This window comes from Streptomyces sp. P9(2023), from assembly GCF_032436795.1.
Taxonomy (GTDB): Bacteria; Actinomycetota; Actinomycetes; order Streptomycetales; family Streptomycetaceae; genus Streptomyces.
The window spans coordinates 1-54,445 of the sequence record NZ_JAUPWM010000024.1; the positions used below are offsets into that span (position 1 = coordinate 1).

Sequence of the window (54,445 nt, forward strand, 5' to 3'; positions counted from 1 at the left end):
AAGATGGACGGGGTATCAACTAATCTGGCGTTGATTTTTGGCACGCTGTTGAGTTCTCAAGGAACGGACGCTTCCTTCGTACTCACCCTCTCGGGCTTTCCTCCGGGCTTTTCCCTTCGGTCTTTCGTGTTTCCAACCTTACCAGATCCTTTTCCGTTCCCCCCGCTTCTCGAAAGATGCAGTCGGTTCGGATTTTGTTTCTGGTGGCCTGTTGGCTGCCTTTGCCTTTCGGCGTGTTCACTACTTTAGCCGAATTCCCCGGCGACTCATAATCGAGCCATTCGGATCAGATTTCGGCATGCCGAAATCCGCACCCGTTGGGGTTCGTCGTAGGTAGTGGATGGCCGCTCCGAGGTGCTTGAACAAGCACTGCCCGTTTCAAGCGGCTCGCCTACGCTAGGCGTCCGCAGCACCCGAGTCAAGTCGAGTCAAGAGGGCCTTTTGCGTGGCGCGTGGGCTCGGTACGGGCTCACCGTCGGATCCTCGTCGATCCAGTAGCGCCAGGGATGTGGGGCGCCGTCTCCGCCCACTCCCGTGCGCGGGCCGTTGCGTACCTGGTCGGGCAGGGGTGGGGTGCCGGTGAGCAGGGAGAGCGGGGCGTCCGGGCCGGCGCAGGTGTCCGTGCCGTTCATAGAGAGGGAGACGTCGAGGGCCGTCGCCAGGCGGGCCGGGCCCATGGCCAGTTCCGTGTCGTATCGGGCCGAAAGTCGACGTTTGCGGGCCTGCTCGGCGCCGGTCAGGATGTGGCCCGCTCGGAGCAGCACTCCACTGGCGTGGCCCTCGGGGCCGCACACCAGGTTGAGGCAGTGCCACATGCCGTAGGTGAAGTAGACGTACGCGTGTCCGGGCGGGCCGAACATGACCGCGTTGCGGGCGGTGCGGCCGCGGAAGGCGTGCGAGCCCGGATCGATCGCGCCGGCGTACGCCTCGACCTCCGTGAGGCGGAGTTCGATGCGGCCCGTCTTCGACGTCCGTACGAGGGTGCGACCCAGGAGATCGGGGGCAACCTCCAGGACGGGGCGGTCGAAGAAGGCCCGCGGGAGCGGCGTACGGTCGGGGCTCTCGCTCATGGCGCCCGAGCGTACTGGGGAACCGGCTACGGTCGTCGCGCGTATGTAGAGGTCAAGGCAAGCAGGTCCAAGAGGGAGTGTTCATGGGATTCAAGAAGCTGCTCGCGAGCCTGGGCGCCGGCGGCGCGTCCGTGGAGACGGTGCTCACCGAGGCGAACGTCGTGCCCGGTGGTGTCGTCCAGGGTGAGGTGCGGATCCAGGGTGGTTCGGTCGACCAGCAGATCGAGGGGCTGTCCGTCGGTCTGCAGGCCCGGGTCGAGGTCGAGGGGAACGACCAGGAGACGAAGCAGGACATCGAGTTCGTGAAGGTGCGCCTCGGCGGTGCCTTCATGGTTCAGGCCGGTGCGGTGCACGTCGTGCCGTTCGGTCTGGAGATCCCCTGGGAGACGCCGGTCACGGCCATCGCGGGGCAGCAGCTGCGCGGGATGAACATCGGTGTGACCACCGAGCTGGAGATCGCCCGCGCGGTGGACTCCGGCGACCTGGACCCGATCAACGTGCACCCGCTGCCGGCACAGCAGGCGATCCTGGACGCCTTCATCCAGCTGGGCTTCCGCTTCAAGAACGCGGACATGGAGCGCGGGCACATCCGCGGGACGCGCCAGAAGCTGCCGTTCTACCAGGAGATCGAGTTCTTCCCGCCGCAGCAGTACCGCGGTCTCAACCAGGTCGAGATCAGCTTCGTCGCGGACGACCGCGAGATGGACGTCGTCCTGGAGATGGACAAGAAGCCCGGGCTTTTCAGCGAGGGCAGCGACTCCTTCCGTTCCTTCAAGGTCGGGCTGAACAGCTACCAGTCGACCGACTGGGCGGCATACCTCAACCAGTGGCTCGCAGACGTCGGTGGCAAGCGCAACTGGCTCTAGGCTCGCCCCCGTACAGCAGGTCAGCCGATACGGAGGTACAGACGTGGCCGAGGGGAAGAGGGCGCCGCTCCCTCACGACTTCCATCCGCCGGTGCCGGAGTTCACCGTGGTGAGCGACGACATCGTGCCGGGAGGTGTGCTGAAGGAAGCGCAGGTGTACGCGGAGGGCAACGCCTCGCCGCAGCTGCGCTGGGAGGGCTTCCCGGCGGAGACGAAGAGTTTCGCCGTCACCTGCTTCGATCCGGACGCGCCGACGGGCAGTGGCTTCTGGCACTGGGTCCTGTTCGACATCCCGGCCTCGGTCACCGAGCTGCCGGCGGGCGCGGGTTCGGGGTCGTTCAAGGGGCTGCCGGCCGGTGCCGTACACGTCCGTAACGACTACGGCTCCCGGGAGTTCGGCGGTGCCGCTCCCCCGGCGGGCGACGGTCCGCACCGCTATGTCTTCACCGTGTACGCGGTGGACGGGGAGAAGCTCGGTCCGGACGCCGACGCCTCGCCCGCGGCGGTCGGTTTCCACCTGCGGTTCCACGCGCTGGCGCGCGCCCAGCTGATCGGCGAGTACGAGAACCCCGCGTAGCTCAGCTGAGCGTTCGTTTGTTGTTTGCCCGCTTCTGGTCTTGGAGAGATCAGAAGCGGGCATCTTTCGTTGCGCGGATATTGCGTTGTCCAACCCGGCGCGCCCGGCCACAGTTGATCCAAGCCTGGAGCCCCGCAACGGGGCTGGGCCGGCACACGGGAGGTGGGCACAATGCGGGACACGCTGGTACTGAACGCGAGCTTCGAGCCGCTGTCGACGGTCACACTCAACCGTGCGGTGGTGCTTGTCCTCCAGGACAAGGCCGTCGTCGAGCAGGAGCACCCGGAGCTGCGCATGCGTGGTGCCGCCGTCGACATTCCCGTGCCCCGGGTGATCAGGCTCTGCCGCTATGTCCGGGTGCCGTTCCGAAGACACGCTCCGTGGTCGAGGCGGGGTGTGCTGATCCGGGACCAGCACCGGTGCGCGTACTGCGGGCGGCGGGCGACGACCGTGGACCACGTGGTGCCGCGGGCGCAGGGTGGTGGGGACAGCTGGCTGAACACGGTGGCGTCCTGCGCGGAGGACAACCACCGCAAGGCGGACCGGACGCCGGAGCAGGCGGGGATGCCGCTGCTGCACGAGCCGTTCGTGCCGACGCCGGCGGACGCGATGCTGCTGGCGATGCGGGCCGGTGAGCGGTCGGAGCTGCCGGGGTGGCTGTCCAGTTCGGCGGCCTGATCCCGTACGTCCGTATCGTCCGTACCGTCTGTGCGGGCCCGCTGCCCTGAGGGAGCGGGCCCGTTGTCGTCAGCGGAGGAGCAGTTGGACGATGGCGATCGTGCCGATGGCCACGATGACGCCGCGCAGGACCGGGGGTGGGAGGCGGCGGCCGACCTTGGCGCCGATCTGGCCGCCGATGGCCGAGCCGACGGCGATGAGCAGGACGGCGGTCCAGTCGAACTCGGCGACGAAGAGGAAGAAGAGCGCGGCGACGCTGTTGACGATCGCGGCGAGGACGTTCTTGACGGCGTTGAGGCGCTGGAGGGTGTCCGCGAGGAGCATGCCCATGAGGGCGAGGTAGATGATGCCCTGGGCGGCGGTGAAGTAGCCGCCGTAGACGCTGGCGAGGAGCAGTCCGGTCATCAGGAGCGGGCCGCCGTCGGGGTTGCCCTCCTTGCCGTCGCGTGCGCGGCGGGCCTGTACGGCCTTGGAGAGCCGGGGCTGGAAGATGACCAGGATCAGCGCGAGGGCGACGAGGACGGGGACGATGGTCTCGAACGCCCGGGCCGGGAGCATCAGCAGGAGTATGGCTCCGGCCAGCCCGCCGATCGCGGCGACGGCGCCGAGGCGCAGGATCCGGCCGCGCTGCCCCTTGAGCTCCTCCCGGTAGCCGATGGCTCCGCTGATGGAGCCGGGGATGAGGCCGAGGGCGTTGGAGACGGTGGCCGTGACCGGGGGGAGTCCGGTGAGGAGGAGGACCGGGAACGTGATGAGCGTTCCCGATCCGACGATGGTGTTGATGGTGCCGGCTCCGATGCCGGCCACGAAGACTGCCAGGGCTTCCCAGATGGACAACGCCATCTCCTTAACGGATCAGTGGCTCGCCTCCCCGCCCTGACGTCCGTCGGGGGTCGAGGGGCTCGCACCGATCATGCACGCCTGCATGTACGTGTCAGTCGACCGGGGGTTGTTCCCGGCGCTCCGTACCCGTGTTGAAGCCCGGCGTGCCGCCGCCGAGGTTGCCGAACGCTCCGGAGAGGCCCTTGAGCGCGTCGCCGATCTCGCTGGGCACGATCCAGAGCTTGTTGGCGTCGCCCTCGGCGATCTTCGGGAGCATCTGGAGGTACTGGTACGAGAGGAGCTTCTGGTCCGGGTCGCCGGCGTGGATGGCCTCGAAGACCGTACGGACGGCCTGGGCCTCGCCCTCGGCGCGCAGCGCGGCGGCCTTGGCCTCACCTTCGGCGCGCAGGATCGCGGACTGCTTCTCACCCTCGGCGGTGAGGATCGCGGACTGGCGGATGCCTTCGGCGGTGAGGATCGCGGCGCGCTTGTCGCGGTCGGCGCGCATCTGCTTCTCCATCGAGTCCTGGATGGAGGTCGGCGGCTCGATCGCCTTGAGCTCGACGCGGTTGACGCGGATGCCCCACTTGCCGGTGGCCTCGTCGAGGACTCCGCGCAGGGCGGCGTTGATCTCCTCGCGGGAGGTGAGAGTCCGCTCCAGGTCCATGCCGCCGATGATGTTGCGGAGGGTGGTGACGGTGAGCTGCTCGATGGCCTGGATGTAGCTGGCGACCTCGTAGGTCGCGGCCCGGGCGTCGGTCACCTGGTAGTAGATGACGGTGTCGATGTTGACCACCAGGTTGTCCTGGGTGATCACCGGCTGCGGCGGGAAGGGGACGACCTGCTCACGGAGGTCGATCCGGTTGCGGATCGAGTCGATGAACGGGACGACGATGTTCAGGCCGGCGTTGAGCGTGCGGGTGTAGCGGCCGAACCGCTCGACGATCGCCGCGCTCGCCTGCGGGATGACCTGGATCGTCTTGATCAGGGCGATGAAGACAAGCACCACCAGAATGATCAGGACGATGATGATTGCTGACATCGTGTTCCCTGTGCCCTTCGCTGCCGGTTCGCTGGCGGGTGTGCCGGATGTGCCGGGTTGATCTGATGATCGAGTTTCCCAGAACGCGGGCCGTCGTGGGGGGCGTTCGGCCAAGCGACGGTGGTCACATGACCACGGCGGTGGCCCCGTCGATCTCGACCACGTCGACCTGGTCGCCCGGTTCGAAGCTCTGTCCGGTGTCGAGCGCGCGGGCGGACCAGACCTCGCCGGCGAGCTTGATGCGACCGCCGGAGGCGTCGACCCGTTCCAGGACGGTGGCCTGACGGCCCTTCAGCGCGTCGATGCCGGTGGCGTGCCGGGGCGGTCCGTTGCGGTGCCGGGCCGCGATGGGGCGTACCACCGCGAGCAGCGCGACGGAGACGACCACGAAGACGACCACCTGCGCGACGATGCCGAAGCCGAGCGCCGCGGTCACGGCGCCGGCGATCGCGCCGACGGAGAACATGCCGAATTCGGGCATCGCGGTGAGAACGAGCGGAATGCCCAGCCCCACGGCGCCGATCAGCCACCAGACCCATGCGTCGATGTCCACATGGTCATGGTAGGGCGGCGGGGTGGAGTGGGACAGGGCGCGGTGCTGTGCGGGCGCGACGCCCCGGTTCCGATTCTCTTGTGTGCCTTGCTACTTCACGTGCGTGCCTTGCTACTTCACGTGTGTGCCTTGCTACTTCAGCGGGAGCCCGTGGGCGGTGTAGCGGTCGCCGTTGCGCTCGACGAGGAGCGGGAGGCCGAAGCAGAGGGAGAGGTTGCGGGAGGTGAGCTCGGTCTCCATCGGGCCCGCGGCGAGCACCTTGCCCTGACGGATCATCAGGACGTGGGTGAAGCCCGGGGCGATCTCCTCGACGTGGTGCGTGACCATGATCATGGAGGGGGCGTACGGGTCGCGGGCGAGCCGGCCGAGGCGGCGGACCAGGTCCTCGCGGCCGCCGAGGTCGAGGCCGGCGGCGGGCTCGTCGAGGAGGAGGAGCTCGGGGTCGGTCATCATCGCGCGGGCGATGAGGGTGCGCTTGCGCTCGCCCTCGGAGAGGGTGCCGAACCTGCGCTCCAGGTACTCGGTCATGCCGAGGCGGTCGAGGAAGGCGCGGGCGCGCTGCTCGTCGACGGCGTCGTAGTCCTCGTGCCAGGTGGCGGTCATGCCGTACGCGGCGGTGAGGACGGTCTGGAGGACGGTCTGCTTCTTGGGGAGCTTCTCCGCCATCGCGATGCCGGCCATGCCGATGCGCGGGCGGAGGTCGAAGACGTCGACCTTGCCGAGCTGCTCGTCGAGGATCTTGGCCGAGCCGGTGGTGGGGAAGAGGTAGCTGGAGGCGATGTTGAGGAGGGTGGTCTTGCCGGCGCCGTTGGGGCCGAGGATGACCCAACGCTCGCCCTCCTTGACCGACCAGGAGACATCGTCCACCAGAGCCCGTCCGTCGCGGACCACGGATACGTCCACCAGCTCCAGTACATCGCTCATGAGCGCGTTGTCTCCCCTTGCGGTCGAGTCGTTGTCGTCGCCTTGCGCCTGTGGGCGCGGCGTCCAGGGAAAACCTACGCCACTGCCGGAGCGGGCCGGTCCTTAGGTCCGGATACTTCCCTGTAACGGCGCGGGGAGCCCCTGGGGCGCCCCTACGCTGGGGGCATGCTTTCGGAACCACGCTCAGGACGGCTGGCCGCTTGGGGCAATGCCCTGTTGGCCGGATCGGTGTCGCCGGACGACGCGGCGCTGGCCATTGTCGGGGACGACGCGGTGCACCGTGTGGAGGGGCTGCCGGGCGAGGCGGGGCCGGTCGGTCTGACCCTGGCGCTCGGGCGGCTGCGGCGGCTCGGGGTGACCGGGTGGCGGGTGGCGCTGCCGGCGCCGGGGCATCCGCTGGGGCTGAGCGGGCCGCCGGACTTCAACGCGCGGGCGCTTGAGGCGGAGGAGGCGGTGGTCGGGTTCGGCGCGCCGTACGGCCTGGTGCCGGAGGTCTCCGAGGCGGGTCCCGTGGGTGACGTGCATGTGGAGGTGGTCTGGCGGTGCTTGACGGTACGGGAGGCTCCGCCCGCGGACGTGCCGTCGCTCGGTGAGGCGGAGCGGGAGCTGGCGGAGGCGCTGCGCGATGCGACCGCGGTGCTGACGAAGCTGGACGTGGCGGCGTCGGGCCCGATGGCGGACGCGGCCCGGGACGCGTACCGGGCCCGGGCGGAGGCGGGCCGCGAGGTCCTGGCCCCCGGCTATCCGGCGCGCGCGGTACGGGTGTTGGAGCTGGCCCAGCGGATCGGCCTGCTGATCGACCTGGCATACGACCACGGCCACGGCGGCGCCGTGAGCGCCTCGGAGATGGCGGCGCGGGGGGCCGCGTTGCGGCCGGTGGAGCGGGTGGCCCGGCGGGCCCAGGTGGCGGCGTACAACGCGTACGTGGAAGAGCTCGAACGGGAACGGTGAGCACAGGACCCCGCCACGGCACCCGGAGTCGACGGACGGAGTCCGGCGCAGCGGCCCCGAAGCCCGTGAGGCGCCCCGGCGCCGAACGGTGCGAGGGACGCGTCCAGAGCGAGGCCGGCGGCGCGGGGGGCCGCGCTGCGGCCGGTGGAGCGGGTGGCCCGGCGGGCCCAGGTAGCGGAGCGGGAGCGGTGAGCCTCGGCCCCGGGGGGTGGCCCGTTCCCGGGCGTGGAACAGCCCGGCCGCCGGGGGGATCTTCCGGGGCCGGGCTGGTCGGGGGGCGTCAGTGGTTGACGGAGCCGTTGGCGAAGGCCGGGTTGAGCAGGCCGATCACGTTGACCGTGTTGCCGGTGGCGTTCACGGGGACGTGGACCGGGGCCTGCACCAGGTTGCCGGACGCGACGCCCGGCGAACCGATGGCCTTGCCGTCCGCGTCCGCACCGTGGGCGGAGGCGACACCCGCACCGGCGGCGACGATGCCGCCCGCGACGAGGGTGAGGGCAGCGGCCTTCTTCAGGTTGTTCACTTCAGGTTCCTCCTGGTATTCGCTGCGGCCGGCCGCCGCAGCACGCCATGGAGAACGCCCCGGCCCCCGCCAGGTTGCGCCGAACGGGGGACATACACCCGACGGTATGAAGAAGGGAACGGAGGTGCCCCTTCCGTCACACCCGTCTCACCGCGTCAGCCCGTGCCGTACCGCCCAGAGCGCCGCCTGCGTACGGTCCGCGAGGTCCAGCTTCATCAGGATGTTCGAGACGTGCGTCTTGACCGTCTTCTCCGAGAGGACGAGCGCCCGGGCGATCTCCCGGTTCGACCGGCCGTCGGCGATCAGGCCGAGCACCTCCTGCTCCCGCTCGGTGAGCGTCGTCCCGCGCCCCGTCCCGCCGTGGCCCTCGTCCTGGGAGAGCAGCGCCGTCGCGACCTCCGGCTGGAGGAGCACATGGCCCGCGTGGACGGAGCGGATGGCGCCGGCCAGCGCCTCCGGGTCCACGTCCTTGTAGACGTAACCCGACGCGCCGGCGCGCAGCGCGGGAACCACCGTGCGCTGCTCGGTGAAGCTGGTGACGATCAGCACCTTCGCCGGGTTCGCCAGCTCGCGCAGCTTCCGCAGCGCCTCGATGCCGTCCATGCCCGGCATCTTGACGTCCATCAGGACCACGTCGGGCCGCAGCTCCTCCGCCCGGGCGACGCCCTCCGCGCCGTCGGAGGCCTCCCCCACGACCTCTATGTCGTCCTGGACCTCCAGAAAGGTCCGCAGGCCGCGCCGGACCACCTGATGGTCGTCCACCAGCAGAACGCGAATGACGGTGTCAGCCACCGGGAACCTCCATCTCGATCGTGGTGCCCCGGCCCGGCTCCGACGTCACGGTGAGGGAGCCGCCGACGCCGGACGCGCGGTCCCGCATGGAGACCAGGCCGAGGTGTCGGCCGGCCCGGCGGACCGTACGCGGGTCGAACCCCTGGCCGTCGTCGGTGACGGTGAGCAGCGCGCCCTGGCCGTGGCGGACCAGGGAGACGGCGACCTTCTCCGGCTCCGCGTGCCGCAGCGCGTTGTGCAGGGCCTCCTGGGCGACCCGGAGCATGGCCTCCTCCTGGGCGGCGGGCAGTGCGCGCACCCCGGAGCTGTCGAACGTGACCCTGGCCGTATGGGCCCGGTCCAGGACCTGGATCTGCGTACGGAGGGTGTGGACGAGCCCGTCCTCGTCCAGGGCGGCCGGGCGCAGCTCGACGACGGCGGCGCGCAGCTCGTCCGCGGCCTCGGCGGCGAGCGCGGCGACCTGCTGGAGCTCGCGCTTGGCGCGGACCGGATCGCGGTCGACGAGGGCGGTCGCCGCCTGGGCGGTGAGCCGGAGGGAGAAGAGCTTCTGGCTGACCGCGTCGTGCAGCTCGTGGGCGAGCCGCGAGCGCTCCTCGGCGATGGTGAGCTCGCGGCTGCGTTCGTAGAGCCGGGCGTTGGTCAGGGCGATGGCGGCGTGCTGGGCGAGGATCGTGAGCAGCTCCTCGTCCTCCTCGGTGAAGCCGCATCCGCCGGCCGGCCGGGGGCAGCGCTTGTTGGCGAGGAAGAGGGTGCCGATGGTCTCCTCGCCGTCCTGGATCGGCAGGCCGAGGAAGTCGGACATCTCCGGGTGGGCGTCCGGCCAGCCCTCGAAGCGTGGGTCCTCGCGCACGTCGGCGAGGCGCTCGGGCTCGGCCTTGTGGAGCATCGACGCGAGGATGCCGTGCTGGCGGGGCAGCGGGCCGATCGCCCGCCACTGCTCGTCACTGACCCCGTCGACGACGAACTGGGCGAAGCCGCCGTGGTCGTCCGGGACGCCCAGCGCCGCGTACTCCGCGTCGAGCAGCTCACGGGCCGAGGCCACGATCGTCTTGAGGACGTCGCGCACCTCCAGATGGCGGCTCATCGCCAGGAGCGCGGTGCTCACGGCGGCGAGGCCGGAGCTCGGTCGGTGACTCATGTGTTCACGGTACCGGTGGGCTGTGACAGTCCGTATCCGTCCGGGGACGGCTTTCGCCTAGGACCGCGGGACTAGGCCTAAGTGCCTTGTGCGGTCGGGGCCCGCGGACGAGGCGGCGGGCCCGTGGGCGGTCGGAGGCTGGAGCCATCCGAGCAAGGAGTAAGGGGATGGCTGTCATGGGTGTCGCGATCATCACCGGGGCGTCGAAGGGGCTGGGGCGGGCGCTGGCCGGGGCGCTGGCGGGGCGGGGCTGGGATCTGGTGCTCGACGCGCGGACGGCGGAGGCGCTCGCGGAGAGCGCGGAGTCGGCACGCGCGCGTGGAGCGCGGGTCGTGGCGCTGTCGGGAGATGTGACGGACGCGGCGCACCGCCGGGAGCTGGTGGCGGCCGCGCGGGGGCTCGGCGGGCTCGATCTGCTGGTGAGCAACGCGAGCGCGCTGGGTGCCGAGCCGCTGGTGCGCCTTGAGGAGCTGTCGGTGGACGGTCTGCGGGCGGCCCTGGAGACGAACGTGGTGGCCGCACTGGGTCTCGTACAGGAGGCGCTGCCGCTGCTGCGGGAGAGCGCGGAGGGGACGGTGATCGCGGTGAGCTCGGACGCGGCGGCTGAGGCGTACGAGACGTGGGGTGGCTACGGGGCGTCGAAGGCGGCGCTCGACCAGCTGGTGGCCGTGCTGGGCGTCGAGGAACCGGGGCTGCGGGTGTGGGCGGTGGATCCGGGGGACATGGCGACGGATCTGTACGCGGCGGCGGTCCCGGACGACCACGACGCGCGGCCGGCGCCGGAGTCGGTGGTGCCTGGGTTCCTCGCGCTGCTCGACCGCAGGCCGGCGAGCGGGCGGTATGCGGCGCCGGGCCTGGTGGAGCCGGATCTGGCGGGGTCGCTCGGGACGGAGGCGGGTCGGTGAACCTGCTGCAGGCCCTCCATGTGCCGCCGGAGCTGTCGGCGCGGGTACCGGTCGAGCAGCGCGGGCCGGGGCGGGGGCGGGACGGCGTACGGCTGATGGTGTCGCGGGGTACGGAGGTGTCGCACCACGCCTTCCGGGAGCTGCCCGGAGTCCTGCGGGCCGGGGACGTGCTCGTCGTGAACACGAGTCCGACGCTCCCGGCGGCGGTGACCGGGCGCCTCGGCGCGGACGGCGGCGGGGAGCCGGTCGTCGTGCACTTCTCGACGCGCGGGGACGACAACCGGTGGGCGGTGGAGCTGAGGGAGCCGGATCCGCGGGGCAGCACCCGGCCGCGGCCGGGCGGACCCGCGGGCGCGGTGGTCCGGCTGCCGGGAGGGGCCTCCCTGGTCCTGGCGGAGCCCCTCGTTCCGGGGTCGGCGCGGCTGTGGTGGGCGCGGGTGGCCACCCCCGTACCGGCTCTGCTGGCGCGGTACGGGCGGCCGATCCGGTACGGGTACACGGAGCGGGACCAGCCGCTCTCCACGTATCAGACGGTCTTCGCGCTCCCCTCCCCCGACGGCGCGGGGTCGGCGGAGATGCCGAGCGCCGGCCGGCCGTTCACGGCCCAGCTCGTGGCGGAGCTGGTGAGCCGGGGGATCCAGTTCGCTCCGCTCACCCTTCATACGGGGGTGGCGTCGGCGGAGGCGCACGAGCCGCCGTATCCGGAGCGGTACGAGGTGCCGGTGACGACGGCGCGGCTGGTGAACGCGGCGCGGGCGGGCGGCGGGCGGGCGATCGCCGTGGGGACGACGGCCGTCCGGGCGCTGGAGTCGGCGGCGGACGGCGCGGGCGTCGTGCGGCCCGCGGCGGGGTGGACGGACCTGGTGGTGACCCCGGCGCGCGGCGTGCGCGTGGTGGACGGGCTGCTGACGGGGCTGCACGAGCCCGAGGCCTCGCATCTGCTGATGCTGGAGGCGATCGCCGGACGGCCCGCTCTGCACCGGGCCTATACCGAGGCGGTACGGGAGCTCTACCTCTGGCACGAGTTCGGGGACGTCCATCTCGTCCTCCCGGCGGAGGCCCCTCACTGAGCGCATTGCGCGAGCAACCGCTGGTGAGTTCGTTACCTGGCCGATGTGAGCCCGCGCATAGGACGCAGGTCACTTACGAAGACCCCTAGTGGATCCGTTTAGGGCAGATCAGGACGTATGAGCGCGTCCTGGGTGGGTTTCTGTGGGCTGCGCACAGGCCCCTGATCCACTACCCGGGATCGTACGTCACACCTTTGCCACAGCTTTTTGCTGCCGCTAAGAATTGCAGCCGTCGCCGCCGAGCAGGCGCAGCGCCGCCCCGGCCTGAGCGACCCCCTGCGATTCGAAGAGGTAGTCCTCCATGTCGAACACTCCTGGCCACTATCGCCTGAAGAAGACGCACAAGGCTTCCCTTGCTGGTGTCGCCGCGCTTGGCGCCGTCGCCCTCGGCTTCACCCTGGTCCCCGGCAACGCCGCCGCGGAGACCGAGCCCCAGGCGCTCAACAACACCCAGCAGGTCGCTCTCGCCTACGACGCGAACAGCCCGCAGGCCAAGGCGCTGCACACCAGCCTCGCCGAGCAGCAGAACGCGATCGGCCTGAAGGCCGACGCCGAGGCGAAGGCCAAGGCCGCTGCCGCCGTCAAGGCGAAGGCGGACGCGAAGGCGAAGGCGGACGCGAAGGCCAAGGCCGACGCGAAGGCGCAGGCCGAGGCCAAGGCCAAGGCCGAGGCGAAGAAGCGTGCCGCGGAGAAGGCGGCCGCGAGCCGTGCCGCCGCCCGCAAGCCCGTCTACGCGAACAACCTCGACGGTTGGATCCGCGAGGCGCTGTCCATCATGGACAAGAAGAACATCCCGGGCACGTACAACGGCCTGCACAAGAACATCATGCGTGAGTCCAGCGGTAACCCGCGGGCCATCAACAACTGGGACATCAACGCCATCAACGGCGTCCCGTCGAAGGGCCTTCTGCAGGTCATCTACCCGACCTTCAAGGCCTACCACGTCCCGGGCACCAAGTTCGACCAGTACGACCCGGTCGCCAACATCGTCGCCGCCGCCAACTACGCGGCCGACCGTTACGGCTCGATCGACAACGTCAACAGCGCGTACTGAGTCACTCAGGACACATGCCGAAGGGCGGCACCCCGTGCGGGGTGCCGCCCTTCGGCGTGCGTACGGTCAAGCGGTCATCATGCGGTCACTTGCGCATGACCTCGGGCTCGTGGCGGCGCAGCAGACGCGCCACGACGAAGGCGCAGATGACGCCGATGAGCACCAGGACCGTGAGGTTGAAGCCCCACTGGCCGACCGTGCTGTCCCACAGCGGGTCCAGGTTGGTCGGGTCCTTGGGGTCCCACGGCGGCATCAGGTGGCCGAGGTCGAGCGTCGAACCCGCCGCGGCGATGGCCCAGCGCGAGGGCATGAGCCAGGCGAACTGCTCCAGGCCGGGCGATCCGTACACCTGGAAGAGGATGCCGGTGAAGACGACCTGGACGATCGCGAACATCACGAGCAGCGGCATGGTCTTCTCGGCGGTCTTCACCAGCGAGGAGATGACCAGGCCGAACATCATCGAGGTGAAGCCGAGCGCGATGATCGTGACGCACAGCTCGACGGCCGGCGGCATGACCAGGCCCTCTTCCGGCAGCTCGCGGGTGGCGAAGCCGATGCCGCAGATGATCACGCCCTGGAAGGCGGTGATCAGGCCGAGCACGATGACCTTGGACATCAGGTACGCCGAGCGGGACAGGCCGGTGGCCCGCTCCCGTTCGTAGATGACCCGTTCCTTGATCAGCTCTCGTACGGAGTTGGCGGCGCCGCTGAAGCACATGCCGACCGCGAGGATCAGCATGATCGTGCCCGCGTCGCCGTTGAAGCGGGAGGGCGGGGTGGGCTTGCCGAGGCCGAAGTCGGCGGGGATGACGACCGAGACCGCGCCGAGGACGGCCGGCAGGATCACCATCAGGCCCAGGAAGCCCTTGTCGGAGGCGATCACCGAGGAGTAGCGGCGGATCAGGGTCCACAGCTGGGAGCCCCAGCCCTGCGGCTTGGGCGGCCTGGTGATCGCCTGCTGCGGTACCTGGACGGGCTGCGCGGCGACGGCGTCGATGTCGGCGGCGTACATCTGGTAGTGCTGCGAGCCCTTCCAGCGGCCAGCCCAGTCGTAGTCGCGGTAGTTCTCGAAGGCGGAGAAGACATCGGCCCAGGTGCTGTAGCCGAAGAAGTTCAGCGCCTCCTCGGGCGGACCGAAGTACGCCACCGAGCCGCCGGGCGCCATCACGAGCAGCTTGTCGCAGAGGCCGAGCTCGGCGACCGAGTGCGTGACGACGAGGACCGTACGGCCGTCGTCGGCGAGGCCGCGGAGCAGCTGCATGACGTCGCGGTCCATGCCCGGGTCGAGGCCGGAGGTCGGCTCGTCCAGGAAGATCAGCGACGGCTTGGTGAGGAGCTCCAGGGCGACGGAGACGCGCTTGCGCTGGCCACCGGAGAGGGAGGTGACCTTCTTCTCCTTGTGGATGTCGAGCTTGAGCTCGCGCAGCACCTCGTCGATGCGGGCCTCGCGCTCGGCCTCGGCGGTGTCGCCGGGGAAGCGGAGCTTGGCGGCGTAGCGCAGCGCCTTCTGGACGGTCAGCTCCTTGTGCAGGATGTCGTCCTGCGGGACAAGACCGATGCGCTGGCGCAGCTCGGCGAACTGCTTGTAGAGGCTCCGGTTGTCGTAGAGGACGTCGCCCTCGTTGGCCGGGCGGTAGCCGGTGAGCGCCTTCAGCAGCGTCGACTTGCCGGAACCGGACGGGCCGATGACGCCGATCAGCGACTTCTCGGGGACGCCGAAGGTGACGTCCTTGAGGATCTGCTTGCCGCCGTCGACGGTGACGGTCAGGTGGCGGGCCGAGAAGGAGACCTCACCGGTGTCGACGAACTCCTCGAGCTGGCCGCCGACCATCCGGAAGGTCGAGTGACCGACACCGACGATGTCGTTGGGGCCGATGAGGACGGAGCCGCCCTTGGCGATCGGCTGACCGTTGACGTACGTGCCGTTGTGCGAGCCCAGGTCACGGATCTCGAAGCGGCCGTCGGGCGTCGCGTGGAACTCGGCGTGGTGGCGCGAGACCTGGAGGTCGGAGACGACCAGTTCGTTCTCGAGCGCACGGCCGATGCGCATGACGTGGCCGAGGGCCAGCTGGTGGAACGTGGTCGGGCTGCGGTCGCCGTAGACCGGTGGCGCCCCCGCGGCGCCGCCTCCTTGGGCGGGGACCTTCGGGGCCTGCGGCGCCGGTCCGTGCGGACCCTGGGCCTGCGGGGCCTGCTGCCAGCCTTGCTGCTGCGGCGGCTGGTGCTGCTGGTGCGGGGCCTGCTGCGGCGGTTGCTGGTGCTGCGGCGGGGCCTGGTGCGTGGCCCAGTCGGCCTGTACGGCGGCCTGCTGGGCGTTGGGCGCGGCGTGCGCCGGCTGCGCCGCAGGCTGCTGAGCCGGGGCCTGCTGCGGCGCGGCGGCGGCGGCGAGATTCAGCCGCGGTCCGTCGGTCGCGTTGCCCAGGTTCACCGCTGAGCCGGGGCCGATCTCCATCTGGTGGATCCGCTGCCCCTGGACGAAGGTGCCGTTGGTCGAGCCGTGGTCCTCGATGACCCAACTCCGGCCGCCCCAGCTGATGGTGGCGTGTCGCCACGAGACCCTGGCGTCGTCGATCACCAGGTCGCCCTGCGGGTCACGCCCCAGGGTGTACGACCTGGACGAATCGAGCGTCCAGGTCCTTCCGTTCAATTCCAGTACGAGTTCTGGCACTCCATGCCCCACTATTTGTCCCCCGATGTACCCCCGTCGACGGGGGTCTAGGGATGGCGAACATCGGGGGGAACTATTTCAGGCCGAGCCCGTACTCCGAAAGTCGGGCGGTGTGAAGACCCCGCACATGGGTAGCGCTGTCCCGTACTTCTGTCCGCTTCGCGGGACGGGGTGACCGGTGGCACGCGGTGCCCGATACGGTGGAAGCACCATGAGCGCATCGCAGACCTCAGACGTTCCCACCCTTCTCGTCAAGATCTTCGGGAAGGACCGTCCCGGGATCACCGCCGGGCTCTTCGACACCCTCGCCGCCTACTCCGTCGACGTCGTGGACATCGAGCAGGTCGTCTCCCGCGGCCGTCTCGTCCTGTGCGCGCTCGTCACCGAGCCGACCGTCGCCTCCCAGGGGGAGCTTCGGGCGACCGTCCACAGCTGGGCGGAGTCGCTGAAGCTCCAGGCCGAGATCATCTCCGGCACCGGTGACAACCGTCCGCGCGGCGTCGGCCGCTCGCACGTCACCGTGCTCGGGCACCCGCTGACCGCCGAGCAGACGGCCGCCATAACGGCCAGGATCGCCGAGAACGGTGGCAACATCGACCGTATCTTCCGGCTGGCGAAGTACCCCGTGACGGCCGTCGAGTTCGCCGTCTCGGGCTGCGAGACCGAGCCGCTGCGGACGGCGCTCGCCACCCAGGCGCACGACATCGGGGTGGACGTGGCCGTCGTCTCGGCCGGACTGCACCGCCGTGCGCAGCGGCTGGTCGTCATGGACGTCGACTCCACGCTGATCCAGGACGAGGTGATCGAGCTCTTCGCGGCGCACGCGGGCTGCGAGGACGAAGTCGCCGAGGTCACCGCGGCCGCGATGCGCGGCGAGCTGGACTTCGAGCAGTCGCTGCACGCGCGGGTGGCGCTGCTCGCCGGGCTCGACGCCTCGGTGGTGGACAAGGTCCGGGCCGAGGTGCGGATGACACCCGGTGCCCGCACCCTCATCCGTACGCTCAAGCGGCTCGGCTTCCAGGTCGGTGTGGTGTCGGGCGGCTTCACCCAGGTCACGGACGACCTCAAGGAGCGGCTTGGCCTCGACTTCGCCTCGGCCAACACGCTGGAGGTCGTGGACGGGAAGCTGACGGGCCGCGTCACGGGCGAGATCGTGGACCGGGCGGGCAAGGCGCGGCTGCTGCGCCGGTTCGCGGCGGAGGCGGGCGTGCCGCTCTCCCAGACCGTGGCGATCGGCGACGGCGCGAACGACCTGGACATGCTGAACACGGCCGGGCTCGGGGTTGCCTTCAACGCCAAGCCGGTGGTGCGGCAGGCCGCCCACACCGCGGTGAACGTCCCGTTCCTCGACACCGTCCTCTATCTGCTCGGGATCACCCGCGAGGAGGTCGAGGCGGCGGACGGCGACGAGGATCTGCTGCACTGACCGTCCTCGTGGAGACGGCGGAAGGCCCGGTCACCCCTCGGTGACCGGGCCTTCCGGCGTCCGCGTACGGCCCCGCGACGGATCAGTGCTCCGGGGCCCAGAAGTCGAGCAGGGCGCCCGCGCCGGGCTCCAGGGACTTCCAGGAGCCCTTGAAGCCGACGACGGCGAAGGCGGCGGTCGGAAAGCCGCGCCGGTTCATCCGGACTTGCGCGTCTCCCTCGGCCTCGCCCGTGAGGACGTCGGCGAGTCCGTGCATGCCGGGGTTGTGACCGATGACGAGGATGTCCTTCACATCGTCCGGGGCCTCGTTGAGCACGGCGATCAGCTCGCCGGGCGAGGCCTCGTACAGCCGGTCCTCGTACACGGTCCTGGGACGGTGCGGCAGCTCCTGCACGGCCAGCTTCCAGGTCTCGCGGGTCCTGACGGCGGTCGAGCAGAGGGCCAGATCGAAGGTGATCCCGGTGTCGGCGAGCTTGCGGCCGGCCACGGGCGCGTCCGCGCGGCCGCGCTCGGCGAGCGGCCGCTCGTGGTCGGACACCTCGGGCCAGTCGGCCTTGGCATGCCGGAGCAGCACAATCCTGCGGGGTTCGGGGGATCCGGGGGGTGTCCCCCCGGAAGTCGCTGCGACGCTCATGCGCTCCAGCCTCCCACGAAACGGGCGGCCGGGCGCAGGGTGTTGGGTCGGCTCAGCGCGGCAGCGACTGCTGGATCTGCTCCAGGAGACGGCCGACCGTGGGGTCGCCACCGGCGGCGGGGCCGCCGCCCGAGCCGGCTATGAGCAGGAAGAGAGCGACGAACGCGGCCACGGGCAGGGCGAGCGCCCACCAGGGCAGCCGGGTGTCGACGCCGCCGACGGACGGGGACGGGGTCCGGGTGTGCGTACGGGCCGACATGGCCGCCTCCATGGGTCGGGACGACGTCCGCAGCGGTGACTGCGGCGATGTCTCCAACGCTACGGAGCGGCAGCGATCCGTCCCATCCGGTGATCCACCCACTTCACCCTGACACTCACCCCCTAGGGGATGGAGGGGTTAACCCCACCGGCGGCGCCGGGTCAGGGGGAAGGGGTCGGGGTCAGGGTGAGGCGATCGTGGCGATGACGGCGATGACGACCGAGATTCCGAGCATCGCGCCGAGCACGAGCAGCAGCTTCTTCTGGCCGTTCTGGGGGTTCGGGTCGAGCACTGGCATGGAGACAGTCTCGCATCTCAGCATTCGTCCTCGACGGTCCGGTCCCGTCCGGCGAGGATCCCGATGATCATCTGCGGGATCATCAGCCCGGCCATCAGCGCGATGGGCAGGTCCCAGCCGCCGCTGTGCTGGTACAGGACGCCTACCAGGAGCGGGCCGGGGATGGAGATGAGGTAGCCGACGCTCTGCGCGAAGGCGGAGAGCCGGACGACGCCGGCGCCGGTGCGGGAGCGCAGCCCGATCATGGTGAGGGCGAGCGGGAAGGCGCAGTTGGAGACGCCGAGGAGCAGCGCCCAGACCCAGGCGCCGGCCGCGGGGGCGAGGTAGAGGCCGCTGTAGCCGACGAGGCCGCACAGGCCCAGGGCGATGACGATCGGGCCCTGGGTCTTGAGCCGGGTCGCGAGGCCGGGGATGACGAACGCGAGCGGGACGCCCATCACCATCGTGACCGCGAGCAGCACACCCGCCGTACCGGCGGGGACACCGGCGTCGCGGAAGATCTGCGGCATCCAGCCCATGGTGATGTACGCGCCGGTGGCCTGGAGGCCGAAGAAGGCGCCGAGCGCCCATGCGGTACGGCTGCGGGTGATCCGGAGCGGGGTGACGGCCGGGGCGCTCGCGGAACCCGAGGCGGCGGTCTCCGTCGCCGGGACGGTGGTCGCGGACATGGCCCGGTCGCGTACGAGCCGGATCCAGGGCAGGACGGCGAGGGCGGCGAGGACCGCCCAGACGCCGAGTCCCGTACGCCAACTGCCGCCGAGCGCCTCGGTCATGGGCACGGTCGCGGCGGCGGCCAGGGAGGTGCCGAGGGCGAGCGCCATGGAGTAGAGCCCGGTCATGGTGCCCACGCGGCCGGGGAAGTACCGCTTGACGATGACGGGCATGAGGACGTTGCTGACGGCGATGCCCATGAGGGCCAGGGCGCTGGCGGCGAGGAAGCCGACGGTGCCGGAGGCGAAGGGGCGGATCGCGAGGCCCGCGAAGATCGCCGCCATGCCGGCGCAGACGACGGCGGAGGGGCCGAAGCGGCGGGCGAGGCGGGGTGCGGTGATCCCGAAGATCGCGAAACAGAGCGGGGGTACGGAGGTGAGGACGCCGGCCACGCTGCCGCTCATGTGGAGCCCGTCGCGGACCTCTTCGAGGAGGGCGCCGAGGCTGGTGATGGCGGGGCGGAGGTTGAGCGCGGCGAGTACCAGTGCGACGACGACGAGCCGGGTGACCCAGAGGGCGGGCCGGTCCGGTGCGGGAGAATCCGCGGTGGTGGCGACCGTGCCAGGGGCGGGGGTACGGGCCGGTGGGACGGTGGTCGTGAGGGTCTTCGGCTCGTCATGCATGGCGCCATCATAGAATCATGGGATGATTGGTTGTCCAATCTGGAACCAATCCGGAACCACCGGAGTCAATCCGGAACGAATGGAAGGTGCTCCATGGCGCTCGGCTCTCCCCGGCGTTCCGGGCTCTCCGATCAGGTGATCACCGAGCTGCGGAACCAGATCACCTCCGGTGAATGGCCGATCGGGTCCCGGATCCCGACCGAACCGGAGCTGGTCGAACAGCTGGGCGTGGCCCGGAACACCGTGCGCGAGGCCGTACGGGCGCTCGCGCACAACGGGCTGCTCGACATCCGGCAGGGCTCGGGGACGTACGTGGTCGCGACGAGCGAGCTGGCCGGGGTCATGCACCGCCGGTTCGCCGAATCCGACCCCCGGCACATCGCCGAGGTGCGTTCGACGCTGGAGTCCTCGGCGGCGCGGCTCGCGGCGCAGCGGCGCACCGACCGTGACCTGAAGCAGCTGGACGCACTGCTCGCGGGCCGCGAGGAGGCCTGGGCCTCGGGCGACGCCGAGCGCTTCGTGATGGCGGACGGCGCCTTCCACCACGCGGTGGTGGTCGCCTCGCACAACGAGGTGCTGACCGAGCTCTACGCGGACCTCGGCCATGTCCTGCGGCAGTGGCTGCGCGACGACGTGGGCCAGGAGCTGCGGCCGGAGCACCACATGGACCACGCGCGCCTGGTGGAGGCGATCCGGTCCGGCGACGCGGAGACGGCAGCGGCGGAGGCCGCCGGTTACCCCTTCATGTGCCTCAGGGACCTGGGGGCTGCTCGGCCGGCTGGTGCGTGAGCCAGGCGGACCTGACCTCCTTCCAGCAGCGGCCGGTGAGCTGGGCGTAGTCCGTCGGCCGGACGTCGACGGGGGCGCTGTCGACGTCCACGTCCCACCAGCGGTCGCACTCGACGTGCAGCCGGACGCGATCGGTGGTGGGGTACGGGTTCTGGCAGTACGCGGTGACCTGCGAGCCCGCCACGACCGTGCGGCAGGAGGCCCCGAAGTCCTCGGCGTCCCGGGCCACCGGGGCCGGGGCCTCTTCCGTCGGGGCGGGGGCGGCACGGACCTCGGCCGCGATGGCGAGCCCGGCCAGGAGAGCGACGGCCGAGGCGAGAGCGGCGGCCCTGCGGTGCGGCACGCGCATGCCCGTACCTCCTCCCCATCAGTTGCCGGATGTCACGCTCTGATCCAGTTTGGGGTGGTCCGCCGGACTTTTCGACTCGGCGGCGGGCCGCCCGGTACGACGAAGGCCGGGCGCCCCCTGAGAGGGGCGACCCGGCCTTTCGTACCGCCGTACGGGTGAGCGCCTACGCGCCGATCGCGTGCAGACCGCCGTCGACGTGGACGATCTCGCCCGTCGTCTTCGGGAACCAGTCGGACAGCAGCGCCACGACGCCCTTGCCGGCCGGCTCCGGGTCGGCGAGGTCCCACGCGAGCGGGGAACGGTTGTCCCAGACCGCCGCCAGTTCGGAGAAGCCGGGGATGGACTTCGCGGCCATCGAACCGATCGGGCCCGCCGAGATCAGGTTGCAGCGGATGTTCCGCTCGCCCAGATCGCGCGCCATGTAGCGGTTCGTGGCCTCCAGGGCGGCCTTGGCCGGGCCCATCCAGTCGTACTGCGGCCAGGCGAACTGCGCGTCGAAGGTGAGGCCGACGACCGAACCGCCCTCGTTCATCAGCGGCAGCAGCGCCACCGTCAGGGACTTCAGTGAGAAGGCCGAGACGTGCATGGCGGTGGCCACCGACTCGAACGGCGTGTTCAGGAAGTTGCCGCCGAGTGCGTCCTGCGGGGCGAAGCCGATGGAGTGGACGACGCCGTCGAGCCGGTCACCGAGGTGCTCGCGGACCTGACCCTCCAGACGGGCGAGGTGCTCGTCGTTGGAGACGTCCAGCTCCAGGACCTTGACCTTGTCCGGGTAGGGCAGCTTCTTGGCGATGCGCTCGGTCAGCGTGGGCCGCGGCCAGGCGGTGAGGATGATCTCCGCGCCCTGCTCCTGGGCCAGCTTCGCGGTGTGGAAGGCGATGGAGGACTCCATCAGCACACCGGTGATCAGGATGCGCTTGCCCTCGAGAATTCCGCTCATGTGATCAGTGACCCATGCCCAATCCGCCGTCAACCGGGATGACGGCTCCAGTGATGTACGAAGCGTCGTCGGAGGCGAGGAACCTGACCGCGGCGGCGATCTCCTCAGGCTGCGCGTAGCGGCCCAGCGGCACCTGGGACACGATGCCCGCGCGCTGCTCCTCGGTCAGCACCTTGGTCATGTCGGTGTCGACAAACCCGGGCGCGACGACGTTGAACGTGATGTTGCGCGAGCCGAGCTCGCGGGCCAGGGAGCGGGCGAACCCGACCAGGCCGGCCTTCGAGGCCGCGTAGTTCGCCTGCCCGGCCGAGCCGAGGAGGCCGACGACCGAGGAGATCAGGACGACGCGGCCCTTCTTGGCGCGCAGCATGCCGCGGTTGGCGCGCTTGACGACCCGGAAGGTGCCGGTCAGGTTGGTGTCGAGGACGGACGTGAAGTCCTCCTCGCTCATGCGCATGAGGAGCTGGTCCTTGGTGACCCCGGCGTTCGCCACCAGGACCTCCACCGGACCGTGCTTCTCCTCGATCTCCTTGTACGCCTGCTCCACCTGCTCGCCGTCGGTGATGTCGCACTTGACGGCGAGACAGCCGAGATCGGTCAGGGCGGCCGGCGGCTCACCGGTGCGGTACGTGATCGCGACCTTGTCGCCGGCCTCGGCGAACGCGCGGGCGATGGCGAGGCCGATGCCCCGGTTGCCTCCGGTGACGAGAACCGAGCGGCTCAACGGATCACCCTTTCGATAGCGGTCTGGATACCGAAAACCTATCGGTCCGGCCGCTGCCACGAAGAATCGGCCCCTGACAGTGGCGTACGGATGTCACTGTCAGATCCCTACATAAAGCCCTGGGCGTGGCGACCGAAAGCGCGACATGATCGGGGGCGACCGGTCTCATACGACAGGAGACAGCTGTGCCACTTGGGACCCATTCCATCGACGCGGCCTTCACGGCGTTGCCGTTGCGGGCGCTCGCCGACGCGGCGCTCGCGAGGGCGCGTGCGCTCGGCTGCGATCATGCCGACTTCCGTCTGGAGCGAGTGCGCAGCGCCACATGGCGGCTGCGGGACGCCAAGCCCTCGGGTTCGTCGGACACCACGGACCTCGGCTACGCGGTGCGGGTGGTGCACGGCGGCGCGTGGGGGTTCGCCTCCGGGGTCGATCTGACCATGGACGGGGCGGCGCGGATCGCCTCGCAGGCCGTCGCGATGGCCAAGCTGTCGGCCAAGGTGATCGCGGCGGCGGGCTCCGACGTGGGGGTACCCCCTGGACGGAGTCCTTGGGGGAGGGTGGAGCTGGCCGAGGAGCCGGTGCACGCGGAGAAGACCTGGATCTCCGCGTACGAGATCAACCCGTTCGACGTCCCGGGAGCCGAGAAGAGCGCGCTGCTCGCCGACTGGAGCGAGCGGCTGCTGCGGGCGGAGGGCGTGGCGCATGTGGACGCCACGCTGATGACCGTCCAGGAGAACAAGTTCTACGCGGACACGGCGGGCACCGTCACCACCCAGCAGCGCGTCCGGCTGCACCCGCAGCTGACGGCGGTGGCCGTGGACGGGACGACGGGCGAGTTCGACTCGATGCGGACGATCGCGCCGCCGGCCGGGCGGGGCTGGGAGTACCTGACGGGTACGGGCTGGGACTGGGACGGGGAACTGGAGCGGATCCCGGAGCTGCTCGCCGAGAAGATGCGCGCGCCGAGCGTGCAGGCGGGGACGTACGACCTGGTGGTCGACCCGTCGAACCTCTGGCTGACGATCCACGAGTCGATCGGCCACGCCACGGAGCTGGACCGGGCGCTGGGCTACGAGGCGGCGTACGCGGGGACCTCGTTCGCCACCTTCGACCAGCTGGGGAAGCTGGCGTACGGCTCGTCGATCATGAACGTGACGGGTGACCGCACCGCCGAGCACGGCCTCGCGACGATCGGGTACGACGACGAGGGTGTCGAGGCGCAGAGCTGGGACCTGGTGAAGGACGGCACGCTCGTCGGCTACCAGCTGGACCGGCGGATCGCGAAGCTGACCGGCCTGGGCCGGTCGAACGGCTGCGCGTTCGCCGACTCCCCCGGGCACGTGCCGGTGCAGCGGATGGCGAACGTGTCGCTCCAGCCGGACCCGGGCGGTCTCTCGACGGAGGATCTGATCGGGGGCGTCGAGCGCGGCATCTATGTGGTCGGCGACCGCTCGTGGTCGATCGACATGCAGCGGTACAACTTCCAGTTCACCGGGCAGCGCTTCTTCCGCATCGAGAACGGCCGTCTTGCCGGGCAGCTGCGGGACGTCGCGTACCAGGCGACGACGACCGACTTCTGGGGCTCGATGGAGAAGGTCGGCGGCCCGCAGACGTACGTTCTGGGCGGCGCGTTCAACTGCGGCAAGGCCCAGCCGGGCCAGGTCGCGGCCGTCTCCCACGGCTGCCCGTCCGCCCTGTTCCGCGGTGTCAACATCCTCAACACGACGCAGGAGGCGGGACGATGACCGGTCACCACGGAATCTGCCGGGGGTCCGGGGGTTGTCCCCCGGGCAAGCACAGTCTCAACACGACGCAGGAGGCCGGTCGATGAGCTCCCGTTCCACCAAGCCGCACGAGATCGTCGAGCGGGCGCTCGCGCTGTCCCGGGCGGACGGCTGTGTCGTCATCGCCGACGAGGAGTCCTCGGCCAACCTGCGCTGGGCGGGCAACGCGCTCACCACGAACGGCGTCACCCGGGGCCGTACGCTCACCGTCGTCGCCACCGTGGACGGCGCCCAGGGCACCGCGTCGGGTGTCGTCTCCCGTTCGGCGGTGACCGCCGAGGACCTGGAGCCGCTGGTGCGGGCCGCCGAGGACGCGGCCCGGGCCGCGGGGCCGGCCGAGGACGCCCAGCCGCTGGTCGAGGGCGTGGACGCCTCCCCCGACTTCACGGACGCTCCGGCCGAGACCGGCTCCGCCGTCTTCACGGACTTCGCGCCCGCGCTCGGCGAGGCCTTCGCCCGTGCCCGGGCCGGTGGCCGTGAGCTGTACGGCTTCGCCAACCACGAGCTGACCTCGACGTACCTGGGTACGTCGACGGGGCTGCGGCTGCGGCACGACCAGCCGAACGGCACGCTGGAGCTCAACGCCAAGTCCCCCGACCGCGCGCGCTCGGCGTGGGCCGGGCGCTCCACGCGGGACTTCAAGGACGTCGACCCGGCGGCGCTCGACGCCGACCTGGCGAAGCGGCTCGGCTGGGCGGAGCGCAGGATCGAGCTGCCCGCCGGGCGGTACGAGACGCTCCTGCCGCCGACCGCCGTGGCCGACCTGCTGATCTACCAGCTGTGGTCCGCGGCGGCCCGGGACGCCGTGGAGGGCCGGACCGTCTTCTCGAAGCCCGGCGGCGGCACGCGCATCGGCGAGACGCTCGCCCCGCTGCCGCTGACCCTGCGCAGCGACCCGAACGAGCCGGGCCTGGAGTCCGCGCCGTTCGTGATCGCGCACGCCTCGGGCGACGACTCCTCCGTCTTCGACAACGGGCTGCCGCTCGCCCGGACGGACTGGGTGCGGGAGGGCAGGCTGGAGCACCTGGTCACCACCCGGCACACGGCGGGGCTCACGCGGCTGCCGGTGGCGCCCGGCGCGGGGAACCTGATTCTGGAGGGCGGCGGGGAGCAGTCCCTGGAAGAGATGGTCGCCGCCACCGGGCGCGGGCTGCTGCTCACCTGCCTCTGGTACATCCGCGAGGTCGACCCGGCGACGCTGCTGCTGACGGGCCTGACCCGGGACGGCGTCTACCTCGTGGAGGACGGCGAGGTGGTCGGCGAGGTGAACAACTTCCGGTTCAACGAGTCGCCGGTGGACCTGCTGTCGCGGGCCTCGGAGGCGGGCCGGACCGAGAAGACGCTGCCGCGCGAGTGGGGCGACTGGTTCACCAGGGCGGCGATGCCGGCGCTGCGGGTGCCGGACTTCAACATGAGCTCGGTCAGCAAGGGTGTCTGACCCCCATAGACTGAGCCACGGCGTGACCACCATCAATCAAGGAGACGGACGATCGTGACCGACATCGTCGACGAGCTGAAGTGGCGCGGGCTGTTCGCCCAGTCCACCGACGAGGACGCATTGCGCAAGGCTCTCGCGGACGGTCCCATCACGTTCTATTGCGGCTTCGACCCGACCGCGGCCAGTCTCCACGTCGGTCACCTGGTCCAGGTGCTCACCGTCCGCCGGCTCCAGCAGGCCGGGCACCGGCCGCTGGCGCTGGTCGGCGGGGCCACCGGCCAGATCGGCGACCCGCGCCCGACGGCCGAGCGCACCCTGAACGACCCCGAGACGGTCGCGAACTGGGTGAACCGGCTGCGGAGCCAGATCGAGCCCTTCCTCTCCTTCGAGGGGGAGAACGCGGCGGTCATGGTGAACAACCTGGACTGGACCGCGGGCCTGTCCGCGATCGAGTTCCTGCGGGACATCGGCAAGCACTTCCGGGTCAACAAGATGCTGACCAAGGACTCCGTGGCCCGCCGTCTGGAGTCCGAGCAGGGCATCAGCTACACGGAGTTCAGCTACCAGCTGCTGCAGGGCATGGACTTCCTGGAGCTGTACCGGCGGTACGGCTGCACGCTCCAGCAGGGCGGCTCCGACCAGTGGGGCAACCTGGTGGCGGGGCTCGACCTGATCCACAAGATGGAGCCGGGGGCGCAGGCCCACGCGCTGGCGACGCCGCTGATGGTCAAGGCGGACGGCACCAAGTTCGGCAAGACCGAGGGCGGGGCCGTCTGGCTCGACGCGGAGATGACGACGCCGTACGCGTTCTACCAGTTCTGGCTGAACGTGGACGACCGGGACATCTCGACGTACATGCGGATCCTGTCCTTCAAGTCCCGCGAGGAGCTGGAGGAGCTGGAGCAGCTCACCGCCGAGCGGCCGCAGGCGCGGACCGCGCAGCGGGCGCTGGCCGAGGAGCTGACGACGCTGGTGCACGGCGCCGAGCAGTGCGCGGCCGTCATCAACGCCTCGAAGGCGCTGTTCGGGCAGGGTGACCTGGCCGAGCTGGACGAGGCGACGCTGGCGGCGGCGCTCTCCGAGCTGCCGCACGCGCGGGTGGCCGAGCTCGGGCAGGTCGTGGACCTGTTCACCGCGGTGGGTCTGGCGCCGAGCAGGTCGGCGGCGCGCCGGACGGTGAAGGAGGGCGGGGCCTACGTGAACAACGTGAAGGTGACCGCCGAGGACGCCGAGGCGGCGGCGGACCAGCTGCTGCACGGCCGCTGGCTGGTGCTGCGCCGGGGCAAGAAGAACCTGGCGGCGATCGAGGTCGGCGCCGAGGGCTGACGCCCCGGGGCATGACGTGACGGAAGGCCGGTACGCGCATGGAGCGCGTACCGGCCTTCCGTCCGTGTCACGGGCGACGGGAGGCGGCCTCGGAACGGCGCGGGACCGCCGTCGCGCCGACCTCGCGGACGGCCTCCCACCGGAGACGGACCTGCGCGGAACCGCCGTCGCGCCGACCCCGCGGACGGCCTCCCACCGGAGACGGACCTGCGCGGAACCGCCGTCGCGCCGGCCCCGCGGGCGGCCTCCCACCGGAGACGGACCTGCGCGGAACCGCCGTCGCGCCGGCCCGCGCCGTCGGTCTCTCCGGCCGTCAGGCCCGTTGTTTGTTGCCGCGGATCGAGGTCCACAGCATGTCGCCCAAGCCCACCACGGCGATCGCGCCGACGAGTTGGAGCAGGTGACGGGTCCAGTCGATGCCCCGGGTGTCCTCGACCCCGATCCAGCTCGCGACGGAGTTGCCGAGAACACTGCCGATGATGCCGAAAACGGTCGTCAGCCACAGCGGGATCTGCTGCTTCCCCGGAATGATCGCCTTGGCGATCAGACCGAGCACAAAGCCCACGATGATCGCCCACAACCAACTCATGCTCGCCTCCTCATGCGGCGCAATCTGCGCATGTGGGCCCAGTCTCGGCCCAACCGCTATACGGCGCATGTCGGACGGATCCATACGTGCCCCGGCCTCCTCGGCCTCGGACGTCAGGGGTACCGTGGAGACAGGTCCGGACCGGGGAGAGTCCGGCACGGACACTGGTGGTGGAATGTGATGCGGAAGCATGGCGGACCCGAGGTCTTCCGGATCACCGGGGCCCGGCAGGGCCTTGCCGCGGACGTGCGCGGCCGGGAGCGGCGGTACGTGATCTCGATGACGATCCGGACGCTGTCCGTGATCGCCGCGGTCGTCCTGTGGAACGTCGAGCGCCACGTGGCCATCGTGGCCCTGGTGCTCGGTGGAGCGCTCCCCTATATCGCGGTGGTCATCGCGAACGCGGGGCGGGAGAGGCCGCCGACCCTTCCCTCCACCTTCGTGCCCGGTCCGACCCGGCCCGAGCTCCCCACCGGAGACGCCCCGGCGGGGCGCCGAACGGAACGTTCGCCCGGTCAGAGTTGATCATTGCGGCAACCTAAAAGCTCAAGAAAAGCTCAGATCAATCATGAAGTTCCGGTGCACTGCACCCCATTCCCCGTGACATACTTCCTACGCGCTCCGCATCCCCCGTCGGAGCGACGGACCGATGCCGGGCAGCTCCCCCCGTGGCTGCTCGGCATCGCCCTTGCTGGACAATGATCAGGTGAGTGAAGAAACCCCGATCTGTTCCGCCAAGGGCTGCCGCGCCGACGCGGTCTGGGTGCTGGCCTGGAACAATCCGAAGCTGCACACGCCGGAGCGCCGCAAGACCTGGCTCGCCTGCGAGGAGCACCGCGAGCACCTGTCACAGTTCCTCGGCGTACGAGGGTTCCTCAAGGACGTCGTCCCGTTGTCGGAGTGGGAGCAGCCGCCCGGGAGCTCGGGCGGCCCGGGCGGCTCAGCCGCCGATCGCTGACATCGGGCGCTCGGGCTGGAGGAAGCTCGGGTCGTCCAGACCCGAGCCGGCCTTCTTGCCCCACATCGCCAGCTTCCAGATCCGGGCGATCTCCTCGTCCGGGGCCTCCGAGCGCAGCGCGGCCCGCAGGTCGGTCTCCTCGGTGGCGAAGAGGCAGGTGCGCACCTGGCCGTCGGCGGTCAGCCGGGTCCGGTCGCAGGCCCGGCAGAACGGGCGGGTGACGGAGGCGATGACGCCCACGGTGTGCGGTCCGCCGTCCACGACCCAGCGCTCGGCGGGGGCCGAGCCGCGCTCGTCCGACCCCTCGGGCGTCAGCGTGAAGCGGGTGCGCAGCGACTCCAGGATGTCCCCGGCGGTGATCATGCCGTCGCGCTTCCAGCCGTGCTGGGCGTCCAGCGGCATCTGCTCGATGAACCGCAGTTCGTAGCTGTTCTCCACCGCCCAGGCCAGCAGGTCGGGGGCCTCGTCGTCGTTGAGTCCGGGCATCAGGACCGCGTTGACCTTGACCGGGGTGAGCCCGGCGTCCCGGGCGGCGGCCATGCCGTCGAGCACGTCGTGGTGCCGGTCGCGGCGGGTCAGGGTCTTGAAGACGTCCGGCCGCAGGGTGTCGAGCGAGACGTTGACCCGGTCCAGGCCGGCCGCCTTGAGCGCGGCGGCGGTGCGCTTGAGTCCGATGCCGTTCGTGGTCAGGGACATCTTGGGGCGGGGCTCCAGGGCCGCGCAGCGCTCGACGATGCCGACCAGGCCGGGGCGGAGCAGCGGCTCACCGCCGGTGAAGCGGACCTCCGTGACCCCGAGGTCGGTGACGGCGATCCGTACCAGCCGGACGATCTCGTCGTCGGTCAGCAGATCGGGCTTGGCCAGCCACTGCAGACCCTCTTCCGGCATGCAGTACGTGCAGCGCAGATTGCACCGGTCGGTGAGCGAGACGCGCAGGTCGGTGGCCACTCGGCCGTAGGTGTCGATGAGCACTGTGGGCCCCCTCCCCGTCGTTCGGTGATTAGTACAGCCGAGCCTACGCGAGACCACCGACAACGAGCAGGGGCCGATCGGTACGAGGACCGACGCGGCCGCGTCGTAGGACTCTACGAGGCGGCCGGTCCGTCGTCGCGTAGCGTGCGCGGGTCAGTGCGCTCCGACACCGGTGAGGGACTTGACCTCCAGCTCCGCGTACTTGCCCTTGTCCGGCTCCTCCTTGGAGAGGATCGAGCCGAGCCAGCCGAGCAGGAAGCCGAGCGGGATCGAGACGATGCCCGGGTTCTCCAGCGGGAACCAGTAGAAGTCCACGGTCTTGAACATCGAGGTGGGCTTGCCGGAGACGACCGGCGAGAAGAGCACCAGGACGACCGAGGAGATCAGACCGCCGTAGATCGACCAGAGCGCGCCCTGCGTGGTGAACCGCTTCCAGAACAGGCTGTAGAGGATCGTCGGCAGGTTGGCGGAGGCGGCGACCGCGAAGGCAAGGGCGACCAGGCCGGCGACGTTGAGGTCGCGGGCGAGCGCGCCGAGGGCGATCGAGACGACACCGATGAGGACGGTGGCCCAGCGGGCCGCGCGGACCTCCTCCTTCTCCGTGGCCTGTCCGCGCCGGATGACGTTGGCGTAGATGTCGTGCGCGAAGGAGGACGACGAGGCCAGGGTCAGTCCGGCGACCACCGCGAGGATGGTGGCGAAGGCGACGGCGGAGATCACCGCGAGCAGGATCGCGCCGCCGGTGGAGTCGGCACCGCCGCCGACCTCCAGGGCCGCGAGCGGTGCGGCCGTGTTGCCCGCCTTGTTCGAGGCGATGATGTCGCTGTTCTTCAGCAGGGCCGCGGCGCCGAAGCCGAGCACGATCGTCATCAGGTAGAAGGCGCCGATGATGCCGATGGCCCAGTTGACCGACTTACGGGCGGCCTTGGCGGTCGGCACCGTGTAGAAGCGGATCAGGATGTGCGGCAGGCCGGCCGTGCCGAGGACGAGCGCGATGCCGAGCGAGAGGAAGTCCAGCTTCGAGATGCTGGTGGCCCCGTACTTCAGGCCGGGCTCCAGGAACGCCTGGCCCTTGCCGCTGTTGGTGGCGGCCGCGCCGAGCAGGTCGGAGAGGTTGAAGTCGAACTTCAGCAGGATGAGGAAGGTGATCAGGAGCGTGCCCGCGATGAGCAGGACGGCCTTGACCATCTGCACCCAGGTGGTGCCCTTCATGCCGCCGATGGTGACGTACACGATCATCAGGATGCCGACCAGGGCGACGATGGCGATCTTGCCGCCGTCGCTGGTGATGCCGAGGAGCAGCGAGACGAGCACGCCCGCACCGGCCATCTGCGCGAGCAGGTAGAAGATCGAGACGACGATCGTGGAGGTGCCGGCGGCGGTACGGACCGGGCGCTGGCGCATCCGGTAGGCGAGGACGTCGCCCATGGTGAACCGGCCGGAGTTGCGCAGCGGCTCGGCGACCAGGAGCAGGGCGACCAGCCAGGCGACCAGGAAGCCGATCGAGTACAGGAAGCCGTCGTAGCCGAAGAGGGCGATGGCGCCGGCGATGCCGAGGAACGACGCGGCGGACATGTAGTCGCCGGAGATCGCGAGGCCGTTCTGGAAGCCGGTGAACTGGCGGCCGCCGGCGTAGAAGTCGGCGGCGCTCTTGGTCTGGCGGCCGGCCCAGACGGTGATGACGAGCGTGGCGACGACGAAGGCACCGAAGAGGGCGATGATCAGCGGCCGGTGCTCGGTGGTCGCGCTGTCCGCCGCGAGCAGGTGGGTGGAGCTGTTCACGCGTCGGCCTCCATACGGGACTTGATGGCGTCGGCCTTCGGGTCGAGGCGCTCGGCCGCGTGGCGGGAGTAGAGCCAGGCGATGAGGAAGGTGGTGGCGAACTGGCCGAGGCCGAGGACGAGCGCCACGTTGATGTTGCCGAAGAGCTTGGTGCCCATGAAGCCGCCCGCGTAGTTGGAGAGCAGCACGTACAGCAGGTACCAGGCGATGAAGGCGACCGTCAGCGGGAAGGCGAAGGAGCGGTACGTACGGCGCAGTTCGCCGAACTCCGCGCTCGCCTGCACCTCGACGAAGGCCTCGGTCGTGGGCTGGACGGGGCCGGCGGCGGCTTCGGGGCCGTCCGGGGGCGGCGGCGGTGCTTCGGTGACCACGGAATCTCCTTGGGGCGCGGGTGCGGTGGGCATGGACAACGGGGCCTCACTGAGGGGGTGGGGGACGGGGCTCCGGCCGGAGCTCCTCCCCTGCACAACGGCACGGAGCGCACGGCGAAGCGGTTCACCGGGAGTGGTTTTCCTCCTGGATATTCCTCCGGATCCGCATCAATCCCTCTCAACTCATTGATGGCGCGGGAAGATCAGCGATAACTTCACTCGTCATGCACCTGCCTGAACGCAAACGGCGTACAGGCAGTACATACGGATGATGTGGAGAACCCATGGCTCATCTGGGATCGAGACGCGGCCGAGTACTCTCTCTGCTTGCCGGTCTCGCGCTCACGGCCTCGCTCGGCGTCCTTCCGGCGGGCGCCTCCGCCGCCGAACTGAGCGACGCCGCCGCGACGACCGCCGTCTCGACGAACGGCCCCAAGCTGTCGTACGTCGTCAACATCGACGGGGGCCGCTGGACGGCCGCCTCGGTGAAGAAGGCGATCGCCGCGGCCGGTGGCACGGTGGTCATCTCTTATGACCAGATAGGCGTGATAGTCGTCCACTCGCAGAACCCGGAGTTCGCGACGACGATCCGTAAGGCCCGGGGTGTGGTGTCGGCCGGTGCGACGCGCACCGCCCCGCTCTCCGTCCAGCGGGACACCTCCGTCGGCGAGGGCGGCCAGGCGCTCACCGCGGGCGAGGCCACGGCCGCCGCGGCCGGTGCCACGGACAACCAGGACCCGCTGGAGCCGTTGCAGTGGGACCTGCCCGCCATCAAGGCGGACCAGGCCCACAAGCGGACGATGGGCAGCAGCAAGGTCACGGTCGGCGTCATCGACACGGGCGTCGACGACACCCACCCGGATCTGGCGCCGAACTTCGACGCCCGCGCCTCTGCCAACTGCGTGACCGGCGCGCCGGACACCACCCCCGGCTCGTGGCGTCCGATGGCGGGCGAGAGCGACCACGGCACGCACGTCGCCGGCACCATCGCCGCCGCCAAGAACGGCATCGGCATCACCGGTGTCGCGCCGGGCGTGAAGGTCTCGGGGATCAAGGTGTCCACGCCCGACGGCTTCTTCTACACCGAGGCCGTGGTCTGCGGCTTCGTGTGGGCGGCCGAGAACGGTGTCGACATCACCAACAACAGCTACTACACCGACCCGTGGCTGTTCGCGTGCAAGAACGACGCCGACCAGAAGGCCCTGCTCGAGGCCGTCTCCCGCGCGACCCGCTATGCCGAGCGCAAGGGCACGGTCAACGTCGCGGCGGCCGGCAACTCCAAGATGGACCTGGCGGCGGACGAGCTCACGGACGTCACCAGCCCGAACGACACCACGCCGGTGACCCGGCCCATCGACCCGAAGGAGTGCCTCGACTACCCGGCGATGCTGCCGGGCGTGGTCACCGTCTCCGCGACGGGCGCCAAGGATCTGAAGGCCTCGTACTCCAACTACGGTCTCGGGGTCGTCGACATCTCGGCTCCCGGTGGCGACCGCACCGAGTACCAGACCCCGGACGCCCCGGCGGTCAACGGCCGCATCCTGTCGACCACGGTCAACGGCGGCTACAACTACAAGGCCGGTACGTCGATGGCCTCGCCGCACGCCGCCGGTGTGCTCGCGCTGCTGAAGTCGACGCACCCGAAGGCGAGCCCGGCCGCGCTCAAGGCCATGCTGTACGCGCAGGCCGACGACCGCGCCTGCACCAACCCGTACGACATCGACGGTGACGGTGTCGTCGACGCGGTCTGCGAGGGTGGCAAGAACAAGAACGGCTTCTACGGGGCCGGTCTGGTGGACGCGCTCGACGCCGTCCGTCGCTGACGCACATGAGGAGGGGCCCTGGTGTGGTGCGCCACACCAGGGCCCCTTCGCGTGGCACGGAGTGCCATCATGCGCGGATGGACGAGCTGACGGACAACACGGTGCGTACGGGTACGGAGTTGTTGTGGTCGGAGCTGGGCGGCGATCCCGCCCTACCGGCCCGGGTGGCGTACGGGGGTCCTTCGGGGCTGCTGCCGGCCCGGCTGCCCGTGATGGACCTGGCGCGGGCGACGGTCGCGGTCGCGGGGCTCGCGGCGGTGGAGCGGGACGGTTCGGCGGGGACGGTCCGCGTCGATGACGGAGCCGTGGCCACCGCCTTCGTGAGTGAGCGTCATCTCCGGGTCGACGGGCGGGCTCCGGTGGTCTTCGCGCCGCTGTCCCGCTTCTGGCGGGCCTCGGACGGCTGGGTCCGTACGCACGCCAACTATCCGCACCACCGGGCGGCGTTGCTGTCGGCGCTGGGCGCGGGGGATTCGGCTTCGGTGGCGGCTGTGGCGGCGGCGATCGCCGAGCGGAGGGCCGTCGAGGTCGAGACGGCGGTGTACGCGGCCGGGGGCTTGGCGGTCGCGCTGCGGACGTCGGCGGAGTGGGCGGCGCACGAGCAGGGCCGGGAGGTGGCGGCGCGCCCGCTGCTGTCCCGGGAGCGGCTGGACGACGCGGCGCCGAGGCGGCGCTCGGGGCGGTTGCGGGTCCTGGACCTGACCCGGGTCATCGCCGGGCCGGTCGCGACCCGGACGCTCGCGCTGCTCGGCGCGGACGTGCTGCGGATCGACCCGCCGGGCAACCCCGAACTGCCCGACCAGCACGCGGACACGGACGTCGGAAAGCGGACGGCCGCGCTCGACCTGGACAGCCCCTCGGACCGCCGGGCCTTCGACGAGTTGCTGGACGCGGCCGACGTCCTGGTCACCGGCTACCGCCCCGGCGCCCTGGACCGCTTCGACCTCCACCGGCCCGGCCTGGTGACCGCCCGGCTCTCGGCCTGGGGCGACTACGGCCCTTGGTGCGAACGGCGCGGCTTCGACAGCCTGGTGCAGGTGGCGACCGGGATCGCGGTGGCCGAGGGTTCGTCGGAGGAGCCGGGCGCGCTGCCCGCGCAGGCCCTGGACCACGGCACGGGCTACCTCCTGGCGGCGGCGGTGCTGCGCACCATGACCGAGCAGGACCGGGACGGCGGTACCCGTCTCGTACGCCTGGCGCTGGCGCAGACCGGGCACTGGCTGACGCACGCGCTGCCCGGATACGAGCCGGAGCGGTACCTCACGGAGACGGCCGGCCCGCTGGGCCTGCTGCGGCACGCGCGGTCGCCCGTCTCGTACGAGGGCGGCCCGGCGGGCTGGTCGCGCCCGCCGGGCCTTCAAGGCGGGGACGACCCCCAGTGGCTCAGGGCCTGACCAGGACCTTCAGCGCGGTGCGCTCGTCCATCGCCTGGTAGCCGCCCGGGACGCCGTCGAGGCCGACGGTCAGGTCGAAGACCGGGGACGGGTCGACGGAGCCGTCGAGGACGTCCGGGAGCAGCTCCGGGATGTACGCGCGGACCGGCGCGACGCCGCCGCGCAGCGCGATGTTCCGGTCGAACATGACGGAGAGGTCGAGTCCCGTGCCGGAGCCGTGCGGGACGCCGACGTAGCCGATGGAGCCGCCGTCGCGGGCGATGGCGACGGCCGTGCGCATCGACTGCTCGGTGCCGACGGCCTCGATGACGGCGTGAGCGCCCTGGCCGCCGGTGAGCTCCCGGACGGCCGCCTCGGCGGCCTCGCCGCGCTCGGCGACGACGTCGGTGGCGCCGAAGGTCCGGGCGATGTCGGTACGGGCGGTGTGGCGGCCGAGCGCGATGATCCGGTCGGCGCCGAGCCGCTTGGCGGCGAGGACGCCGCAGAGGCCGACGGCGCCGTCGCCGACGACCGCGACGGTGGAGCCCTTGCGGACGCCGGCGCCGAGGGCGGCGTGGTGGCCGGTGCCCAGGACGTCGGAGAGGGCGAGGAGGGCGGTCAGCAGGTGGTCGTCGGAGGCGGCGTCGGCGGGCAGCTTGACGAGGGTGCCGTCGGCGAAGGGGACGCGGACGGCCTCGCCCTGGCCGCCGTCGGAGCCGACCGTGCCCCAGAAGCCGCCGCTCGGGCAGGAGGTCTGGAGGCCTTCGGCGCAGTAGTCGCAGGTGCCGTCGGACCAGACGAACGGGGCGACGACGAGGTCACCTGCGGCGAAGCCGGCGACGTCCGCGCCCGCCGCCTCCACGATCCCGAGGAACTCGTGCCCGATGCGCTGGCCGGGCTGCCGGGCGGACTCGCCCCGGTAGGCCCACAGGTCGCTGCCGCAGATGCAGGCGCGCAGGACGCGGACGACGACGTCGGTGGGGTCCTGGACGACGGGGTCGGGCACGTCCTCCACGCGCATGTCGAACGGGGCGTGGATGGTGGTGGCGCGCATGGGGGACGTTCCTTGCTGTCAGGCGGCGGTACTCCGTTCACCGTACGCCCGTGCGAGGACACCCTTGGCCAGCAGGTACTGGGCGGCGATGTACGTGGACATGACCCAGAAGGCGGGGGCGGGCAGCTGGGGCCACTCGGCGACGCCGGTCGCGATGAGGGTGTCGGAGAGCAGGAAGAGCGCGCCGCCGGCGCCGGCGGCGAGCCCGAGGGAGCTCGCGCGGTAGGCCATGGCGGTGAGGAGGAGGGAGTAGCCGGCGACGGGGATCCGCAGCTCGGCGGGGAGGTCGGGCCACAGCAGCGCGACGGTGCCGACGAGGGCGACGGTGTACGCGATCCCGAGCGGGACGGACGTACGGCGGCGGCCGAAGAGCACCAGGTAGCAGACGTGTCCGGCGGCGAAGGAGCCCATGCCGACGAGGAAGGCCCAGTCGGCTTGGGAGAGCAGGAAGACGTCGCCGCCCCAGCCGAACAGCAGCGCGGCGATGAGGAGCTTCGGGGCGCCCCGGGTGGCTGCGTACGCGGCGAGCAGCGGCATCAGGAGCGGCTTGGCGATCCGGTGCCCCAGGTCGGCGCCGACGAGCAGGGAGACCAGGTCGACGGCGACGGCGAGCGCGAAGGCGGCGAGGAGGGCGCGGGAGAGCGTGTTCGTCGCCGTGGCGGCGGTTTCCGCCGTACGGGCGCTCACGCGGCGGGCTCCGCGGCGGGGTCGGTGCTCTTCGGCGGCTGGGGTGCGGGTTGCCAGCCCGGGCCGCGGAAGAGCCGTCCGGCGCGCTCGCGCCAACTGGTCGCGGCCCGGACGTCGCGGGCGATGGCGGCGTACTCGTGGGTGGCGACGCGGAGCGGGTTGTACGTCTCGATGTTCTTGGTGAGGCCGAAGACGGGCTTGGTGGTCTCCCCCACCCAGGAGCCGAACATACGGTCCCAGACGATCAGGATCCCGCCGAAGTTCCGGTCCAGGTAGCCGCCCTGCGAGGCGTGGTGGACGCGGTGGTGGGAGGGGGTGTTGAGGACGTACTCGAAGGGCCGGGGCAGCTTGTCGATGCGCTCGGTGTGGATCCAGAACTGGTACACGAGGTTGATCGAGTAGCAGAACGCGACGGCGGCCGGGTGCACGCCGAGGGCGATCATCGGCAGATAGAACGGCCAGGACGTCAGGCTGGTCCAGGGCTGGCGCAGCGCGGTGGTGAGGTTGAACTTGCGGCTGCTGTGGTGCACCACGTGGCAGGCCCACAGGACGCGGATGACGTGGTGTCCGCGGTGCTGCCAGTAGTAGAAGAAGTCCTGGGCGAGCAGCATCAGCGGGATCGTCCACCACAGGACGGGGACGCGGAGCGGGGTGAGCTCGTAGACCGCGGTGTAGATCGCGACGATCGGGATCTTCCAGAGGAAGTCGAAGACGAGACTGCCGATCCCCATGCCGAGGCTGGTGGCGGCGTCCTTGGTCTCGTATCCGGCGGCGTCCTCGTCGGGATGGAGCCGGTAGCTGACCATCTCCAGGACGGTGAGCAGGACGAACGCCGGTATGGACCAGAGCACGACATCGGGCAGGTTCGGCATGCCGACGACGGTAGAGGCGCGGGTCGGGGTGCGGCTAGACGCAGTTACCAACAAGTATGCGAGACGACTTGTCAGCAAGCTTTGGCACCTTCCGACAAGTCGGGCGACAAGTCGGGTCGTCGGGTGGCGTGCCCCGGCGGTTCACCGGGGCCAACGGCCGGCTGCCCGTCGTCAGGCCGCCACGCCGACGACCACGGCGACGGCCAGGAACGCGGTACCGACGAAGGCGAGGAAGACGGCAGGTCCCGCCATGTGCCCTGTCGTGTCCACCCGGGCCGAGGTCGGGTCGCCCGGCATGTACACCACCGGCACCTCACGCCCGGTCTTCAGTCCGAACCCGGCCCCGCGGATCTTCGGCGAGAACCGCACGCGGCGGCCCTTCTGGCCGGGGAACTCGATGACCGGGATCCAGGTCGGCCCCTCGCTGTCGCTGGACCGTACGTTGTCGACGACGACGCCCCGCGTCCGTATCCCGTCCCGCCGGAGCCGCCGTACGATGCCGACCTCGCGTATCGCGAGCAGCAGCGGCACCAGTCCGCACGCCCCGCACACCAGGAAAGCCGTCATCCCGTCGGACATGCCGTCACCCCTCCCGTAACGCCCCGAACTCCGTCTCTGCGGACAGTACTTCGCGTCCCGCTGCCGATTCCCCACGGGCCTGCCCCCTACACCCCCGCCGCCCCGAGCAGCGACCCCGCTCCGTACGTCACCGCCATCGCCAGGGCGCCGCCGCCCACCGTGCGGAGGACCGCTCGGGTGGGTGGGGCGGTGCCGAGGCGGGCGCTGGTCCAGCCGGTGAGGGCGAGGGCCGCCAGGACCGAGAGGACCGTGATCCAGAGACGGGTCGACGGGGGTGGGAGGACGATCGCGAGGAGGGGGAGCAGGGCGCCGGCCGTGAAGGCGAGGAAGCTGGCGGTGGCCGCGTGCCAGGGGTTGGTGAGCGCGTCCGGGTCGATTCCGAGCTCCACGCGCGCGTGGGCGCGCAGGGCGTCGCGTTCGGTGAGTTGGACCGCCGCCTCGCGGGCCACTTCCGGGCTGAGGCCGCGGGCGGACAACAGGCCGGTCAGCTCCGCCAGTTCGGCGTCGGGGTCGTCGCGCAGTTCGCGCCGCTCCTGGGCCAGGGCCGCCTTCTCCGCGTCCCGTTGCGTCGAGACCGAGACGTACTCCCCCACCGCCATCGACATCGATCCGGCGAGCAGGCCCGCCAGGCCGGCGGTCAGGAGCGCGGCCTGCGACTCCGTCGCGCCGGCCACGCCGACGACGAGGCCCGCGGTGGAGACGATGCCGTCGTTGGCTCCGAGCACGGCGGCCCGGAGCCAGTTGAGGCGGGTGCCGAGGCCGCCGCCGTGGGCCTCGTCGTGGGTGGGCGCGTCAGTCACCCGGGGAGGGTCTCACCCGGTACGTCACCAGACGCGGACCGACCCGCCCGGGGCGAAGGCCGGGCTGGTGGCGCCCGCGGGGACCTCCTTCAGGGGTTCGGCGATCTCCTCGACGGTCGGGCCGTGGACGGCCGCGAGGGAGTCCAGGAACGGCAGGTCGAAGCCGTAGACGCGGGCCGCGTTGCCACCGGCCATCGCCGCGACCTCCTCCCTCGGGAGACCCGCGTAGGCGATGCGGAGGCCTTCGCGGGAGTACGGCGTCGTGCCCTCGTCGTGCGGGTAGTCGCTGCCCCACATGATCTTGTCGAGGCCGATCCGGTCGCGCAGCGGCACCTCGTGCGGGCGCATGAAGCTCGCGCCGACGAAGCAGTTGTCGCGCCAGACCTCGCTCGGGCCCTTGCCCATGGACTCCGCGAGGCCTGCACCGAACTTCGACTCGGCGGTGGCCGCCCGGGAGGCCGCCGCGACCAGGCGCGTGTGGTAGTAGTCCAGCATCTCCACGACCCCGGGGATCCAGCCCGAGCCCTGCTCGGTGAGGACGAGTTTCAGGTCGGGGTGGCGGCGGAAGGCGCCGCCGAAGACGAGGTGCCAGAGCGCCCGGTGCGAGAACCACGTCGTCTCCACCATGAACACCGCCCGTGCCGCCGGTTCGTCGCCGAGCGGCGGTGAGGCGGAGCCGCCGTGGTGGTTGACCGGGATGTCCAGCTCCGCGCAGACCGCCCAGATCGGGTCGTACGTCTGCGAGTACAGCTCGGGGATCCCGCTGCCGGGCGGGGCGCCCGGCAGGAGGATGCCGCCGGTGAGGCCCGCCTCCTTGGTACGGCGGATCTCCTTCACCGCCTCGTCGACGTCGTTGAGGAGGATCTGCGCCACGCCCGCCCGGCGGCCCGGCGCGTCCGCGCAGAAGTCGGCCAGCCAGCGGTTGTGCGCGCGCAGCCCCGCCCAGCGCTGCTCGAACTCCTCGCTCGTCGGCGCGGGGGCCATGAGGGAAGCCGAAGGGAAGAACGGCGGGATGGTGTTGGGGAAGACGACCTCGGCGACGATGCCGTCTTCCTCCAGCTCGCGCAGCCGCCGCTGGGAGTTCCAGTTGCGGTCGGCGGTGTCGGCGAGCAGGTCCTCGTACGGATTGACGTAGCCGGCTGCCCAGGCGTCGAAGGCGTCGTGGTGCCTTTTCTCCAGGTACGGCCTGTAGTCGAGGAGGTCGGCGCCGGCGTGGCAGTCCGCGGAGATGACCGTGTAGCGGTCCATCAGCTCACCCCCAGGGTGGGGAAGTCGTGGTCCGTCAGCCAGTGCCGGCCGACCTCGCGCGAGCGGGCCCAGGAGGCCTCCACCGCCGCCTGGTCGGGCGACTGGCCGAGATCGGCCGGTGTCGGCCCGATGCGACGGGAGATTGGATCCAATATTTGAATATTGAATCCAAAGACCTCCGCCGCGGCCAGACCCAGCATCCGACGCGTCTCCGCCACCGGGATGTCGTGGAACGTGTTCCGCAGCCACGCGCGCGTGTTCGGCCAGGTCCCCTCCGGATGCGGGAAGTCCGAGCCCCACAGGATGTTGTCCACACCGATCTCGTACCGCTGCGCCAGCTCGCGGCGCTTCGTGTTGGTGGCGCAGACGAAGACCTGGCGGTCCAGGTACTCGCTCGGCGGCCGCTTCAGCTCCGCGAACGGGGACAGCTTCTTGCCGCCGTGGGCACCGAGGTAGAGCCGGTCCATGAACCAGAGCAGGTTCGGCAGCCACCAGCAGCCGGACTCGGCCACGCCGAACCTCAGCCCCGGGTGGCGCTCGAAGACCCCCGACCAGAGCAGGAACCACAGCGGCCGGGCCGGCCACCAGGTCACCTCGCTGACGTAGATGCCGAGATGGTCGCCGTACTCCTCGCGCGGCGCCGCGCCCGAGTGGGTGACGAGTGGCATCCCCGTCTCGGCGGCGGCCGCCCAGATCGGGTCGTAACGCCGGTCGTGGTACGGCTCCTTGTCCACCCACATGGAGGGGATCATCAGCGCCCCGAGCCCGGACTCCTTCGCCCGGTGGATCTCGGCGACCACCTTCGACGGCTCGGCCGTGATCGGCAGCAGCGCCACCCCGCAGTGCCGCTCGGGGTTCTGCCCGACGAACTCCGCCAGCCAGCGGTTGTGCGCCTGCGCGCCCGCCATGCCGAGCTCCGGGTCCTGGTCGCCGGAAAGCCCGAGCCCGACCCCGAACGGCGCGGCGGTCTGGCTGTCGACCGCGTCCGCGTCCGGGAAGACGACCTCGGCCGCCACCCCGTCGCCGTCGAGCTCCTTGAGCCGTTGGGCGGCGTCCCAGCCGCCCCGCAGCCCTTCCTCGTTGTCGCTGAACCACTTGGTCGCGAAGTCCTCGTTGCGCACCCCGAGCCGGGTCATGGCCTCGCGGCGGGCCTCCCGCCCGGCGAGGAACTCGTCGAAGTCGCGGTGGAACCGGGAGTCGAGGTACGGCCGGTAGCGCTCGGTGGGCAGACCGGCGTGGCAGTCGGAGGAGATGATCAGATACGGGTCGTTCGGATCGGCCATGACAGACCCCCTCAGTCGAGAATGAAGCTCTCCAGGTACGACGGGTTGGCGCGGTCGAGCATCGACTGCGAGCGCGCCCTGATCTGCCGGTCGCTGTGCTCGCTCGCCGGCAGCATCCAGAACCGGTCCGCGCGGATGCCGTCCACGACGTGCCCCGCGACCTCCTCGACCGGCGTGAAGGCGACCTCGTGCCCGGCCTCCTTCATGGCCGACTCCCACTGGTCGAGGCTGCGGTACGGGGTACGGCGCGGCCGCTCCTTGGCGTACCGCTCGGGCCGGTTGCGGTGCGACTCCCACAGCCCGGTGCGCAGCATGTGCGGTCCCGGGAAGAGCACCGACGCCCCCACGCGCGCGTGCTCGGCCTTCAGGTGCGCGTACAGCGACTCGGTCATGGTGACGACGGCCGCCTTGGTGACGGCGTAGACGGAGGCGGTGGGCAGCGGGGCGATCCCGCCGTCGCCCGAGGAGGTGTTCACGACGTGTCCGGGCTCGCCGCCGGCGATCATGCGCGGGACGAAGGCCTGGATGCCGTGGAAGACGCCCCAGACGTTGACGGAGAAGGCCCATTTCCAGTCGTTGGGCTCGTGCTCCCACATCCGGCCCTCGGCGCCCGAGCCGACGCCCGCGTTGTTGCACAGCACGTGCACGGCGCCGAAGGTGTCGAACGCCGCGTCCGCCAGGCCGCGTACGGACTCCGGGTCGCTGACGTCGACGGTACGGGCGAGGACCTGTGCCCCGTCCGCCATCAGTTCCTCGGCGGCCTTGGCGAGCGCGGCCTCCTCCACGTCGCCGAGGACGACGGCCAGGCCCTCGGCGGCGAACCGGCGGGCCAACGCGAGCCCGATGCCGCTCGCCGCGCCGGTGACGACGGCGACCTGCCCCTGCCGCAGTTCCATCACACGCTCCCTTCCGGCGGGCCGTCGAGGATCTGCTGCGGGTCGTCGTAGCGCTGGTGGATGTACGGCAGGAGGGCCTCGGCGCTGACCCGTTCCACGACCCGGCCCTTCTGGTCGGTGGTCTTCTCGCCGATGGTGATCTCGACGATCCGGCGTACGGGGAGGTCGGCGACCGGGTCGTACATCGACTCGCGCAGCACGATGTCGCCGGTGACCTGCTCCAGCTTCCGGACTTTCTCGTTCCGCAGGCAGTGCACCAGCACGGGCTCGGCGTCGAAGCCCGTGCCGTCCACGCCCGGCAGGAACTTGAAGTAGAAGTCGGTCTTCTCGGTGGGTTCGGGCAGCGGGAGCGGTCCGGAGACGGCGCCGCGCACCTCGACGAAGTCGATGCCGTGCCGGCCGAGGGAGGCGTGGACGACGAGCCCGTCGCGTTCGACGACGACCTGGCCGAGCTTCTTCGGCTCGCCGAAGACCTCACGGCCGCCGATGAGGGCCCGCTCCAGGCTCATCGGCATGACGAGCGGGTACCAGCCCTCCTGGGCGCCGTGGGCGGCGGCCACCGCGACCGAGCCCGCGCCGAGGGGGTAGCCGGGCAGGTCGACCTTGCTGATGTTGGCCCGGACGAGGGGCCGCCCGGTGGGTTTCAGCGGCGGCGGCAGGACCGCCGCGACCACGTCCGGATCGGTCTCCCAGACGGCGACCACTCCGGTGGACCAGATGTCGGGAAGGTTGCTGCTTCTGGCGCGGGCCGCCGCGATCTCGGCGTCGGTGCGCGCCCCGTACCGTACTCGTGCCATGACGTACCACCCTTCAGGGACCGTCGGCCTGTAACACAGTTACACCCGCCGCGATGAAGGGTAAAGAGTCGTGCACCGAGGAGAATTGGGGGACGGATGGCGCGCAGCGCACTCACCCGCGAGGAGGTACTGGCGGCCGCGGCGGCTCTGGTGAAGCAGCACGGCCCGGACGCCCTCACCATGCGCAAGCTCGCGGCCGAGCTCGGCACGGCGGTCACCTCGATCTACTGGCACGTCGGCAACCGCGAGTCCCTCCTCGACGCGCTGGTCGAGCGTACGGTCGCCGATCTCGCCACGATCACCGCGCACGGCCGCACCCCCGCCGAGCGGATCGTCTCGGTGGCCCGGGCGCTCCGCCGCGAGCTGCGGGACCGTCCGCACCTGGTGGCGATGGTCCACGAACGGGGCCTGACGGAACGGATGTTCCTGCCCGCCCAGCGCACCCTCGCCCACGAGGTCCACGCGGCGGGGCTGCGCGGCGCGCGGGCGGCGGAGGCGGTCCGGGCGGTGCAGCTCCAGGTCGTGGGCCACGTCCTGGTGGAGCGCAACCGCGAGCGGGCCCCGACCCAGTCCCCCGCCGAGGAGGAACTCTGGGAGACGGTCACGACCGACCCGGACGACCCCGCCCTCACCCGCGCCCTGGCGCGCCCGATCGACACGGAACGCCTCTTCACCACCTCCGTACGGGCCCTGGTGGAGGGGCTGCTGGCCGCCCCCTGACCCGACCCGGTGAACTCCCGTACGGGGTGCGGCCCATGGGCCCTGCGGGGCGGGCCGGCCGTCCGCCGGATGGCCGGTTCCCGGCGGCGGGAGGGACACCAGGGGGTCGGGGTGTCAGTCGGGGCCCGTATTCTCAGTGACCATGCTCGACGACCGTACGACAGCCGCAGCGTGGCCGACCGCCTACCCACAGGGGTACGCGGTCGTCGACGTGGAGACCACCGGACTCGCCCGCGACGACCGGATAGTGTCGGCTGCCGTCTACCGCCTGGACGCCCAGGGGAACGTCGAGGACCACTGGTACACGCTGGTCAATCCGGAGCGGGACCCCGGTCCTGTCTGGATCCACGGGCTGACCAGTGACCTGCTGGAGGGCGCGCCGCTCTTCCCGGAGATCGCCGCCGAGTTCTCCGCGCGGCTCGACGGCCGGGTCCTGGTGGCGCACAACGCGCTCTTCGACTGGTCGATGATCGCCCGCGAGTACGCGCGGGCCGAGCGCACCGCGCCCGTGCGGCAGCGGCTGTGCACCATCGCCCTCGCCAAGGAGCTGTCCCTCCCGCTGCCCAACCACAAGCTGGAGTCGCTGGCCGCGCACTACGGCGTCGTCCAGCAGCGGGCGCACAACGCGCTCGATGACGCCCGGGTGCTCGCCGAGGCGTTCCGGCCGAGCCTGCACACTGCGGCGGAGCGGAACGTACGGCTGCCGCTCCTTGAGTGCCGGCCGCTGACGGAGTGGGTGTCCACGCCCGCCCCGGCCGCCCGGATCGGCCACCAGGTCTCGTACCACGCGAACGGCTGGCGGCCCTCGCGGAAGCGGCCGCCGTGCCCCTACCCGAACCCTGGGCGTTACGAAGCGGACAAACCACTCAAGCAGGGCATGCGGGTGGCGTTCTCGGGCGACACCTCCATCGACCGCGAGCTCCTTGAGGACCGCACCGTCGAAGCGGGTCTCCATGTCGCCACCAGCGTCTCCCGGCTGACGAGCCTGCTGGTGACGAACGATCCGGACGCCGCCACCTCCAAGACGGTGAAGGCGAAGTCCTTCGCCACCCCGATCGTCGACGAGGCCGCCTTCACCCAGCTGCTGCGGGACGTGGCCCCGGCAGACGGGTGACGCACCGGGCGTGCCGCCTTCACCTCGTCCGGCGGGAGCAGCACCCTGTGGCGCATGGCACGTTGTGAGGTCTGCGGAAACGATTACGGCATGTCCTTCGAGGTGCACGCGCAGGGCGCGGTGCACGTCTTCGACTGCTTCTCCTGCGCCATTCACCGCATGGCGCCGATCTGTGAGCACTGCCGGGTGTCGATCATCGGCCAGGGCGTCGAGGTCGAGGGGAACTGGTACTGCGGCGCCCACTGCGCCCGCGCGGAGGGAAAGGCGGGCATCGTCGACAGGGTCTGACCCGGGAGCCCGGTCGAGCGGCCGGCCGGGAGCCCGGTCGAACGGTCCGACCGGAACCCCCGTGCGTGCACCCCATGACCACAGTTGTACGGTCATGGGGTGTACCGCTTCCTGTTGTCCCGGCAGTGGGTGATCCTCACCCTCGTCGCCCTCGCCCTCGTCCCGACGATGATCGAGCTGGGCTTCTGGCAGTTCCACCGGCACGAGCGGCGGGTCGCCCAGAACGCCCTGATCGCGGACAACCTCCAGGCGAAGCCCCGCCCCGTCGAGGAGCTGACCTCCCCCGGCCACACCGTCCCGCGCGCCGACTACTGGCGTACGGTCACGGCCACCGGCACCTTCGACACCGCCCACGAGGTCGTCGTCCGGCGGCGCACGAACGCCGACGACCAGCAGGGCGTCATGGTGCTCACCCCGCTGGTCCTGAAGGACGGCAGGGCCGTCGTCGTCAACCGCGGCTGGGTCCCCGCCTCACCGGACCAGAAGGCGTACCCCGAGGTCCCGCCCGCCCCCAAGGGTCAGGTGACCGTGACCGGCCGGCTCAAGGCCGACGAGACGACCGGCGCCAGCGGCATCAAGGACCTGCGCGGGCTGCCGGACCGTCAGGTGATGCTGATCAACAGCGCCCAGCAGGCCGAGCTGACCGGCCTCACCGTGCTCGGCGGCTACGTCGAGCAGACCGCGCCCGAGCCGCCCGGCGGCTCCCCCGAAACGGTCCCCGAGCCCGACCACGACTCGATCGGCGCACATATGGCGTACGCCGTTCAGTGGTGGCTCTTCACGGCCGGTGTGCCCGTCGGCTGGGTGATCCTGGTGCGTCGCGAGAAGAAGGACCGGGAGGCCGCGGCCCGCACCGAGGGCGGCACGGGGGCTCCCGAACCTGAGCCCGCCGCGGTGTAGGCCACAGCGGCCCGCTGATTGACCGTCGTTCCGTGCGGGAACACGCCAAAGCGTGACGCAAAGTATCGACGACTACGCCCTCATCGGCGATCTCCAGACCGCCGCGCTCGTCGGACGCGACGGGTCGATCGACTGGCTGTGTCTGCCGCGCTTCGACTCGGCGGCCTGCTTCGCCGCGCTCCTCGGCGACGAGGAGAACGGCCACTGGCGGATCGCGCCCAAGGGCGCCACGACCTGCACCACCCGGGGCTACGCCGGCGACTCGCTGGTCCTGGAGACGTACTGGGAGACCCGTACGGGCACCGTGAAGGTCGTCGACTTCATGCCGCAGCGCGACACGGCGCCCGATGTCATGCGGATCGTGGAGGGCGTCAGCGGCACCGTCGAGATGAGCTCGGTGCTCCGGCTGCGCTTCGACTACGGCTCGATCGTGCCGTGGGTGCGGCGCAGCGACGGCCACCGGGTGGCCGTCGCGGGGCCCGACTCGGTCTGGTTCCGGAGCGAGCCGCCGGTGAAGACCTGGGGGCAGCAGTTCTCGACCTGCTCGTCGTTCACGGTCGACGCGGGCGAGAAGGTCGCGTTCGTGCTCACCTGGCACCCGTCGCACGAGCCGCGCCCCGAGCTGATCGATCCGTTCAGCGCGCTCGACCAGTGTCTGACGGACTGGCGGGACTGGGCGTCGCGCTGCACGTACGAGGGGCCGTACCGCGAGGAGGTGCTGCGCTCGCTGCTCACCCTGAAGGCGCTCACCTACGCACCGACCGGCGGGATCATGGCCGCCCCGACCACCTCCCTGCCGGAGGAGATCGGCGGCGTACGGAACTGGGACTACCGCTCCTGCTGGCTGCGCGACTCCACCTTCACCCTCGATGCGCTCATTTCGGCCGGTTACGTCGACGAGGCGGCGGCGTGGCGTGACTGGCTGCTGCGGGCGGTGGCGGGCGATCCGGCCGATCTGCAGATCATGTACGGGCCGGCCGGTGAGCGGCGGCTGCCCGAGATGGAGCTGCCCTGGCTGCGCGGCCACGGCGACTCGGCGCCGGTACGGATCGGGAACGCGGCCGTGGAGCAGTTCCAGCTCGACGTGTACGGCGAGGTCATGGACTCGCTCCTGATGGCGCGGGAGGCCGGGATTCCGCCGGCCGCGCCCGCCTGGAACCTGCAGCTGAGCCTGCTCGGCTTCCTGGAGTCGACCTGGCGGGAGCCGGACGAGGGGCTGTGGGAGGTGCGCGGGCCGCGCCGGCACTTCGTGCACTCGAAGGTGATGGCCTGGGTGGCGGCCGACCGAGCGGTGCGCACGCTGGAGTCCGACCCTTCGCTGCGCGGTGATCCGGCGCGGTGGAGGGTGCTGCGGGACGAGATCCACGCGGAGGTGTGCGACAAGGGGTACGACCCCGAGCGCAACACCTTCACCCAGTCGTACGGCTCCCAGGAGCTGGACGCGGCGACGCTGCTGATCCCCCGGGTCGGGTTCCTGCCGGCGGACGATCCGCGGGTGGTGGGGACGGTGGACGCGGTACGGGAGGAGCTGACGCACGGCGGCTTCGTGCGCCGCTACAGCACGAAGGGCCGCTCGGTCGACGGCCTGCCGGGCGGCGAGGGAACGTTTCTGGTCTGCTCGTTCTGGATGGCGGACGCGCTGCGGATGACGGGGCGGGAGGACGAGGCGCGGGAGCTGTTCGAGCGCCTGCTGGAGCTCCGTAACGACGTCGGGCTGCTCGCGGAGGAGTACGACCCGGTGGCGCGGCGTCAGCTGGGCAACTTCCCGCAGGCGTTCAGCCACATCGGTCTGGTGGGGACCGCTCTCGCGCTGGGCGCGGAGGACGCGGCAGGATAGGGCGCATGGATCTTGGACTGAAGGACCGGGTGTACGTGGTGACCGGCGGGACGCGGGGGCTCGGCCGTGCCTCGGCCGAAGCGCTGCTCGCCGAGGGCGCGAAGGTGCTGGTCACCGGGCGCGAGGAGAAGACGGTCGCGGAGGCGGTCGCGGAGCTGGGTCCGAACGCGGCCGGTCTGGCCGCCGACAACGCGGACCCGGAGGCGCCGGCCCGGCTGATCGCGGAGGCGCGGTCCCGGTTCGGGGGCTTCGACGGCATCCTCGTGAGCGTGGGCGGTCCTGCGCCGGGCTTCGCCGCGGACAACACCGACGAGCAGTGGGCGGCGGCGTTCGACAGCGTGTTCCTGGGGGCGGTGCGGATGGCGCGGGCGGCGGCGGAGGCGCTGGCCGAGGGCGGGGTCATCGGCTTCGTCCTGTCGGGCTCGGTCCACGAGCCGATCCCGGGCCTGACGATCTCCAACGGCCTGCGGCCGGGCCTCGCCGGCTTCGCGAAGTCCCTGGCGGGGGACCTGGGCCCGCGGGGCATCCGGGTGGTGGGCGTCCTACCGGGCCGGATCGACACGGACCGGGTGCGCCAACTGGACGCCCTGTCGGGCGACGCGGACGCGTCCCGCACGACGAACGAGTCCCGCATCCCGCTGCGCCGCTACGGCACGCCGGAGGAGTACGGCCGTACGGCAGCGTTCCTGCTGTCGCCGGCGGCGTCGTACGTGACGGGCGTGATGCTGTCGGTGGACGGCGGCGCGCGTCACGGCTTCTGAGAGGACCTCACGTCACCCTCCGCGCACGGTGTTTGACCGCGCGGAGGCGGGCCTCCGTGGGTAGAGCGGGGAGGCCCGTTGAGGTGCGGGCGTTGGAGAGGGCCTCCGTGGACAAGGCCGTCAGCGCAGCGCCTGGGGACGCGTACGGTTCCAGGAGCAACGCCACCCGCGTTCTCGGGGCCGTGCGGCGGCCCGTCAGGGCTACCCGGGCGCGGGCCACGCCGTCCTGGGCCACCGCGTCCGCCTCCAGGACGCTCTCCAGGGTCCGGCCCCGTAGCGTCGCCCCCTCCCCGTCCCCCGTGTCGATGAGGACCTCCGCCAGCCGGGCGCGCCGGAACTGGGCCAGCAGCCACCACAGGGCGAGCAGCACGACGACGCCCAGGACGGCGATCACCACCGGCCACCACCAGCCCTCGTCGCGCCACCGCAGCCGGTCCGCCCGGCTCACCAGCACGTCGGAGGGGCCCGACCACGGCCACCACGACGGCACCGCCAGGTCGAACCCGGCGGCGAGGACCGCCCCGCCGGCGGCGACGAGCGCAAGGCCGATCAGGGCGAGCAGCACGCGGTTGACGCGGCGCAGGACGACGGTCACACCCGTCCCCCCTTCGTCGGCGGGCGGCCCACCCGGACCGTCAGCGCCGGCGGCCGCGCGAGGCCCAGGTCGTCGATGCCGGTGCCGAGGACGCTCTCCACGTCGGCGCGGACCTCGTCGAGTTCGCGGAAGTGCGAGACCGCCCGGACCGCGACCTTCTTGCGCCCCATCCGTACCCGTACCGACTGCACGCCCGAGACCTCCATCGCCCGGTCCCGCAGCGTCAGCTCCGCCGCCTTCCGGTCGAGTCCGGCCCGTACGTCGGTGTGGGCGCGGCGCATCGGCAGCACCGCCCGCAGCCCCGGCGTGAACGCCAGGATCAGCAGCCAGACACCGAGAACGACCGCTACGATCGCGCCCGCCAGCACCCAGGCGTTGTCGAGCGGCCGGGTCGCCAGGTCGTCGGCGAGTTCGCGGCGCCAGGCCATCGCCGTACGGTCGGCCCGTACGGCGGCGACGTCGTAGAGCAGCAGGCCCGTGCCGCCGAGAACGATCAGCGCGATCAGGGCCGCCGGGATCCTCCGTACCGCCCAGAAGCGGGGCGCCCCTGCCGCCGCAGGGGGATCCTCCAGTACCGGTACGTCCTCGGCGCCCGTGTCCGTCGTCATCGCAGCCTCCGCCCGTCCGACTCCCGCGCCGTACGCGGGGAGTGCAGCCGCTCGACGTGGACGGCCACCTCGGGAACCTCCATGCCCGCCAGCTCCCGTACGCGACGCATCACCTGGCTGCGCACCGCGCCGCACTGCCGGCCGAGGTCGGCGGGGTAGCCGAGCTCCAGGCTGACCGAGACCCGGGCCGTGTCACGGAGCACGACGACCGAGGCGTGCGGTGCCGAGCCGCCCGGGGGCACCACGTCGAGGGCCTCCCGCGCGGCGCGCGCGGCGATCTTGGCGACGACCCGGTCGGCGATCGTCGTCGCCCCACGGCCGGCCGGACCCACCCGGTCGACTGCCACCGGTCACCGCCGCCGGTCGCCGCGCTCGCGACCCCGGAAGAAGTCGCCGGGTTCGAGGTCCCCCTCCAGGAACCGCCCGACGACGAAGCCGACCGCGCCCAAGGCCGCGACCAGCACGAACGCCCCGAAGCCGCCGAAGTATCCGGCGAATCCGAGAGCCATTCCGGCCACCAGGCCGACCACCGCCATGCTCATGCTGAGCCCTTTCCGCCGGGACGCCAGCGGCTACTGGAGCCGCGTCTCCGGCACTTCTTCCTCTTCGTCCGGCAGCTTCACGTCGCTCACGGCGATGTTGACCTCGACGACCTCGAGGCCGGTCATCCGCTCGACGGCGGCGATGACGTTCTCGCGCACGGCCCCGGCGACGTCGGCGATGGAGACGCCGTACTCGACGACGATCTCCAGGTCGAGCGCGGTCTGCACCTCGCCGACCTCGGCCTTCACGCCCCGCGTGACGCCCGACTTGGTCCCTCCTCCGCCGGGCACCCGTTCGCGTACGGCGCCGAGCGTGCGGGAGAACCCGCTGCCCATGGCGTGGACCCCGTCGACCTCACGGGCGGCCAGTCCGGCGATCTTCTCGACGACGCCGTCGGCGATGGTGGTGCGGCCGCGGGCGGCCGGATCGCCGCCGCCCCGCTTGGTCACGGACGGTTCCTTGGGGTGTGCGGGATCATTCATCACCTTTCATCCCTTCCATGGAGATATCTGTGCCTTTGCCCACATTAGGCTGGAGCAATGACGACGACACCTGGGGTGGGATGGGCGCCGGCGGCGGCGAGCGCGGTACGCGAGCGGCTCGGCCCCGGCCGGCTGCTGCCGCTCGGGGAGGCGGCGGACGGCGCGTGGCTGGCGGAGCGCGCGGCCCGGGCGGTGCTGCTGCGGGCGGCGGGAGCGGTACGGGGCGTGGTACCGGGGGCGCTGCGGGTGGGGCTCGCGACAGCCGGCCGGAAGGCGCCGTGGCCCGTACCGCCGGGCGGGCTGCCGCCGGGGACGCTGCGGATCACCGGGGAGTTCGCGGCGGAGGCCGCGCGGGTGGCGGACCGGCCGCTGCCGGAGCTGGCCGAGGCCGTGCGCGGGGCGCTGTTCGCCTCGGCGGAGCGGGAGTTGGGGCTCGCGGTGGTGGCGGTGGACCTGCGGGTGACGGGTCTCGCGGAGGCGGCTCCGGATTCCCCGGCCACCACTCCCCCACCTGGGCGAACCGCCGCCCGGGTGACCGCCAGGCCGACGACCGATGACCCGGTGGCCCGGGCGGTACTCGGTGTGCCGGGCGTGGCGGGGCTGACGTCGGTGCTGGGCCGCCCGGTCCACCGCACACCCGGGGCGCTACGGGTGGAACTGGCGGTCTTCCCCGGTCACCGCGCCCTCGACGTGGCCCGAGCCGCCCGCACCCGGGCAGCCGAAGCGGCCCCCGCGGCGACGGCGGTCACGGTCCTGGTCGCCGAGATCCGCTGAAGGACCGCCGTCCCCGCGGTCTCAGTCCCCCAGTCCCGCCAGGTCGCGCAGGCGGCGGGCCTGGGCGGCGCGTTCGGCGGTGCGCTGGGCCTCGTACGTACGGTCGGAGGCACCCTGGAGCAGCGCCTTGGTCTCGATCACCGCGTCGCGCGGCCCGGCGAGCAGCGCGGCGGTCAAGTCCCGTACGGCGCCGTCGAGTTCGTCGACGGGCACGGCGATGTTGGCGAGGCCGATGCGCTCGGCCTCCTGCGCGTGGACGAAGCGGCCCGTGGCGCAGATTTCGAGCGCACGGGCATAGCCGACAAGACCCACGAGCGGGTGCGTGCCGGTGAGGTCGGGGACGAGTCCCAGGCTGGTCTCGCGCATGGCGAACTGCACGTCGTCGGCGACGACCCGCAGGTCGCAGGCGAGGGCGAGCTGGAAGCCGGCGCCGATGGCGTGCCCCTGGACGGCCGCGATCGACACGATGTCGCTACGGCGCCACCAGGTGAACGCCTCCTGGTACTCGGAAATGACCGCGTCCAGGTCCTCGTCCGAACCCCGTGCCAGGTCCAGGAAGGACGGCTCTCCGTCGAAGCCCTCGGGCGTGAACGCCTGCCGGTCGAGCCCGGCGGAGAAGGACTTGCCCTCGCCGCGCAGGACGACGACCCGCACGCTGCCCGGCAGTGACCGGCCGGCCTCCGTCAACGCCCGCCACAGAGCGGGAGACTGGGCGTTGCGCTTCGCCGGATTGGTCAGAGTCACCGTGGCAACGGCGTCCTCGACGGTGAGCCGTACACCGTCCTTGTCGAACACGAGCACAGAGTCGAGCGAAGTCATGGGGCGCCTCCGGTTCCGGTGCAGCACTGCTAAGTGACTGCACAGTAACCACCCGGTCGGCCGCACGGGCGACCGGGTGGCCACCGCGAGAACCGATGGACCCGACGAACCGCGCCCAGTCAGGCCGAGGCGGCCTTCTTGCCCCGTGTCGCTCCGCCGCGTCCACGCAGCGTGACTCCGGACTCACTGAGCATCCGGTGGACGAATCCGTAGGAGCGGCCGGTTTCCTCGGCCAGCGCCCGGATGCTCGCACCGGAGTCGTACTTCTTCTTCAGGTCTGCCGCGAGCTTGTCGCGCGCGGCGCCGGTCACCCGGCTGCCCTTCTTCAGAGTCTCGGCCACCCGTGCCTCCTCATGGGAAGTGCGCTCTGGACTTCTCATGATCACCCCTTCCGGACGTCCTGGCCACCCATTCGACAAGGTCCGTGCCGCCGGGTTTGTGCTCCGACAGACCGTCGCCACGAGCGGAATCTTCGATTCCGGTGGGCATGATCCCCGCTCCCGGCCGCCCCCGGCCAGGAAGTGCCAGGTCAGCGCCGCACCGGAGGAACGAAGACGGCGCGGCCCTGGCGGAAGGATTCCGCACAGGGCCGCGCCGGGGAGTACGAGACGCCCTCACTCAGATGAAGGATCACCCATGAGCCGAATGATCCATAGCGAGATGATCAGGCGAGGGAGCCGGCTGATCAGGCGAGGGACACCAGGTCCTTGTAGTCCGGACCCCACAGGTCCTCGACACCGTCCGGGAGCAGGATGATCCGCTCCGGTTCCAGCGCGTCGACCGCGCCCTCGTCGTGCGTGACGAGCACGACCGCGCCCTTGTACGTGCGCAGCGCGCCGAGGATCTCCTCGCGGCTGGCCGGGTCGAGGTTGTTGGTCGGCTCGTCAAGGAGCAGCACGTTCGCCGAGGAGACCACCAGGGTCGCGAGGGCGAGGCGGGTCTTCTCACCACCGGAGAGGACCCCGGCCGGCTTGTCGACGTCGTCACCGGAGAAGAGGAAGGAACCGAGCGTCTTGCGCACCTCGACGAGGTCGAGGTCGGGCGCGGAGGAGCGCATGTTCTCCAGGACGGTGCGCTCCGGGTCGAGCGTCTCGTGCTCCTGGGCGTAGTAGCCGAGCTTGAGGCCGTGGCCCGGGGTCACCTCGCCGGTGTCGGCCTTCTCGGCCCCGGCGAGCAGCCGCAGCAGCGTGGTCTTGCCCGCGCCGTTGAGGCCGAGGATGACGACGCGCGAACCCTTGTCGATCGCGAGGTTCACATCGGTGAAGATCTCGAGCGAGCCGTACGACTTGGAGAGGCCCTCCGCGGTCAGCGGGGTCTTGCCGCAGGGCGCGGGCTCCGGGAAGCGGAGCTTGGCGACCTTGTCGGAGACGCGGACCGCGTCCAGGCCCGAGAGCAGGCGCTCGGCGCGCTTGGCCATGTTCTGCGCGGCGACGGTCTTGGTGGCCTTGGCGCGCATCTTGTCGGCCTGCGAGTTGAGGGCGGCCGCCTTCTTCTCGGCGTTCTGCCGCTCGCGCTTGCGGCGCTTCTCGTCGGCCTCGCGCTGCTGCTGGTAGAGCTTCCAGCCCATGTTGTAGACGTCGATCGTCGAGCGGTTGGCGTCCAGGTAGAAGACCTTGTTCACGACGGTCTCGACGAGGTCGACGTCGTGGGAGATGACGATGAAGCCACCGCGGTAGGTCTTGAGGTAGTCGCGCAGCCAGACGATGGAGTCGGCGTCGAGGTGGTTCGTGGGCTCGTCGAGGAGCAGGGTGTCGGCGTCGGAGAACAGGATCCGGGCCAGCTCGACCCGGCGGCGCTGACCACCGGAGAGCGTGTGCAGCGGCTGGCCGAGGACGCGGTCGGGGAGGCCGAGGGCGGCGGCGATGGTCGCGGCCTCTGCCTCGGCGGCGTACCCGCCCTTGGTGAGGAACTCGGTCTCCTGGCGCTCGTACTGCTTCATCGCCTTGTCGCGGGTGGCGCCGCTGCCGTTGGCGATGCGCTCCT

General features: G+C 71.2%; 60 protein-coding genes (1 of these 60 cut by a window edge). 23 read left to right on the plus strand and 37 right to left on the minus strand.

Annotated features, from left to right (window positions below; genetic code table 11):
* Nucleotides 1-428: 428 nt before the first annotated feature.
* Nucleotides 429-1,070: a DNA-3-methyladenine glycosylase gene (locus Q5762_RS25435; protein WP_315894559.1), complete on the minus strand. Its 642-nt coding sequence runs from the start codon at nt 1,068-1,070 to the stop codon at nt 429-431.
* 83 nt (nt 1,071-1,153) lie between these two features.
* Between Q5762_RS25435 and Q5762_RS25440 the strand changes: the two genes are divergently transcribed.
* From Q5762_RS25440 to Q5762_RS25450, 3 genes are all read left to right on the plus strand, one after another.
* Nucleotides 1,154-1,936, plus strand: coding sequence for a sporulation protein (locus Q5762_RS25440; RefSeq protein ID WP_315894560.1), 783 nt, complete (start codon nt 1,154-1,156; stop codon nt 1,934-1,936).
* A gap of 43 nt (nt 1,937-1,979) precedes the next feature.
* Nucleotides 1,980-2,513, plus strand: a complete 534-nt coding sequence (locus Q5762_RS25445) for a YbhB/YbcL family Raf kinase inhibitor-like protein (protein ID WP_315894561.1) — start codon at nt 1,980-1,982, stop codon at nt 2,511-2,513.
* 171 nt (nt 2,514-2,684) lie between these two features.
* A complete protein-coding gene (locus Q5762_RS25450; RefSeq protein WP_315894562.1) occupies nt 2,685-3,191 on the plus strand; it encodes an HNH endonuclease in 507 nt (168 codons plus the stop codon).
* A gap of 69 nt (nt 3,192-3,260) precedes the next feature.
* Here the strand turns inward: Q5762_RS25450 and Q5762_RS25455 are convergent, their stop codons facing one another.
* The 4 genes from Q5762_RS25455 to Q5762_RS25470 all read right to left on the minus strand — a co-directional run bounded on the left by Q5762_RS25455 (nt 3,261) and on the right by Q5762_RS25470 (nt 6,532).
* Complete coding sequence (locus Q5762_RS25455) at nt 3,261-4,034, minus strand: sulfite exporter TauE/SafE family protein (RefSeq protein WP_315894563.1); 774 nt, start codon at nt 4,032-4,034, stop codon at nt 3,261-3,263.
* 91 nt (nt 4,035-4,125) lie between these two features.
* Complete coding sequence (locus Q5762_RS25460; protein WP_315894564.1) at nt 4,126-5,055, minus strand: SPFH domain-containing protein; 930 nt, start codon at nt 5,053-5,055, stop codon at nt 4,126-4,128.
* Between the two features lie 124 nt (nt 5,056-5,179).
* Nucleotides 5,180-5,608 (minus strand): NfeD family protein, encoded by a 429-nt coding sequence (locus Q5762_RS25465; RefSeq protein WP_315894565.1) that lies wholly within the window; start codon nt 5,606-5,608, stop codon nt 5,180-5,182.
* 132 nt (nt 5,609-5,740) lie between these two features.
* Nucleotides 5,741-6,532 carry an ABC transporter ATP-binding protein gene (locus Q5762_RS25470; RefSeq protein WP_315894566.1) on the minus strand — a complete coding sequence of 264 codons (792 nt, stop codon included), beginning with the start codon at nt 6,530-6,532 and terminating at the stop codon, nt 5,741-5,743.
* A gap of 165 nt (nt 6,533-6,697) precedes the next feature.
* Between Q5762_RS25470 and Q5762_RS25475 the strand changes: the two genes are divergently transcribed.
* Nucleotides 6,698-7,483 carry a hypothetical protein gene (locus tag Q5762_RS25475; RefSeq protein ID WP_315894567.1) on the plus strand — a complete coding sequence of 262 codons (786 nt, stop codon included), beginning with the start codon at nt 6,698-6,700 and terminating at the stop codon, nt 7,481-7,483.
* Between the two features lie 280 nt (nt 7,484-7,763).
* Here the strand turns inward: Q5762_RS25475 and Q5762_RS25480 are convergent, their stop codons facing one another.
* The 3 genes from Q5762_RS25480 to Q5762_RS25490 all read right to left on the minus strand — a co-directional run bounded on the left by Q5762_RS25480 (nt 7,764) and on the right by Q5762_RS25490 (nt 9,936).
* The gene (locus tag Q5762_RS25480) at nt 7,764-8,006 is read right to left on the minus strand and encodes a chaplin (protein WP_315894568.1); all 243 of its coding nucleotides are present in this window, start codon (nt 8,004-8,006) and stop codon (nt 7,764-7,766) included.
* 147 nt (nt 8,007-8,153) lie between these two features.
* Nucleotides 8,154-8,798, minus strand: a complete 645-nt coding sequence (locus tag Q5762_RS25485; RefSeq protein ID WP_315894569.1) for a response regulator transcription factor — start codon at nt 8,796-8,798, stop codon at nt 8,154-8,156.
* Complete coding sequence (locus Q5762_RS25490) at nt 8,791-9,936, minus strand: GAF domain-containing sensor histidine kinase (protein ID WP_315894570.1); 1,146 nt, start codon at nt 9,934-9,936, stop codon at nt 8,791-8,793. Before Q5762_RS25490 ends, Q5762_RS25485 begins: the two co-directional genes overlap by 8 nt.
* 176 nt (nt 9,937-10,112) lie before the next feature.
* Between Q5762_RS25490 and Q5762_RS25495 the strand changes: the two genes are divergently transcribed.
* The 3 genes from Q5762_RS25495 (at nt 10,113) to Q5762_RS25505 (ending at nt 12,965) form a co-directional block, all read left to right on the plus strand.
* Entirely contained in the window at nt 10,113-10,841 is a 729-nt protein-coding gene (locus Q5762_RS25495) for an SDR family NAD(P)-dependent oxidoreductase (protein WP_315894636.1), read from the plus strand.
* Between the two features lie 2 nt (nt 10,842-10,843).
* Nucleotides 10,844-11,911, plus strand: coding sequence for an S-adenosylmethionine:tRNA ribosyltransferase-isomerase (locus Q5762_RS25500; protein WP_315894637.1), 1,068 nt, complete (start codon nt 10,844-10,846; stop codon nt 11,909-11,911).
* A gap of 301 nt (nt 11,912-12,212) precedes the next feature.
* Nucleotides 12,213-12,965 carry a transglycosylase SLT domain-containing protein gene (locus Q5762_RS25505; protein WP_315894571.1) on the plus strand — a complete coding sequence of 251 codons (753 nt, stop codon included), beginning with the start codon at nt 12,213-12,215 and terminating at the stop codon, nt 12,963-12,965.
* Nucleotides 12,966-13,050: 85 nt separating this feature from the next.
* On the opposite strand, the gene Q5762_RS25510 is transcribed toward Q5762_RS25505, so the two are convergent.
* Nucleotides 13,051-15,645 carry an FHA domain-containing protein gene (locus Q5762_RS25510; protein ID WP_315894572.1) on the minus strand — a complete coding sequence of 865 codons (2,595 nt, stop codon included), beginning with the start codon at nt 15,643-15,645 and terminating at the stop codon, nt 13,051-13,053.
* Between the two features lie 199 nt (nt 15,646-15,844).
* Here Q5762_RS25510 and serB point away from each other — a divergent pair, with 199 nt between their 5' ends.
* Nucleotides 15,845-17,059, plus strand: coding sequence for a phosphoserine phosphatase SerB (serB, locus tag Q5762_RS25515; RefSeq protein WP_315894573.1), 1,215 nt, complete (start codon nt 15,845-15,847; stop codon nt 17,057-17,059).
* An 82-nt stretch (nt 17,060-17,141) separates the two neighbouring features.
* Here the strand turns inward: serB and Q5762_RS25520 are convergent, their stop codons facing one another.
* The 4 genes from Q5762_RS25520 to Q5762_RS25535 form a co-directional block, all read right to left on the minus strand.
* Nucleotides 17,142-17,693, minus strand: coding sequence for a histidine phosphatase family protein (locus Q5762_RS25520; RefSeq protein WP_315894574.1), 552 nt, complete (start codon nt 17,691-17,693; stop codon nt 17,142-17,144).
* 52 nt (nt 17,694-17,745) lie between these two features.
* Entirely contained in the window at nt 17,746-17,952 is a 207-nt protein-coding gene (locus Q5762_RS25525) for a hypothetical protein (RefSeq protein WP_315894575.1), read from the minus strand.
* A gap of 181 nt (nt 17,953-18,133) precedes the next feature.
* Nucleotides 18,134-18,250 carry an SGM_5486 family transporter-associated protein gene (locus Q5762_RS25530; RefSeq protein ID WP_261992078.1) on the minus strand — a complete coding sequence of 39 codons (117 nt, stop codon included), beginning with the start codon at nt 18,248-18,250 and terminating at the stop codon, nt 18,134-18,136.
* A 17-nt stretch (nt 18,251-18,267) separates the two neighbouring features.
* Nucleotides 18,268-19,584: an MFS transporter gene (locus tag Q5762_RS25535; RefSeq protein WP_315894576.1), complete on the minus strand. Its 1,317-nt coding sequence runs from the start codon at nt 19,582-19,584 to the stop codon at nt 18,268-18,270.
* Nucleotides 19,585-19,677: 93 nt separating this feature from the next.
* On the opposite strand from Q5762_RS25535, the gene Q5762_RS25540 reads away from it, so the two are divergent.
* Nucleotides 19,678-20,373 (plus strand): FadR/GntR family transcriptional regulator, encoded by a 696-nt coding sequence (locus tag Q5762_RS25540; protein ID WP_315894577.1) that lies wholly within the window; start codon nt 19,678-19,680, stop codon nt 20,371-20,373.
* On the opposite strand, the gene Q5762_RS25545 is transcribed toward Q5762_RS25540, so the two are convergent.
* The 3 genes from Q5762_RS25545 to fabG form a co-directional block, all read right to left on the minus strand.
* On the minus strand, nt 20,336-20,722 hold the full coding sequence (locus Q5762_RS25545) for a hypothetical protein (RefSeq protein WP_315894578.1): 387 nt from the start codon (nt 20,720-20,722) through the stop codon (nt 20,336-20,338). The genes Q5762_RS25540 and Q5762_RS25545 overlap by 38 nt on opposite strands.
* Nucleotides 20,723-20,885: 163 nt before the next feature.
* Complete coding sequence (gene fabI / locus Q5762_RS25550; RefSeq protein ID WP_315894579.1) at nt 20,886-21,662, minus strand: enoyl-ACP reductase FabI; 777 nt, start codon at nt 21,660-21,662, stop codon at nt 20,886-20,888.
* 4 nt (nt 21,663-21,666) lie between these two features.
* Nucleotides 21,667-22,386, minus strand: a complete 720-nt coding sequence (gene fabG / locus Q5762_RS25555) for a 3-oxoacyl-[acyl-carrier-protein] reductase (RefSeq protein WP_315894580.1) — start codon at nt 22,384-22,386, stop codon at nt 21,667-21,669.
* A gap of 206 nt (nt 22,387-22,592) precedes the next feature.
* Here fabG and Q5762_RS25560 point away from each other — a divergent pair, with 206 nt between their 5' ends.
* From Q5762_RS25560 to tyrS, 3 genes are all read left to right on the plus strand, one after another.
* Nucleotides 22,593-24,134 (plus strand): TldD/PmbA family protein, encoded by a 1,542-nt coding sequence (locus Q5762_RS25560; protein WP_399495266.1) that lies wholly within the window; start codon nt 22,593-22,595, stop codon nt 24,132-24,134.
* A gap of 82 nt (nt 24,135-24,216) precedes the next feature.
* Nucleotides 24,217-25,611, plus strand: coding sequence for a metallopeptidase TldD-related protein (locus tag Q5762_RS25565; protein ID WP_315894582.1), 1,395 nt, complete (start codon nt 24,217-24,219; stop codon nt 25,609-25,611).
* Nucleotides 25,612-25,665: 54 nt separating this feature from the next.
* The gene (tyrS, locus tag Q5762_RS25570; protein ID WP_315894583.1) at nt 25,666-26,937 is read left to right on the plus strand and encodes a tyrosine--tRNA ligase; all 1,272 of its coding nucleotides are present in this window, start codon (nt 25,666-25,668) and stop codon (nt 26,935-26,937) included.
* A gap of 313 nt (nt 26,938-27,250) precedes the next feature.
* On the opposite strand, the gene Q5762_RS25575 is transcribed toward tyrS, so the two are convergent.
* Nucleotides 27,251-27,526 carry a GlsB/YeaQ/YmgE family stress response membrane protein gene (locus Q5762_RS25575; RefSeq protein ID WP_315894584.1) on the minus strand — a complete coding sequence of 92 codons (276 nt, stop codon included), beginning with the start codon at nt 27,524-27,526 and terminating at the stop codon, nt 27,251-27,253.
* A gap of 180 nt (nt 27,527-27,706) precedes the next feature.
* Between Q5762_RS25575 and Q5762_RS25580 the strand changes: the two genes are divergently transcribed.
* Both Q5762_RS25580 and Q5762_RS25585 read left to right on the plus strand, forming a co-directional pair.
* Entirely contained in the window at nt 27,707-28,051 is a 345-nt protein-coding gene (locus Q5762_RS25580) for a DUF3099 domain-containing protein (protein WP_315894585.1), read from the plus strand.
* Between the two features lie 181 nt (nt 28,052-28,232).
* Nucleotides 28,233-28,484, plus strand: coding sequence for a hypothetical protein (locus Q5762_RS25585; RefSeq protein WP_399495264.1), 252 nt, complete (start codon nt 28,233-28,235; stop codon nt 28,482-28,484).
* On the opposite strand, the gene moaA is transcribed toward Q5762_RS25585, so the two are convergent.
* The 3 genes from moaA to Q5762_RS25600 all read right to left on the minus strand — a co-directional run bounded on the left by moaA (nt 28,467) and on the right by Q5762_RS25600 (nt 31,609).
* Nucleotides 28,467-29,456 carry a GTP 3',8-cyclase MoaA gene (gene moaA, locus Q5762_RS25590; protein ID WP_315894586.1) on the minus strand — a complete coding sequence of 330 codons (990 nt, stop codon included), beginning with the start codon at nt 29,454-29,456 and terminating at the stop codon, nt 28,467-28,469. The two genes, Q5762_RS25585 and moaA, sit on opposite strands and share 18 nt — an antisense overlap.
* A 153-nt stretch (nt 29,457-29,609) precedes the next feature.
* Nucleotides 29,610-31,238 carry a cation acetate symporter gene (locus tag Q5762_RS25595; protein ID WP_315894587.1) on the minus strand — a complete coding sequence of 543 codons (1,629 nt, stop codon included), beginning with the start codon at nt 31,236-31,238 and terminating at the stop codon, nt 29,610-29,612.
* Nucleotides 31,235-31,609 carry a DUF485 domain-containing protein gene (locus tag Q5762_RS25600; RefSeq protein WP_315894588.1) on the minus strand — a complete coding sequence of 125 codons (375 nt, stop codon included), beginning with the start codon at nt 31,607-31,609 and terminating at the stop codon, nt 31,235-31,237. The genes Q5762_RS25595 and Q5762_RS25600 overlap by 4 nt, the downstream gene beginning before the upstream one ends.
* A 284-nt stretch (nt 31,610-31,893) precedes the next feature.
* On the opposite strand from Q5762_RS25600, the gene Q5762_RS25605 reads away from it, so the two are divergent.
* Both Q5762_RS25605 and Q5762_RS25610 read left to right on the plus strand, forming a co-directional pair.
* Nucleotides 31,894-33,432 (plus strand): S8 family serine peptidase, encoded by a 1,539-nt coding sequence (locus tag Q5762_RS25605; RefSeq protein WP_315894589.1) that lies wholly within the window; start codon nt 31,894-31,896, stop codon nt 33,430-33,432.
* Nucleotides 33,433-33,509: 77 nt separating this feature from the next.
* Nucleotides 33,510-34,826, plus strand: a complete 1,317-nt coding sequence (locus tag Q5762_RS25610) for a CoA transferase (protein ID WP_315894590.1) — start codon at nt 33,510-33,512, stop codon at nt 34,824-34,826.
* On the opposite strand, the gene Q5762_RS25615 is transcribed toward Q5762_RS25610, so the two are convergent.
* From Q5762_RS25615 to Q5762_RS25655, 9 genes are all read right to left on the minus strand, one after another.
* Nucleotides 34,816-35,859: a zinc-dependent alcohol dehydrogenase family protein gene (locus Q5762_RS25615; RefSeq protein WP_315894591.1), complete on the minus strand. Its 1,044-nt coding sequence runs from the start codon at nt 35,857-35,859 to the stop codon at nt 34,816-34,818. The genes Q5762_RS25610 and Q5762_RS25615 overlap by 11 nt on opposite strands.
* Before the next feature lie 18 nt (nt 35,860-35,877).
* Nucleotides 35,878-36,546, minus strand: coding sequence for a lysoplasmalogenase (locus Q5762_RS25620; protein WP_315894592.1), 669 nt, complete (start codon nt 36,544-36,546; stop codon nt 35,878-35,880).
* A complete protein-coding gene (locus tag Q5762_RS25625; RefSeq protein ID WP_315894593.1) occupies nt 36,543-37,418 on the minus strand; it encodes a sterol desaturase family protein in 876 nt (291 codons plus the stop codon). The genes Q5762_RS25620 and Q5762_RS25625 overlap by 4 nt, the downstream gene beginning before the upstream one ends.
* A gap of 171 nt (nt 37,419-37,589) precedes the next feature.
* The gene (locus Q5762_RS25630) at nt 37,590-37,997 is read right to left on the minus strand and encodes a DUF3592 domain-containing protein (RefSeq protein ID WP_315894594.1); all 408 of its coding nucleotides are present in this window, start codon (nt 37,995-37,997) and stop codon (nt 37,590-37,592) included.
* Between the two features lie 86 nt (nt 37,998-38,083).
* Nucleotides 38,084-38,797, minus strand: a complete 714-nt coding sequence (locus tag Q5762_RS25635) for a VIT family protein (RefSeq protein WP_315894595.1) — start codon at nt 38,795-38,797, stop codon at nt 38,084-38,086.
* Nucleotides 38,798-38,821: 24 nt separating this feature from the next.
* Nucleotides 38,822-40,045: an amidohydrolase family protein gene (locus Q5762_RS25640; protein WP_315894596.1), complete on the minus strand. Its 1,224-nt coding sequence runs from the start codon at nt 40,043-40,045 to the stop codon at nt 38,822-38,824.
* On the minus strand, nt 40,045-41,328 hold the full coding sequence (locus Q5762_RS25645; RefSeq protein ID WP_315894597.1) for an amidohydrolase family protein: 1,284 nt from the start codon (nt 41,326-41,328) through the stop codon (nt 40,045-40,047). The genes Q5762_RS25640 and Q5762_RS25645 overlap by 1 nt, the downstream gene beginning before the upstream one ends.
* Nucleotides 41,329-41,339: 11 nt before the next feature.
* A complete protein-coding gene (locus tag Q5762_RS25650) occupies nt 41,340-42,224 on the minus strand; it encodes an SDR family NAD(P)-dependent oxidoreductase (RefSeq protein ID WP_315894598.1) in 885 nt (294 codons plus the stop codon).
* A complete protein-coding gene (locus Q5762_RS25655; RefSeq protein ID WP_315894599.1) occupies nt 42,224-43,021 on the minus strand; it encodes an acetoacetate decarboxylase family protein in 798 nt (265 codons plus the stop codon). Before Q5762_RS25655 ends, Q5762_RS25650 begins: the two co-directional genes overlap by 1 nt.
* 96 nt (nt 43,022-43,117) lie before the next feature.
* Here Q5762_RS25655 and Q5762_RS25660 point away from each other — a divergent pair, with 96 nt between their 5' ends.
* The 6 genes from Q5762_RS25660 (at nt 43,118) to Q5762_RS25685 (ending at nt 48,641) form a co-directional block, all read left to right on the plus strand.
* Nucleotides 43,118-43,741 (plus strand): helix-turn-helix domain-containing protein, encoded by a 624-nt coding sequence (locus tag Q5762_RS25660; protein ID WP_315894600.1) that lies wholly within the window; start codon nt 43,118-43,120, stop codon nt 43,739-43,741.
* Between the two features lie 136 nt (nt 43,742-43,877).
* Complete coding sequence (locus tag Q5762_RS25665; RefSeq protein WP_315894601.1) at nt 43,878-44,855, plus strand: DEDDh family exonuclease; 978 nt, start codon at nt 43,878-43,880, stop codon at nt 44,853-44,855.
* 54 nt (nt 44,856-44,909) lie between these two features.
* Complete coding sequence (locus tag Q5762_RS25670) at nt 44,910-45,143, plus strand: hypothetical protein (protein WP_315894602.1); 234 nt, start codon at nt 44,910-44,912, stop codon at nt 45,141-45,143.
* 99 nt (nt 45,144-45,242) lie between these two features.
* Entirely contained in the window at nt 45,243-46,043 is an 801-nt protein-coding gene (locus tag Q5762_RS25675) for an SURF1 family protein (protein ID WP_315894603.1), read from the plus strand.
* Nucleotides 46,044-46,095: 52 nt separating this feature from the next.
* Nucleotides 46,096-47,880 (plus strand): glycoside hydrolase family 15 protein, encoded by a 1,785-nt coding sequence (locus Q5762_RS25680; protein ID WP_315894604.1) that lies wholly within the window; start codon nt 46,096-46,098, stop codon nt 47,878-47,880.
* Nucleotides 47,881-47,885: 5 nt separating this feature from the next.
* On the plus strand, nt 47,886-48,641 hold the full coding sequence (locus Q5762_RS25685; protein ID WP_315894605.1) for an SDR family oxidoreductase: 756 nt from the start codon (nt 47,886-47,888) through the stop codon (nt 48,639-48,641).
* 7 nt (nt 48,642-48,648) lie between these two features.
* Here the strand turns inward: Q5762_RS25685 and amaP are convergent, their stop codons facing one another.
* Genes amaP through Q5762_RS25710 form a run of 5 tightly spaced genes read right to left on the minus strand, consistent with a single transcriptional unit; the run spans nt 48,649 to nt 50,869 of the window.
* Nucleotides 48,649-49,236, minus strand: coding sequence for an alkaline shock response membrane anchor protein AmaP (gene amaP / locus Q5762_RS25690; RefSeq protein WP_315894606.1), 588 nt, complete (start codon nt 49,234-49,236; stop codon nt 48,649-48,651).
* Nucleotides 49,233-49,844, minus strand: a complete 612-nt coding sequence (locus tag Q5762_RS25695; protein ID WP_315894607.1) for a DUF6286 domain-containing protein — start codon at nt 49,842-49,844, stop codon at nt 49,233-49,235. The genes amaP and Q5762_RS25695 overlap by 4 nt, the downstream gene beginning before the upstream one ends.
* Nucleotides 49,841-50,191 (minus strand): iron-sulfur cluster assembly protein, encoded by a 351-nt coding sequence (locus tag Q5762_RS25700; protein ID WP_315894608.1) that lies wholly within the window; start codon nt 50,189-50,191, stop codon nt 49,841-49,843. The genes Q5762_RS25695 and Q5762_RS25700 overlap by 4 nt, the downstream gene beginning before the upstream one ends.
* A 3-nt stretch (nt 50,192-50,194) precedes the next feature.
* Nucleotides 50,195-50,386: a hypothetical protein gene (locus Q5762_RS25705; RefSeq protein WP_315894609.1), complete on the minus strand. Its 192-nt coding sequence runs from the start codon at nt 50,384-50,386 to the stop codon at nt 50,195-50,197.
* A 30-nt stretch (nt 50,387-50,416) separates the two neighbouring features.
* On the minus strand, nt 50,417-50,869 hold the full coding sequence (locus Q5762_RS25710) for an Asp23/Gls24 family envelope stress response protein (RefSeq protein ID WP_315894610.1): 453 nt from the start codon (nt 50,867-50,869) through the stop codon (nt 50,417-50,419).
* A gap of 57 nt (nt 50,870-50,926) precedes the next feature.
* On the opposite strand from Q5762_RS25710, the gene Q5762_RS25715 reads away from it, so the two are divergent.
* Nucleotides 50,927-51,643 carry a hypothetical protein gene (locus Q5762_RS25715; RefSeq protein ID WP_315894611.1) on the plus strand — a complete coding sequence of 239 codons (717 nt, stop codon included), beginning with the start codon at nt 50,927-50,929 and terminating at the stop codon, nt 51,641-51,643.
* A gap of 21 nt (nt 51,644-51,664) precedes the next feature.
* On the opposite strand, the gene Q5762_RS25720 is transcribed toward Q5762_RS25715, so the two are convergent.
* The 3 genes from Q5762_RS25720 to Q5762_RS25730 all read right to left on the minus strand — a co-directional run.
* Entirely contained in the window at nt 51,665-52,462 is a 798-nt protein-coding gene (locus Q5762_RS25720; protein ID WP_315894612.1) for an enoyl-CoA hydratase/isomerase family protein, read from the minus strand.
* A gap of 119 nt (nt 52,463-52,581) precedes the next feature.
* Complete coding sequence (locus tag Q5762_RS25725) at nt 52,582-52,803, minus strand: helix-turn-helix domain-containing protein (RefSeq protein WP_006123601.1); 222 nt, start codon at nt 52,801-52,803, stop codon at nt 52,582-52,584.
* Nucleotides 52,804-53,147: 344 nt separating this feature from the next.
* Nucleotides 53,148-54,445: the 3' portion of an ABC-F family ATP-binding cassette domain-containing protein gene (locus tag Q5762_RS25730; protein ID WP_315894613.1), read on the minus strand. 301 nt of this gene lie beyond the right edge of the window; 1,298 of the gene's 1,599 nt are visible here — the last part of the coding sequence; its start codon lies beyond the right edge, outside the window; its stop codon occupies nt 53,148-53,150.

Excerpts from the sequence above, each read along its gene's own strand:
- Q5762_RS25435 (WP_315894559.1), bottom strand. The coding sequence starts at position 1,070 with ATGAGCGAGAGCCCCGACCGTACGCCGCTCCCGCGGGCCTTCTTCGAC.
- Q5762_RS25440 (WP_315894560.1), top strand. The coding sequence starts at position 1,154 with ATGGGATTCAAGAAGCTGCTCGCGAGCCTGGGCGCCGGCGGCGCGTCC.
- Q5762_RS25450 (WP_315894562.1), top strand. The coding sequence starts at position 2,685 with ATGCGGGACACGCTGGTACTGAACGCGAGCTTCGAGCCGCTGTCGACG.
- Q5762_RS25455 (WP_315894563.1), bottom strand. The coding sequence starts at position 4,034 with ATGGCGTTGTCCATCTGGGAAGCCCTGGCAGTCTTCGTGGCCGGCATC.
- Q5762_RS25460 (WP_315894564.1), bottom strand. The coding sequence starts at position 5,055 with ATGTCAGCAATCATCATCGTCCTGATCATTCTGGTGGTGCTTGTCTTC.
- Q5762_RS25470 (WP_315894566.1), bottom strand. The coding sequence starts at position 6,532 with ATGAGCGATGTACTGGAGCTGGTGGACGTATCCGTGGTCCGCGACGGA.
- Q5762_RS25475 (WP_315894567.1), top strand. The coding sequence starts at position 6,698 with ATGCTTTCGGAACCACGCTCAGGACGGCTGGCCGCTTGGGGCAATGCC.
- Q5762_RS25490 (WP_315894570.1), bottom strand. The coding sequence starts at position 9,936 with ATGAGTCACCGACCGAGCTCCGGCCTCGCCGCCGTGAGCACCGCGCTC.
- Q5762_RS25495 (WP_315894636.1), top strand. The coding sequence starts at position 10,113 with ATGGGTGTCGCGATCATCACCGGGGCGTCGAAGGGGCTGGGGCGGGCG.
- Q5762_RS25505 (WP_315894571.1), top strand. The coding sequence starts at position 12,213 with ATGTCGAACACTCCTGGCCACTATCGCCTGAAGAAGACGCACAAGGCT.
- serB (WP_315894573.1), top strand. The coding sequence starts at position 15,845 with ATGAGCGCATCGCAGACCTCAGACGTTCCCACCCTTCTCGTCAAGATC.
- Q5762_RS25520 (WP_315894574.1), bottom strand. The coding sequence starts at position 17,693 with ATGAGCGTCGCAGCGACTTCCGGGGGGACACCCCCCGGATCCCCCGAA.
- Q5762_RS25525 (WP_315894575.1), bottom strand. The coding sequence starts at position 17,952 with ATGTCGGCCCGTACGCACACCCGGACCCCGTCCCCGTCCGTCGGCGGC.
- Q5762_RS25530 (WP_261992078.1), bottom strand. The coding sequence starts at position 18,250 with ATGCCAGTGCTCGACCCGAACCCCCAGAACGGCCAGAAGAAGCTGCTG.
- Q5762_RS25535 (WP_315894576.1), bottom strand. The coding sequence starts at position 19,584 with ATGCATGACGAGCCGAAGACCCTCACGACCACCGTCCCACCGGCCCGT.
- Q5762_RS25540 (WP_315894577.1), top strand. The coding sequence starts at position 19,678 with ATGGCGCTCGGCTCTCCCCGGCGTTCCGGGCTCTCCGATCAGGTGATC.
- Q5762_RS25545 (WP_315894578.1), bottom strand. The coding sequence starts at position 20,722 with ATGCGCGTGCCGCACCGCAGGGCCGCCGCTCTCGCCTCGGCCGTCGCT.
- fabI (WP_315894579.1), bottom strand. The coding sequence starts at position 21,662 with ATGAGCGGAATTCTCGAGGGCAAGCGCATCCTGATCACCGGTGTGCTG.
- Q5762_RS25565 (WP_315894582.1), top strand. The coding sequence starts at position 24,217 with ATGAGCTCCCGTTCCACCAAGCCGCACGAGATCGTCGAGCGGGCGCTC.
- Q5762_RS25575 (WP_315894584.1), bottom strand. The coding sequence starts at position 27,526 with ATGAGTTGGTTGTGGGCGATCATCGTGGGCTTTGTGCTCGGTCTGATC.
- Q5762_RS25580 (WP_315894585.1), top strand. The coding sequence starts at position 27,707 with ATGCGGAAGCATGGCGGACCCGAGGTCTTCCGGATCACCGGGGCCCGG.
- Q5762_RS25605 (WP_315894589.1), top strand. The coding sequence starts at position 31,894 with ATGGCTCATCTGGGATCGAGACGCGGCCGAGTACTCTCTCTGCTTGCC.
- Q5762_RS25610 (WP_315894590.1), top strand. The coding sequence starts at position 33,510 with ATGGACGAGCTGACGGACAACACGGTGCGTACGGGTACGGAGTTGTTG.
- Q5762_RS25615 (WP_315894591.1), bottom strand. The coding sequence starts at position 35,859 with ATGCGCGCCACCACCATCCACGCCCCGTTCGACATGCGCGTGGAGGAC.
- Q5762_RS25625 (WP_315894593.1), bottom strand. The coding sequence starts at position 37,418 with ATGCCGAACCTGCCCGATGTCGTGCTCTGGTCCATACCGGCGTTCGTC.
- Q5762_RS25630 (WP_315894594.1), bottom strand. The coding sequence starts at position 37,997 with ATGTCCGACGGGATGACGGCTTTCCTGGTGTGCGGGGCGTGCGGACTG.
- Q5762_RS25640 (WP_315894596.1), bottom strand. The coding sequence starts at position 40,045 with ATGGACCGCTACACGGTCATCTCCGCGGACTGCCACGCCGGCGCCGAC.
- Q5762_RS25645 (WP_315894597.1), bottom strand. The coding sequence starts at position 41,328 with ATGGCCGATCCGAACGACCCGTATCTGATCATCTCCTCCGACTGCCAC.
- Q5762_RS25650 (WP_315894598.1), bottom strand. The coding sequence starts at position 42,224 with ATGGAACTGCGGCAGGGGCAGGTCGCCGTCGTCACCGGCGCGGCGAGC.
- Q5762_RS25655 (WP_315894599.1), bottom strand. The coding sequence starts at position 43,021 with ATGGCACGAGTACGGTACGGGGCGCGCACCGACGCCGAGATCGCGGCG.
- Q5762_RS25660 (WP_315894600.1), top strand. The coding sequence starts at position 43,118 with ATGGCGCGCAGCGCACTCACCCGCGAGGAGGTACTGGCGGCCGCGGCG.
- Q5762_RS25670 (WP_315894602.1), top strand. The coding sequence starts at position 44,910 with ATGGCACGTTGTGAGGTCTGCGGAAACGATTACGGCATGTCCTTCGAG.
- Q5762_RS25685 (WP_315894605.1), top strand. The coding sequence starts at position 47,886 with ATGGATCTTGGACTGAAGGACCGGGTGTACGTGGTGACCGGCGGGACG.
- Q5762_RS25695 (WP_315894607.1), bottom strand. The coding sequence starts at position 49,844 with ATGACGACGGACACGGGCGCCGAGGACGTACCGGTACTGGAGGATCCC.
- Q5762_RS25705 (WP_315894609.1), bottom strand. The coding sequence starts at position 50,386 with ATGAGCATGGCGGTGGTCGGCCTGGTGGCCGGAATGGCTCTCGGATTC.
- Q5762_RS25710 (WP_315894610.1), bottom strand. The coding sequence starts at position 50,869 with ATGAATGATCCCGCACACCCCAAGGAACCGTCCGTGACCAAGCGGGGC.
- Q5762_RS25715 (WP_315894611.1), top strand. The coding sequence starts at position 50,927 with ATGACGACGACACCTGGGGTGGGATGGGCGCCGGCGGCGGCGAGCGCG.
- Q5762_RS25720 (WP_315894612.1), bottom strand. The coding sequence starts at position 52,462 with ATGACTTCGCTCGACTCTGTGCTCGTGTTCGACAAGGACGGTGTACGG.